This is a genomic window from Dactylosporangium sp. NPDC006015, assembly GCF_040614215.1.
GTDB lineage: Bacteria > Actinomycetota > Actinomycetes > Mycobacteriales > Micromonosporaceae > Dactylosporangium > Dactylosporangium maewongense.
The window spans coordinates 1-57671 of record NZ_JBEXUD010000028.1 but is presented as its reverse complement, the minus strand read 5'-3'; the positions used below and the strand labels follow the sequence as shown (position 1 = coordinate 57671).

Below are 57671 nucleotides of genomic sequence, written 5' to 3'. Positions count from 1 at the left end.
GGGTTGCCGGCGACGGGCACGTGGTTGACGGCGGCCCACGCCCCGACCAGGCCGGCGGCCGCGAGCACCACCCCAGCCCGCACGAACAGGTGCACGACGCCGTCGATGTCCGCGAACTGCCAGACGGCGATGCACACCACCAGCGCGCCCAGGGTCACGGCGCCGCCGGTCCAGAAGTCGAAGACCCGGAAGCCGAGCGCGTAGGCGACGCACTTGGCGGCGACGCAGCCCGCGAGCAGGATGCCGGCGCGGACGAAGATCTGGCCCGCGCTGTTTCCGCCGGGCGTGCGGAAGCGGCGGCCGAGCACGAGGGCCACGACCGGCGACGCGACCAGCCCAGGCCAGATCGCGCCGGCGTCGCTGTGGCCGAGCAGCACGTCGGCGGGCAGGCCGATGACGGCGGCGCCGCCGAACCAGGCGGCCACCACGATCGGCAGCAGCACCCAGCCCAGCGGCGTGAGGAACAGCGCCCGCGACTCCCACGCGATGACGCACACCAGGCCGAACCCGATCGCGGCGGCGATGAAGAGCAGCGCCCCGGTGCCGTTGAGCAGCCCGTCAGCGACGGCCATGCGCGCTCCTCCCCCCACACGGTCGGCATCAGCCTGCCATAGACCATTGTGTCGCCGGTACGGTCCGCGCGGGCCCGACAATTCGCGCTGTCGCGACCGCGTCACACTCAGCCACGCGGTCGCGGCGCCTCACGTGAGGTCGTCGAGTGCCGCCGCCTCCGACACGGTCTCCTCCGGCAGCTGCGGCGCCGGCGACGGCCACGGCTTGAGGCCCTGCACGACGGTGCCGTAGAAGGCGTCGAGCGCCGTGATGACGCTGTGCACGAAGGCCCCTCTGACGCCGGACCGCCTGGCGCCCATCGGGGTGCTCCGGCTGAGCTTGAAGGTGGTGATGTCCAGCGCCCGGTCGACGATCAGGACTGCCGGTCTGGCCCGGGCGTCGCCGAGCCGCTCGCAGGTGGTCTCGGTGCGGCCGGTGAAGCCGACCTCGACCACGACGTCGTTGGGGGCCTTGTCGAGCTGCCTGAGCAGCCAGGACACCCGCCGCTGCGAGCTGCCTTCCTTCGGGGCGGCGACCTGGACCGACACCTTGACCTGCCCGCGCCCGACATCGGCGGCGAGGGTGACCAGCCCGGCCGCGCCCGGGATCTTCAAGGTCGCGTCGAGGACGCCGTCGACGGCGAGCTTCGAGACGACCGCGGCCTGCCGGGCGGCCGGGTCCACGGCGAGCCGGCGGGGCAGCGGGCTGGTGACGGTGACCCCGAGCTCGGCGGTGAGGTGCAGGCAGAGGAACCGCACCAGCCGCAGCCACGCGTCGGCGACCGCGGGCACCTTACGGTCGGCGGCCCGCAGCGTGCCGGCGACCGCCGCGTCCCGGACGGTCGCCCACGCGGCGCCCATGTCGTCGAACCCGGACGCGCCCGAGCGGGGGTGCTCCAGGTACTTGATGAACTCGGCCAGGATCCACGCCTGGACCGGCGTCTCGACGCCGCGGTGCGTGAGCACCATCCTGGCCTCCTGCAGGACCTCGGCCCACGACAGGTGCAGCATCCCGACCTTGCGGATCTTGCGCTTGTCCACGTCGACGGGGTGCTCGCCGGCGCCGGGCGCGATCTCGTTGGACAGCGTGACGACCACGTCGTAGCCACGGATCCGGGCGACGTCGAGGTACTTCTCGACCTGGTCGCGGCGCAGCTGGGAGGTGCCGGTCTTGACCTCGAGCAGGCACGTCCACAGGCGGCTGCCGCGGGCGACCCTGATCACGCCGTCCGGGATGACCTTGCGGTCGGCGAGCTCGAACTGCACCTCGGCGAACGTCTCCACGGTGCCGGCGGGGGCGCCGAGCCGGGCGACGATGCCGCGGGCGAACGGGCGGACGGCGTACATGGTCGCCAGCAGCGCCGACGTGGCCCGCTTCTCCTGCTCCTCGGCCGCGCCGACGCCGGCGACCGAGAAGAGCCGGGCCGCCGGCCAGTTCGTGCCGCCGGCCAGGGCGGGCACCGGCGGCATGATCCTGGTGGTCCGGGGTTGTCTGGTGCGCACCGTCTTCGCCCGGCTGGCCGCCGGAGCGGCACCGGCGGACACCACGGCCGCAGGCGCCGGTTCGTCGAGCGCCGGCTCCGGCTCGCCGGACACCGCCGCGTCCGCGCCGGCGTCGTCCACGAAGTCCCCGACGTCCACGGCTTCTTCCAGCACGGACGTCGTCTCGTCCAGCAGCTCCGCGTCCATGTCGTCCGCGCCGGGCGCGTCCAGCAGCTCCGTCCCGGTCTCCTCGAGCACGGACGTCGTCTCGTCCAGGATCGGGGCCGGCAGGTCCGCGGCGTCCGGCGCCGGCTCGTCGTCGACGCTGACGCCGAAGTCGGTCGCGAGGCCGGCGAGGCCGGTGTCCCAGCCCTGACCGACCGCACGCAACTTCCAGGCACCGTTGCGCCGGTACACCTCACCGAACACGAATGCCGTCTCGACCGTGGCGTCGGTGATGTCGTACCGGACGATCGGCGCTCCCCCGTCGTCCAGCGCCACGAGATGCATTCCGCTCAATTCACCGAACGAGCCCCGGTCGAGACTCGCGGCAATCGCAATGGTGTCGACATCCCCGGGCACCGACTCGAGGTCGACCGCGATCCGCTCCTCCACACCGCCCTCGGTGACGCTCGCACCGAGATGCCGCACCGACCCGTCCGCCGAGGTCGGCTGGTTGTAGAAGACGAGATCAGCGTCCGAGCGGACCTTCCTACCGGCCAGCAACAATGCGGATGCGTCGATTGCTCGCTCGTTCTCGAAATCCTGCCATCCGACGACGATCTGCAATCCAGTCGTGTCGGTGGGAAGTTCGAGATTCGCGCCTTTGGTGATGCTCCGGGCGTCCATCCCGGCAGTATCGAGCAGCGAATTGCCACGACGGAACCACGCATGCGCAAACATCGCTGAAGAGCGGATCACGTGCAACCGATGGGCCATCGATCACTGGCCGACAGGTGCCCACCACCGCCCGTAGTGGACACCTCATCCGTACAGGCGGATCAACCTCCGTACAGGCGGATCAAACGAGGGGGAAGGCGACGTCGCAGACCTCGTCCGACGGGGCAGCGGCGCCGAAGTCGGCGAAGTAGACCTCGCGGGGTGAGGAGCTGACCGGCAGGCCCTGGGCGGCGACCCACTGCGCGACCGCGTCGAAGGCGGACAGGATCTGCGGGTACGCGACCTGGGCCTTGATGATGCGGGTGAACGCCTCGCGGTGGGCGGGCTCGACGCGGACGGCGCTGTCCAGGGGGCCGGACGGGTCGACCGGCAGGCAGATCTCGACGGGGCCGTCGCTGTCCTCGTTGACCTCGCCGTGGTACACGATGAAGCAGGGGCCGGTCATGCCGTCGCCGTGACCGGTGGCGGCCTTGAGCAGGCGGCCGATGGCCTCGTCGATCCAGGCCTGCAGCTCCTGGGCGTTCACGTGCCGCTGTTCGGTCAGCACCGTCTGTCGGGGCACGTCGCGGACCTGCACTTCGTACATGGTGAGTCTCTCCCGGTCGTCGAGCAGCCGGCTGCGCAGGTGGGTGACGAGCTCACGGCGGAAGGCCGTCGCGTGCTCCTGGGCGGCCCAGTAGTCACCGAGGAGGCCGGCCCGCGTCCGCGGGTCGGGGGCGGCGACGATCGCGGCGACGGTCGCGAGGGGCATGTCGAGGCGGCGGAGCCGGGCGATCAGCCTGGCCGTCTCCAGCTGCTCCTCGCGATACCAGCGGTAGCCGTTGTGCTCGTCGACGGCGGCGGGCAGGAGCAGGCCCTGCCGTTCGTACAGCCGCAACGCCTTCGGGGAGAGCCACGACCGCCGTGCGAACACCCCGATGGTGAGCAGCTCCTCGTCCACCTGCGCTCCTTCCGGGCCGGGCGGACCGCCCGGCGCGATTCAGGGTCGGCCCTGCCCAAGGGGCAAGGTCAAGCCGCGCCGCAGGCGGCGGAAATGCCGGTGCGTGCGCCGGCCGGTTGAGCCAGTATGGGGCGAGGACCACGTCGAGGACTCGAGGAGCGGACATGCGCGCAGGGATCACGTCCATCCGGAAGGGAGTCATCGACGCTGGAGGCCTGACCCTGCATGACCATCCTCAACCTCGGCATCGTCGCGCATGTCGACGCCGGTAAGACCAGCCTGACCGAGCGGCTGCTGTTCCGCGCCGGCGTCATCGACCGGATCGGCAGCGTCGACGACGGCAGCACGCAGACCGACTCGCTCGCCCTCGAACGGCAGCGGGGCATCACCATCAAGTCCGCGGTGGCGTCGTTCCCCGTCGGCGGCGTCACGGTCAACCTGATCGACACGCCCGGGCACCCCGACTTCATCGCCGAGGTGGAGCGCGCGCTCCGCGTCCTGGACGGCGCCGTCCTCGTCGTCTCCGCGGTCGAGGGCGTCCAGGCGCAGACCCGGATCCTGATGCGGACACTGCGGCGGCTGCGCGTACCGACGCTGATCTTCGTCAACAAGATCGATCGGCGCGGCGCCCGGCACGAGGACCTCCTCGCCGACCTCGCGGCCATGCTGACGCCCGCGCTCGCCCCGATGGGCCGCCCCACCGGCCTGGGCACGCCCGGCGCCGCCTTCGAGCCCGGCACCGCCCGCCTGGCGGAGGCCCTGGCCGAGCACGACGAGCAGGCCATGGCCGCTTTTGTGCACGATGCGGCCGATGTACGGCTGGAGCCCGAGCTCGCCCGGCAGACCGCGGCGGGGCTGGTCCATCCGGTGTACTTCGGCTCGGCGACGACCGGCGCGGGGGTCGACGCGCTGGTCTCCGGTCTCGCTACGATCCTGCCCGCGGCGACCGGCGACCCCGGCGCCCCGCTGTCCGCGACGGTGTTCAAGGTCGAGCGCGGCCCGGCCGGCGAGAAGATCGCGTACGTCCGCCTCTTCGCCGGCACGATCCACGTCCGCGACCAGCTCCCGGCCGGCAAGGTCACCGCGATCGGCATCCCCTCGGGCGGCACCGCGGTGCCCGTGGGGTCGGTCGCCGCGGGCCAGATCGGCAAGCTGTGGGGCCTCAGGACCGTCCGGATCGGCGACACCATCGGCGCGGACCCGCCGCGCGCGGGCGCGGCCCAGCTCTTCGCGCCTCCCACGCTGGAGACGGTCGTCGTGCCCCGGAACCCGCGCGACCGCGCCCGCCTGCACGCGGCGCTCGCCCAACTCGCGGAGCAGGACCCCCTGATCGACCTGCGCCTGTCCGACACACCGTCCGACGCACCGTCCGACGCACCGTCCGGCTCTGCGTCGGGCTCGGCGTCGGGTTCGGGGGCCGGTTCGCCGTCGGGTTCGGCGGCGGGTTCGCCGGGCGTCTCGCTGGCCGTCTCGTTGTACGGCGAGGTCCAGAAGGAGGTCATCGAGGCGACGCTCGCCGCGGAGTACGGCGTGCTGGTCGACTTCCGCGAGTCGACGATCGTCTACGTCGAGCAGGTCGCCGGCACCGGCTCCGCCGTGGAGCTGCTCGGCGCGCCGGACAACCCGTTCCTCGCCACGGTCGGCCTGCGCGTCGAACCCTCCGACCGCGGTGTCGAGTTCCACCTGGACGTGCCCGTCGAGTCCATGCCGATGTACGTCTACAACAGGGCCGCCGACTTCGAGGCCGCGATGTCCTCGTACGTGCGCGACACCCTCCGCCAGGGCCTGCACGGCTGGAACGTCACCGGCGCCAGGGTCACGATGACCACGTCCGGCTACCAGGCGCCCGGCAGCTCCGCCGCCGACTACCGCAAGCTGACCCCCCTGGTGCTCATGCGCGCGCTGCGCCAGGCCGGCACGCGGATCTGCGAGCCGGTCCACCGCTTCCATCTCGAGATCCCGGCCTCCACCACGGGCGTGGTGCTCGGCCTGCTGTCGAAGCTCGGCGCCGTGCCGTCGTCGCAGGACCAGCGCCGCGACTGGTGCGAGGTGACCGGCACCATCCCAGCGGCGCGCATCCGCGATCTGGAACGCCGCCTGCCCGGCATCAGCCACGGCCTCGGAGTCCTGGAGTACGCCTTCGACCACCACCGTCCCGTCCACGGAACGCCGCCCGTCAGGCCCCGCTCCGACCACAACCCGCTGAACCGCAAGGAGTACCTGCTGTGGGTCTCACGCCGCGTCGCCGCCGGCCCCGTCGGTTAACTCCTGCCGCAACCGGGTCAGGGTGATCCGCATGCCCTCCCGGTTGTCCTCGGGCCTCGTCTTCGCGGCCTTCCCGGTGAAGATCCTGCCGAGGATCATCGCCCCGCGAACCCGCTGGTCGATCCAGTACTGGGTGACCTCGGTCCCGCCCTCGACCCCCGCGAGCCGGAACCCCCACCGGGCGACCGGCATCCCGAACGTCGTCACGTCGAACGCGAACTCCACCCCCGGCTCCGCCGCCACCACCTTGCACGTGGTGAACCAGACATACGCCCCGCGCCGGTTGAACCCGACGAACCGCCGCGGCACCCGCCCCGGCGACCGCGTCAGCACCCAGGTGCCGAAGCACTCGGGACTGTGCCTCGCCATCCGCCGCACATCCGCCACCGCCCGGAACACCACCTCCGGCGCCACGCCGACGGTGATCCTCTCGACGACCTCGTCAGCCATCTCTCAGCTCCCCATCCGTTCTTCGAACCGGGCCCGGTCAGGGTAGTCCGCCCCGCGCGGCCGATCACTCAAGTCGCCACCGCCGGCCACTCACCGCAGGTCGTGTCGCTCAAGTCGCCACCCGGCGGCCACCGACCGGTCAGGTCGCCACCGCAGGGTCCTATCGCTCAACCCGTCGCCACCGACCACCAACCGGCCAGATCACCCGCAGGCCATGTTGCTCAAGTCGCCACCGGCCGCTCACCAGACAGGTCACCACCCGGACTTCGTGCCGCTCAACCCATCGCCACCGGCCACCAACGACCAGGTCGCCACCCGCAGGCCGTCTTGCTCGAGTCGCCACCGCCGACCACCGACCGGCCAGGTCACCCCGCAGGGTCGTGCCGTCAACCCGTCGCCGCCAGCCACCGACCGGTCAGGTCACCACCCGCAGGTCGTGGATCAGCTCCGAGAAGACGACCGGCGGCAGGTCCCCGAACGTCCTGCCGTCGGCGCGAACTAAGACCAGGTCGGCGACCGTCTGCGGCGGTGCGGAGTCGACCGTGTCGGAGGCGTGCCAGCCGGGCTCGGTGTCGAGCACCGCGTAGACGCCCCCGCCGATCGGCTTGGCCATCTGCACGACGGCGTCATACCAGCGGGTCCAGCCGTGCCGCTCAAGACCACGCAGCACCGCGACCGTCACCTTCCGCCCCTCGAAGCGATCGATCGCCCGCGCGCCCCGCTCCTCGTCCGTCACGCGGTACGCCGGCCGCCCCAACTGCTCGAACGGCTGCAGCAGCTCGTAATCGGCGAACACCTCACCCCACGCCGCCAGCCCGCCCTCGGGGAACTGCAGCGGATGCAGCACACCGAGCGCCGCACCGGCCGGCAGGAGCACGGGCTCGTCGTCGACGCCGGCAAGGGTGCCGTCCTCGGCGACCCGGACGGTCGTGACAAGCCCACCGCGCTCCTCCCCCGCCGGCGCGGTCGGCATCGGGTCCTCGAACACTCCCCAGACCAGCCGCCGGGCGAGGTGGCTCATCCACGGGTGGGTGGCGAAGCGGTCGAGGAAGATGGCGGCCGGGATGCGGCGGCCGGTGCACACGGCGCGCTCCAGCCGCGACACGTGCAGCGACGCCGACGCGCGGGCCTCCTTGCGCAGCGCGGTGATGCGGTCCTTGGCCTTCTTGTGTCGCTGCTTGTCCTCACCGCGGGCCGGCTTGGGCAGCTCGGCATGGATCCGGCCGGTCGAGTCACGGACGACGGGCAGCAGCTGGTGGTCGAAGACGATCCGGAACGTGCCGGCGTCGGTCTCGACCGTGTCGCCGTCGTCGTCGAGGCCGAGGGTGGGCACGAGCCGGTCGGCGAGCTCGTCGGAGGTGAGCCCGCGCAGGTCGGCGATCGCCTCGATGTGCTGGCGGGCGACGCTCTTGAACACGGGAAACCTGGACTTCTCGGCGAGCAGGTTGAGCTCGATGAGCGCCGCGTCGGTGCCGCGGTGCCGCAGCGCGTCGAGGGCGGCCTGCGCGCGGGCGCTCGCGTCCTGCCCCGGCCAGTGCTTGGCGAGCGCGGCGATGCGGCGCGCGCCCGCGTCGTCGCCGATGAGCCCGACGGCCTGCATGCACCAGCCGTCGGGAGCGGGCGCACCCGCGGTGAGCCACCGCTCGAACAGCTCCTGCGCGAACGCCGCCCGCGACCCCGCCGTCCACGCGTCACGGGCGGCGAGGACCGCGGGATGCACCTCGTCGGCGTTGCAGACGGAGAGCCTGGCCAGCAGGTGCTCGACCGTGTCAGGGTCGGCGACGGCGCCGTCGAGAGTGGCGATCAGGGACGGCAGCGGCGTGGCTGTCACGTACTGCGGCAGCTTCACCGACGTGACCGGGTCCTTGTCGAGCAGCGCGACGAGGTCGCCGGCCCGCTCCCCCGCCTGCGCGAGCAGCAGCGGACGGTGGCCCTGCGCGTCGAGATACCGCAGGACCCGCCCGACCGCGGTGTCCGCCGGCGTCGCCGACCACAGCGCGACTGCGCCTGCCGCGGCGTGCCGGGGATGGCGCAGCAGCCAGGACCGGGCGGGGCGGCGCAGCTTCTTGCCGGCGAACGCCTGCACGACCGGCGCGATCAACGCGACGTGCCCGACTGGCTGCGCGGCCTCCAATGCGTGCTCCACACTGGCCCGGTCGGAGAACGCGGCGAGCAGCGGGGCGACGTGGCTGACGCCGTGCCGGGCCAGCAGCAACGGCAGCGTGAACCGCACGTGGTAGTAGTGCTGCGCGAAGCCGAGCGCCATCAGCCGCTCATGTGTCCACAGTGGAGCGAGCGTGAGCATGGGCAGCGTCGTCGGCAGCGCCCAGTGCTCCCGATGCTCCAGCCACGCCGTCACCTGGGCCGTGTCACACCGGCTGATCGACACTCCGTCCCACCGCACCGAGCCGTCGTCGCCGCCCAGGCCCTCGGCCGCCTCCAGCTCCTCGTCACGCCAGCGCAGCTCGGGCTCGACCGGCACCGCGGGCTCCAACCAGACCGGATGCGCCGCGGCGGGCGGCCGGTAGTCGCAGGGGACGCCGTCGGGCACCACCATCTCGGTCGCCGGATCGCGGCCGGGCTCGAACGCGCCGGGGTCGGTGAGCGGGCCGAGCGTCGCCCACGGGTGCCCGGCCTCCCGCTCCCGCCGCAGTGCCTCGCGCGCCGCGTCGTCGTCGATGTGGGCCAGCAGGCTGCACCACATACCGTTGTGATGGGCGTGGTCCTCGAACGGATACGCCGGCTTCATCGTGGCCATGACGGGACCCGCGGCGGCGCCGGCGATGTCGAGGACGCTCGCGAGATAGGCCCGGCCGCCGCCCGTGCTGAAGAACTCCCACCGAGCCTTGTCGTTGGCGGCGAGGAGCGTCTTCAGCGTGCCGAGGTCGCCGGCGGCGAGCCCGGACGCATGGACGTCCACGTTGCCGAATCTGCCGCTATACCGCAAAGCGTCGCGATGCGCACCGCGCTCCTCCTCGCCGGCTTGGGGGCCCAGCGGCAGCAGGAACGAGGTGGCCCAGAACAGGTCGGCGCGGATGCTGCCGGTGTGCTCGGCGGCCTTCTTGTCGCGGACCTCCAGCAGCGCGTCACGGGCCTGCGCATAGGTCGGCTCGTCGGCGAGGACCAGCAGCTCACGCAGCCGCCCGAAGACCCCGACACCGACATAGGGCAGCTCGACGTGCAGCCCACCGAGGATCCGACGGCAGCCCTCGACCAGGCCGTGCGCCGCGACGAGGAAGTCGGCGAGCCAGTCGTGAACCGGGCCGGACAGATACTCGAACCTGGCCCGGCACGCCTCCACGAGCGCGCGGTCCTCGGCGGCGGTGCCGACCCGGTGCTCGTGGTCCAGCAGCCGGTGCCCTGTCGCCCGCTCCTGCGCCTCCGAGGAGGTGACGAGCTCCCAGACCCTGGACGGATTGCCGCGCTCGCGGATCGCGGCGTCCTCCGACCACACGCCGCGGCGCAGCCCCGCCCATGCCTCCTTCACGGTGGCGAGCGGTCTGATGTCCGTCGCGATGCCGCCGCGGCGCGGATGCAGGACCGACCGCAGCCAGGGACTGACCGCGATCCCGTCGCGCCACACGAGCGGCGGCGGCTGCGGCGGGGTCCACTCCAGCGGGGCTGAGGACGCCTGGGGCGTGGTCCATCTGGTCACGGCGTCACACTAACCACGACCACCGACAAAACTGCCCGCCCGCTGATCAACGTTGGACGGAAACCGTCGTACCCGCGTGGTAGGAACAAGGCATCGAGACGGAAGGGGCAACGATGCTCACGGATTCGAAGGCGTTCAGCGGGTTCTCGACGGGCGACATCCCGGCCGCCAAGCGGTTCTACAGCGAGACCCTCGGCCTCACGGTCGACGAGGAGCACGGCATGCTGCACCTGCGCCTCGCCGGGGACAAGGACGTGCTGATCTATCCGAAGCCCGATCATCAGCCGGCGACGTTCACCGTGCTCAACTTCCCTGTCGAGGACATCGAGGCCGCAGTCGACGAGCTGATCCGGCGGGGCGTGACGTTCGAGCAGTATGAGACCACCGACGCCAAGGGCATCCATCGTGCCGGCGGCCCGCTGATCGCGTGGTTCCGCGACCCGGCCGGCAACATCCTGTCCGTGCTGCAGCAGTGACGCCATGATCCCGGCAGACGTCTTCGACGAGCACCGCGGCCGGCTCAAGGCCGTCGCCTACCGGGTGCTCGGCCGGGTCGGCGACGTCGAGGACGTCGTGCAGGACGCGTGGCTGCGGTGGAGCACCGTCGACCCGGCGACGGTCGACGACCCCGAGGCGTATCTGGTCCGGGTGACGACCCGGCTGGCGATCGACCGGTTGCGCAGCGCCCAGGCGCGCCGGGAGCAGTATGTCGGGCCGTGGCTGCCCGAGCCGATGCTGACCAGCCCCGACGTCGCGGAGCGGGTCGCCCTGGCCGACTCGGTGTCCACGGCGATGCTGCTGGTGCTGGAGTCGCTGTCGCCGTTGGAGCGGGCGGTGTTCGTGTTGCGCGAGGCGTTCGGCTATTCGCACGCGGAGATCGCCTCGTTCGTCGGGCGGAGCGAGGTCTCCGTCCGCCAGACCGCGGCGCGGGCCCGCGCCCACGTCGAGGAGCATCGCGTCAGGTATGACACCGATCTGGCGACGAGGACCGAGGTCACGCAGCGGTTCCTGGCCGCCTGCGCCGGCGGCGACCTGCGCAGGCTGGTCGAGGTGCTCGCCCCCGGCGTCGAGCTGGTCAGCGACGGCGGCGGCCTGGCACCTGCGCCGCGCAAGGTGATCGCGGGGCTGGAGCTGGTGGCGGGGGCGCTGTTGACGTTCGCCGGCCGCCTGCCCGAGGCGCCGAGCATCGCCGTCGAGGAGCTCAACGGCGGCCCCGCCATCGTCGTGTATTCCGCCGGGACGCCGGCCGTGGCCGTGTTCCTGCACCTGGTCGACGGCCTGGTCCACTCGATCCACCTGGTCAGCAACCCCGAGAAGCTCTCCGGCATCCCACCACTGCCGTCAGCGACATGAGGAGCCAGTCCGCGCCGTTGCGGGAAGGCCCCGGCACGTTCGGAGGCGATCCTGCGCGCCCGACGAACGACGGACGTTGCGAGGTGACACCGGTGCCGTGTGACGCATCGCAACGAGAACCGGGTCATGCAGTGCTTCGGCAGTGGCGCAGGCGAGACGGAGAGCGGTGAGTGGGTGTCGTCGCGCTGGATGGCGCGGCGGAGGCGACCGCGCCTGATGACGGCGCGATCGGGTTGGTGCGGTGGAGGTGACGCGCGTGGTGGCGGTGCGGCAGGGGCGGTGCCGCAGCGGCGACCGCGCCCGATGACGGCTTGGCAGGGTCGGTGCGGCAGCGGCGACCGCGCCTAGTGACGGCGCGGCGGTGACGACCGCACCTGGTGACGGCGCGGCGGTGACGACCGCACCTGGTGGCAGCGTGGCAGGGGCAGTGCCGCAGCGGCGACCGCGCCCGATGACGGCGCGGCGTGACGACCGCACCTGGCGGTGGCCCGGCAGCGGTGGCCCGGCAGCGGTGGTGAGGTGGTTGCGACCGCGCCCGATGGCGGCGCGGCGGGGGTGGTGCGGCGTGCGTTGGGTGGGCTGCCGGTGCCGGTGATGGCCGGCCCGGTGTCGGTTCGCGAGTGGCATGGGGACGCTCCGCTGTGTTGAGCCGGGTGCCGGGCGCGGATGCCGGTGAGGCGGGCCTTGGACAGTCCGGTCCGGCGGTGGGTGGGGTGGGTGAGCGGCGTCACTGTCGGGGCGGCTCACGGATCGGTGGAGTGGCTCGTCCTGGGGGTGATGCGCGGCCGGCACGGCGGGCGCGCGAAAGCCAGAAGGGAGCCGGGCATGCACCGGATCGTTGTCCTCGGCGGCGGGTACACCGGGATGATCGCCGCTATTCGTGTGGCGCGCAGGGCGCGGCGGCTCGGGGTCGTCGTCACGGTGGTGAATCCGTCGGAGCGGTTCGCCGAGCGGTTGCGGATGCATCAGGTCGCCAGTGGGCAGGTCGTTCGGGAGGTGGGGATTCCGGAGCTGTTGCGGGGCACTGGCATCGAGTTCGTGCAGGGGTGGGCGGAGCGGGTCGATCCCGGGCGGCGGGAGGTGAGCGTCGGTGGGCGGGTCGTGGGCTACGACACGCTCGTCTACGCGATCGGCAGTGTGGCGCAGACCGGGACGGTGCCTGGGGCGGAGGCTCACGCGTACACGCTGAACTCCGTCGAATCGGCGGCGCGGCTGGCGGACCTGCTCGCCGCGCGGACGGGCGCGACGGTCGCGGTGGTGGGCGGTGGGCTCACCGGCGTCGAGGCTGCCACGGAGATCGCCGAGCGGCACCCGGCGGCCCGCGTGCTGCTGCTCAGCCGTGACGTGCCCGGCTCGATGATGTCGGCGCGGGCGCGGGCGCATCTCGACCGGGCGCTGCGGCGGCTCGGTGTCGGTGTGCGGACCGGGGTCGAGGTCACGAAGGTCCTGCCGGACGGGGTCGAGTTCGCCGGCGGTGAGGTCGTCGGTGCCGACGCGACGCTCTGGACGACCGGGTTCACTGCGTCGCCGCTCGCCGCGGAGGCGGGGATCGCCGTGGACGGGCGCGGGCGGATCGTGGTGGACGCGACGTTGCGGTCCGTGTCGCACCCGGACATCGTCGCGATCGGTGACGCCGCGGCGATCACGCAGCGGTGGGGCACGATCCACGGCACCTGCCAGAGCGGCATCCCCAGCGGAGCGCACGCGGCGGACAGCATCGCGCGGGTGCTCGCCGGGAAGCCGGCCAAGCCGTTCCGGTTCGGGTACATCCACCAGCCGGTGTCCCTCGGCCGCAGGGACGCCGTCATCCAGTTCACCCGGCCCGACGACACCCCGCGGCGCTGGTTCCTCAAGGGTCGCGCCGCCGTCGTCTACAAGGAGTTGGTGACGAGGAGCCCGTTGCCGTCGTACCGGCTGTCGAAGCACCTCACCGTCCCCGCCGCCGCCCTCTCCTCCCGCGGCTGAGACAGACACCGACAGCCGCGGAGGCGGGCAACGTGGCGGGGAGAACGAGCGGAGGTGGAAGCGGGGTGGGCGGGTGTTATTCAGTGTGGAGGACCTCGGAGATGGTGAGGCGGGCGGCGGCGCGGGCCGGGACGAGGGCGCCGAGGACGGCGATCGCGGCGCCGGCGAGGGCCAGGAGCAGCAGGGTGCCCGGCTGCCAGACGTTGAGCAGGGCCAGTGGGATGTCCACCTTCGCGGCGCGGGTTGCCATGGGGACGACGAGACGGTGGGCAAGGACGCCGGTGGGGACGCCGACGAGCCCGCCGAGGAGGCCGAGGCCGGCCATGGACGTCACCGTCATCACGACCACCTGGCGGGGGGTCATGCCGATGGACTTGAGCATGCCGAGGTCGCGGCGGCGTTCACGGACGTTGAGCAGGACGGTGTTGAGGACGCTCAAGGCGGCCACGACGCCGAGCATCAGCGACAGCGCGGTCGACAGGCTGATCATCGAGACCGTGAACGAGTTGATGCCCACGTTGCTCCACGCGGCGAGGCCGGGGTCGGCGGCGCGGACGGAGGCGAGGTACACGGGGATGTCGGTGCCCGGCAGGAGCGAGATCTCGTACATGACCTCGTGGTTGGGGATCGGCTGCTGCGGGCCGAGCCGCTGCAGGGTCTCCCAGGTCGTGATCAGGGCGGGGCCGCCGACGGCGGCGCTCATGGTCTCGCCGACGACGGTCACCTCGGTGCGGTGGCCGTCGAGCTCGAGCGTGAGCCGGTCGCCGAGGTGGATGCCGCGCTCGTGCAGCAGCGCCGAGGGCACGACGATCTCGCCGGGTGCGCGCAGCCACCGTCCGGCGACGATGGCCTCCTTCAACCCCACCTCGTCGTGGTCGCCGCGCAGGAAGTCCACCGGGACCGCCTGGGTCTGCCCGGCGACGGTGACGTCGATCCCGAGCATGGCGGTCACGTGCCGGGTGCCGGGCAGCGACCGCAGCAGCCGCTCGATGTCCTCGTCGGAGCGGGTAGTCGTCGCCTGCTGAAACCGCGGGTTGCCTGGCCGGACCGCGATCGGGGCCGTCTCGTTGCGGTCGGCGATGCTCGAATACCTCGAGACGGTGGTGGCGAGACCACTCGCGAACGTCACGGTCGTCACGCCGAGCACGACCGCGGCGACGGTCAGGGCGGTGCGGGCCGGCCGGGCGAAGGGCAGGCCCAGCCCGAGGCTCACCGAGCGCGGCAGCCGGACCCCGCTCAGCCACCGCTGCACCCGCAGCCCCCGGCCGGTGCGGGGAGCGCTGCCGGCGCTGATCGCCTCGGCGGCCGGGAGCCGCCGGGCCCGCAACGCCGGCAGCAGCGCGGCGAGCAGCACCACGAGGAGGATCCCGGCGAGCGCGGCGATCTGCACGCGCAGCCCGTTGCCCACGTCGCCGTGGAAGCCGAGGCCCTGGAAGGCGTTCGTCAGCAGTGGCCGTGCGGCGAACTCGCCCCCGATGATGCCGAGCCCGCCGCCGACCACCGCCGGCACGGACACCATCGTCAGATACACGCCGACGACCTGCGCCGGGGTGAAGCCGATGGCCTTGAGGACTCCGATGTGCCGGTATCCGGAAACGACCGCACCGCTGACGACGTTGGCGACGACCAGGATGGCGACGAACAGCCCGAGGAGCCCGAAGACGATCAGGAACGGCACGTAGGCACCCGGACCTGCCTTCACCGCTTCCTTGATCACCAGGTAGGAGCTGGTGGCGAGCAGGCCGTCGGACGGCAGCGCGGCGGTGAACGCGTCGACGGCCGGCTCGGTCGGCTCGCCGGGCAGCCGGTACAGCATCTGGACGGCGGTCGGGTGCAGTTGCGCCATCTGCGCGGGGGCGACCCACGCGTCGGCGGTGCGGCTGACGCTGTAACCGAAACCGACGACCGTGAGCGGCGGCGCGCCCCGCAGCTGGATCACGGACCCGACCAGCGACGGCGGGTGGTAACCGGCCGCCGGCGGGAGGTCCGCCACCACGATCTCGCCGGGTGCGGTCGCCCAGCGGCCGTCCCACAGCTCGACCCGGTCGACCGGCCCGGCGGGGTCGGCCCGGCCGACGACGGTGATCGAGTCGGGCAGGTGTAACGGGGCGCCGTCGGTCGGCGCGGCCAGCACCGCCTGCTCGAACGGCCCGGCGGCCGCCGTGGTGCCGGCCGGCGGTGCGGTGGGCGTGGCGCCGGCGGAGCCGGGCTCGTAGACGGCGACGACGTGGGCACCGGCCTGGTCGGCGAAGACCCGCTCGAACGGTGCCGTCGACGCGTCCAGCAGTCGCAGCGCGACCACGAGGGTAGCGGCGGAGAACAGCACGACGACGCCGATGACGAACGTCTGCAGCCGGCGCCGGCGCACCGCGGCCCGCGCGGCCCGCCAGACGGCGCTCATGCCGTCACCTCCGCCACGATCCGGCGCCGACGCGAGCCCGCAACCACGATCCGGCGCCGACCCGAGCCGGCAAACACGATCCGGCGCCGAGGCGAGCCGGCAACTCCGGTCGGGCGCCGACGCGAGCCGGCAACTGCGATCCGGTGCTGGCCCGAACCGGCGACTACGATCCGGCGCCGAGGCGAGCCGGCAACCACGATCGGGCGCCGGGCCGAGTCGGCGGCTGCGATTCCGGCTCGTGCCTCTCCGTTGCGCTTCGGGGCGGTCACGGGGTGCGCTCCAGTCCGCGGCCGTCGAGGGACAGGCTGCGCTCGCCGACGACGCGGCCATCGGCGAGGGAGACGACCCGGCTGGCGCAGCGCTCGGCCATCCGCTCGTCGTGGGTGACGAGCAGGAGGGTCTGGCCGATCTGGTTGAGGTCGAGCAGCAGGTCCATCACCTGCTCGCCGGCGTGGCTGTCGAGGGCGCCCGTGGGCTCGTCGGCGAGCAGGAGGGCCGGCCGGTTCATCAAGGCGCGGGCCACCGCCACCCGCTGCCGCTCGCCGCCACTGAGCACGGCAGGGTAGGCATTGCGGCGGTCGGCGATGCCGAGCTCGTCGAACAGCTCCAGCGCGCGCCGCCGGGCCTGCCTCGCGGACACCCCGGTGAGCTGGGCGGCGAGGGCCACATTCTCCAGCGCGGGCAGGTCGTCGAGCAGGTTGAAGAACTGGAAGACCATGCCGATGCGCTTGCGGCGGAAGAGCGCGAGCCCCGTCTCGGTGAGCCGGCCCAGGTCCTCGTCGTGGACGGTGACGCCGCCGGCCGTCGGGCGGTCCAGCCCGGCGATCATGTTGAGCAGCGTGGACTTGCCGCAGCCGGACGGGCCCATGACTGCGACGGCCTCGCCCGCCCGGATCTCCAGCGTCACCCCGTCGAGCGCGGTCGTGTCGCCATACTCCTTGCGCACGCCGTCGAGCCGCACCACGACCCGGTCCCCATCACCACTCATGCCAAGCAACGTAGAGCGGGCACGGCCGTGGCGCGTCCTTCCACGGGTCCACCCACCGCGCGGGCGGTCATACCGTGGGCGTAGGTCACCTGGCCGATGCGGCACGAGCGCCGCGTCTGCCAAGGTGGGCGGGTGTGGACCTCAGCGGCGACCTGGCTCGGCATCGCGCTGGTGTGCGCGTGCGCCATAGCCGCGGTCCTGCTGACGGCGCTGCTGAGGACCAGGAAGCGGCTCGCGGCGGCGCTCGGCGAGCGGGGCTGGCTGCTGGAGCGGGAGCGGGAGGCGGCCGCGCGGGCCGCGGTCGGCGCCGAGCGGGCCAGGATCGCCAGGGAGCTGCACGACATCGTCAGCCACACGGTCAGCGTCATGGTCGTGCAGGCGTCCGCGGCCAGGGAGGTGCTCGACACGATGCCCGATGAGGCGGCGACCGCGCTGCGGGCCGTGCAGGACGCCGGCCGCGGCGCCCTGACCGAGCTGCGCCACCTGTTGGGCCTGCTCGCACCCGACGCCGACGGCCAGGACGGCGCCATGAGCCAGGCGAGCACCCACGACCAGCACAGCGCCGCGAGCCAGGCGAGCACCCACGACCAGCACGGCGCCACGAGCCAGGCGAGCACCCACGACCAGCACGGCGCCACTAGCCAGAACAGCACCACGAGCCAGAGCAGCACCACGAGCCAGAAGGGCGCCGCGGGCCAGAACAACGCAAAAAGCCAGAACAGCGCCGCGAGCCAGGGCAGTGCCAAGAGCCAGAACGGCGTCATGGACCAGTACGGCACCAGAGGCCACGACCTGGAGCCGCAGCCGAGCCTGAGTCGGCTGTCGGCGCTGGTGGACCGGGTCGCGTTCGCCGGGCTGCCGGTCGAGGTCCGCATCTCGGGCGAGCCGCGGCCACTGCCGGCAGGAGTGGACCTGACCGCGTACCGGATCGTGCAGGAGGGCCTGACGAACGCGCTGAAGTACGGTGACGGCGGCAAGGCGGAGGTGACGGTGCGGTATGCGGACCGTTCGCTGCGGGTGGAGGTCCTCAACACCGGCCCGAGCGTGCTGAAGGCGGGTCCTGCCGAGAAACCCGCCAAGACCACCGGGCGTGGCCTGACCGGGCTGCGGGCCAGGGTGGCGGTGTACGGCGGCGACCTCGACGCCCGCAGGCGGCTCGGCGGCGGCTACCGCGTCCGGGCCCGCATCCCGTTGGACCCCCCGTGAACGCAGAACCCCCCGCAAGCGCCGAACCCCCCGTGAACGCAGGGCCTTCCAAGAGCGCAGGACACCCGCGGGTGCTCGTGGTGGATGACCAGGAGCTGATCCGCACCGGGTTCCGGCTCATCCTGACCGCCCGGGGCATCGACGTCGTCGGGGAGGCCGCCGACGGGGCGGAGGCGGTGCAGGTCGCCGCGGCGCTGGAGCCGGATGTCGTGCTGATGGACATCCGCATGCCCGGTATGGACGGGCTGGAGGCGACCCGGCGGATCCTGGAGCGCCGGCCGGAGTGCCGCGTGCTGATGCTGACGACGTTCGACCTCGACCGGTACGTGTACGCCGCCCTGCGGATCGGTGCCAGCGGGTTCCTGCTGAAGGACGTGACCGCCGACCATCTCGCCAACGCGGTCCGGCTCGTCGGCACCGGTGACGCGCTGCTCGCCCCGTCCATCACGCGGCGGCTGGTGGAGCGCTTCGCCAACCAGGAAGACGTCGCGCCGAAGACCGACGCCACGATCACCGGGCTGACGCCGCGCGAGCGCGAGGTCCTGACGCTGATCGGGCGCGGCATGTCCAACGCCGAGCTGGCCGCGGCCCTGTTCCTCGCCGAGGCGACCGTCAAGACCCACGTGGCGAGGATCTTCACCAAGCTGGCGCTGCGCGACCGGGCGCAGGCGGTGGTCGTGGCGTACGAGAGCGGCCTGATCACACCCGGCGACCCGGACACCTAGCCGGGGTGGTCGCCGCCCGGAGAAGCGGCGACGACCACCCGGATCGGACGGGGTCAGGCCTGGGCGACCAGGCGGAACGACTGCGCCGCGCCGCCGGTGCACGACCACTGCTGCAGCAGCGCGCCGTCGGCGGTGGAGACGTCACGGACGTCGAGGCACTTGCCGCTGTTGCGGGCGGTGAAGCGGAAGTTCCCACCGCCGAGCGACGCCGGCAGCCACTGCTGGTTGGTGGCGCCGCCGTAGGACCACAGGTGCACCTGCGTGCCGTCGCCCGTGGAGCCGGTGCCGCCGCTGACGTCCCAGACCAGGCTCGGCGCGTAACGGTTGACGACCTGGTAGTAGCCGTTGCTGGTGGGCCGGAACTGCCACTGCTGGTTGGTCGCGCCGGCCGCGCCGCACGCCCACTGCTGCAGGGCGGTGCCGTTGGCGGTGCCCCAGCCGGCATCGTCGAGGCACTTGCCGCTGTTGGTGTTGATCACCTGGTACCACTTGGTGGGGTCGATCGAGGTGGCCGGCGGCTGCGAGGTCGGCGGCTGCGAGGTCGGGGTGACCGGGCCGCCGGGCCAGGTGAACGTCGCCATGGAGCCGGCGGGCAGGTTGTAGCCGAAGGACGCGCCGCCGTAGGAGACCTGGAAGTTCTGGGCGCCGCCGGAGTTCACCGCGACGAGCACGATGGAGCCGTCGGGGTTGCGGAAGGCGACGTTCTCGATGCCACCCTGGCCGTAGTTGGTCGAGTCGACGCGGACCGCGCCGGGCTTGACGAACTTCGCCAGGTGCCCCAGCACGTAGTACTCGGCGTTGTACGTGACGCTCCCGCCGTTGACGGTGACGACGCCCATGCAGTTGGTGCAGCTGCCGATGACGGGACCGTGCGACGGGTTGAGCGCCATGTTCCACATGGTCACGGTCTTCGCCCAGTTGCGGGTGGCGCCGATGGCGAGGTTGCGCCCCTGCCACAGCAGCGAGTCGGCGAACGTGTTGGCCGTGTTGCCCGACTCGGTGCCGGAGCACTCGGTGAAGAAGATGTCCTTGTTCGGGTAGGCGTTGCGCACGGTGCTCTGCCCGCTGGGGTTGCCGCCGTAGCAGTGCCAGGCGGTGCCGGCGGTGTTGTTGCCGGTCGCGGCGAGGACCTGCTGCGGGAAGGACGTGTTGTCCCAGTTGTGGTCCCAGGCGAGAATCTTCGTGCCGAGGCCGGCCGAGGACAGCTTCGGCGCGAGGTTGTTGATGATCGCGGCCTGCTGCGACGCCGACATCAGCATGCCGGGGTAGCCGGGCGGGGAGAACTGCGGCTCGTTCTGCACGCTGAGGTACTGCACCGGTACGCCCGCCGCCTGGTACGCCTGGACGGACTTCACCAGGTAGTCGGCGAAGGTGCCCTCGTAGTTGGTGCTCAGCGACCCGCCGACCAGGTTGTTGTTGGTCTTCATCCAGGCCGGCGCGCTCCACGGCACGACCATCGTGGACAGCTGCGGGTTCAGCGAACGGGCCTGGGTGAGCAGCGGGAGGATGTACGCCTGGTCGTGCGCGATCGAGAACCGCGACAGGCTCGGGTCGGCGCTGCCGTCGTCGTACGTGTAGAAGTTCAGCGAGAAGTCCGACGCGCCGAGCGGCTGGCGCAGGAAGCTCAGGCCGATCCCGCTCGACGGGTTGAACAGCGCGTTCATGATGCTGTTGCGGGCCGAGGAGTTGTAGATCAGGTTGGCGGACGAGTCGGTGAACGACGCGCCGAAGCCGACCATCGACTGGTACGTCGTGCCGGCGTTGACGGTGATCGTCGAGCCGCTGCCCGCGGTACCGAACGCGACGTCGGCCTTCTTCGTGAGCTGGTTGGCGCGGTCCGGCGTGGTGAGCCAGACGCTCGCGTTGGTGGCGGCGAGGGCGGGCGACGCCTGGGTGACCACGAGCGCGGCGCCGGTGGCGAGCAGCGCGCCGGCGGCGCACGTCGCCAGGAGCCGTTTCCGAGAGGACATGGCGGGTCCCTTCTGGGGGTTGGGAAGACCGGGGTGGGGCGGGCGGGGCCCCGCCCCGGTCCGGCTGTTACGCGTACAGGCGGATGTCGGCGAGGCTCCACCAGCTGCCGCTGCTGCCCGTGTTCGTCACCCGCACGTAGCGGGCGCGGGCCTGCACGTCCACGTTGGTGAGCTGGCCGGTGCCCGTTCCGGAGGCGACGACGCGCCAGGAGGTGCCGTCGTCGCTGACGGAGAGCTCCCACGAGCGGGCGTAGTCGCCGACGCTGCCGCCGCTGTCGATGGCGACCCGGCGGAAGCTGGTCTTGCCGCCCAGGTCGACCTGCAGGTACTGGCCCGGCTCCTGCGCCTGGCCGGCGGACCAACGGGTCGAGGCGTCCTCGTCCACGGCCAGCTTCGCGTCAGCCGAGGCCGAGGCGGGCAGCGACGTGGCGGTGGCGCCCTTCAGCGGCAGCAGCCGCAGGCCGTCGTCGAACACCCGGCTGCGCGGCCAGGTGAACGTGGCGAGCGAGCCGCCGGGCAGCGTGTAGTCGAACGTGCGGTCGCCCGCCGCGACGGTGAACGTGCGCGGGTCGTCGTTCTCGTTGTGCACGACCAGCGCCGTGGAGCCGTCGGGGTTGCGGAACGCGACGTCCATGATCTGGCCGTTCCAGCCGGTGGTGCCGAACGAGGTGCTGGCGATCCGCACGGCGCCGGGCTTCACGAAGCGGGACAGGTGCCCGATCGTGTAGTACTCGGCGTTGGTGGTGAACGTGCCGTCCGGCTGGACGGTGATCAGGCCGGTGCACGTGTCGCAGCCGCCGAGGTGCGGGCCGTTGGTCGAGTCGAGCGCGATGTTCCAGTTGACCGCGGACTTCGCCCAGTTGCGGGTGGTGCCGATGGCGATCGTCCGGGCGTGCCACTTGAGCGTGTCGCGGAAGAACTGCGCCGGCGTGTCGTTCGCGCCGTGCGAGCCGGAGCACTCGGTGAACCAGATGCCCTTGGTCGGGAACGCGTCGTGCAGCGCGGTCTGCGCGGCCGGTTCGCCGTAGTAGCAGTGGTACGCGGTGCCGGCGAGCCACTTCGCGGCGGGGCTGCGCAGCAGCTGGTACGGGTAGTCCGTCTCGGGGTCCTGCCCCGGCGGGACGTTGACGACGTCGTTGGGGTGGGTGGCCCAGTTGTGGTCGTACCCGATGATCTTCGTCCGCGGGCTGAAGAGCCGCAGCAGCGGGCCGAGGATCTCGATGACCTTGGCCTCCTGGGCGACCCGCATGGCGGTCGTCGGGTAGCCGTTGACGCCGCCGTTCTGCGGCTCGTTCTGCACCGTGATGTAGTCGATCGGCACCCCGGCGGCGGTGTACGCGAGGACGAAGCGGGTCAGATACGCGGCGTACACGGCGTAGATCTTCGGGTCGTCGATGAGCGAACCGCCGACGAGCGAGTCGTTGGCCTTCATCCAGGCCGGCGGGCTCCACGGCGTCGCCATGATCTTCAGCTGGGGGTTGAGCTGCTTCGCCCGGCGCAGCAGCGGCAGGATCTGCGCCTGGTCGCGGGCGATGCTGAACTTCGACAGCGTCCAGTCCTTCTGCCCGGCCGGCACGTCGTCGAGCGAGTAGTGGCTGCTCGCGGCGGTGAAGTCCGACGAGCCGATCGGCTGGCGCAGGAAGCTCACGCCGTCGCCCTTGGCCGGGTCGAACAGGGCGCGAATGGCCTTGTCGCGTTCGGTGGCGCTCAGCCGGTACAGCACGGCGGCCGAGGAGTCGGTGATCGACGCCCCGAAGCCGTCCATGGTCTGGTACTCGCGGCTGGGGTCCACGGTGATCGTGACGTTCGGGTTGCCGGCTGCCGCCTTCGTGAAGGCGATCGGGGCCCGCTCGTGCATGAGCTCCGTCTGGTCGACGGTCGTCACCCACACCCGCGCCGACGGAGCGGCCTCACCGGCCTGCGCCTGCGTGAATCCTGTCAGTCCGACGGCGACGGCGGCACCGGCCGCCACCAGCCGTAACACCTGTCGTGGCATCGTGTCTCTCCCGGAGCTACCGATGTAACAAATGAAACATCAATGTAACTAAGCGGAGGACAGCACAGCATCGGCCCGCACCGATTGTCAAGAGCAGTTCAAGCGCTTGACGCGTTCGGCGCGGGCCGTGAGATCGGCAGGTTGGCTACCCGATGTAACGCATGGATGAAACAGAAGCGGCGCGGGAGCGCTCAGCCACGGCGGAGGAGGCGGCCGACGGCCGCCATCATCTCGGTGGCCATCTCCTCGCCCTTGCCCTCCTCGGCGCCGTGCTGCATGCAGTGGCGGGCGTGGTCGTCGAGCAGGCCGAGGGCGACCTTGTCGAGGGCCGCCTGGATGGCGCTGATCTGCGTCAGCACATCGATGCAGTAGCGGTCCTCGTCGACCATCTTCCCCACGCCGCGGACCTGGCCCTCGATGCGGCGCAGCCGGCCCTGGAGCTGGTCCTTCGTGGCGGTGTACCCGCGAGGCGTGGCGGTGGTCATGTCACCCATCCTAGCGCACACCCCCTGGGGGTATGCTACGTTTGCCAGGTACCCGTGGGGGGTATCCCGATCCGTACCAGGAGGAGCCGACATGAGCACCACGACCTACGCCGTCAAGGGGATGACCTGCGGGCACTGCGTGCAGGCGGTCAGCACCGAGGTCGGGAAGGTGCCCGGGGTCACGGACGTCCGGGTCGACCTGGAGGCCGGTGCCGTGACGGTGACCAGCGACGGACCCGCCGACGAGCAGGCCGTCCGCGCCGCCGTCGACGAGGCCGGCTACGAAGTGGTCGGGCTCAGGGCATGAACACGCCTGCCCGGCTCGCCGCGTTCGGCGCGGTCCTGGCGGTGGTGTTCGGGGCGGCGTTCGGGGTGGGCCGGCTGGCCGGGCCCGACGCCGTCGCCGAGCCGGCCGGTGACATGGCGCATCCGGAGGCCGGTGGCGATCCGGGTGCCGGGCACGGTGGCCATGGCGGACCGGCCGCAACGCCGACCGCCACCGGTCGGTCCGGTCCCGCCGCTCATGGCTATTCGGTGGCGGTCGACCCGTACAGCGGCGGCATCGGCTTCAAGATCGCTGGAGCCGGGGGCCGGACGGTCACCGGGTTCGAGACGGTGCACGAGAAGCCGCTGCACCTGATCGTGGTGCGCCGGGACCTCTCCGGGTTCCAGCACGTGCACCCGGTCATGGACGCGGACGGGACCTGGCGGGCGGCGCTGGCGCTGCCTGACGGCGGGCCGTGGCGGGCGTACTTCGACTTCACCGAGACCGGCGCGGCGGCGACCGTCCTGACGGCGGATCTCGACGTGCCCGGCGCGCCGCACTCGGAGCCGCTGCCGCCGCCTTCCGCGAGCGCGGCCGTCGACGGGTACACGGTCCGCATCGACACCCACGACGGCGTCGCCCTGCGGGTCGAGCGGGACGGGCGGCCGGTCACCGACCTGCAGCCGTATCTCGGGGCGGCCGGGCACCTCGTGGCGATCGCCGAGCGGGACCTCGCCTACCTGCACGTCCACCCCACCGGCCCGGCGGGCGGCGGACCGGAGGTCAGGTTCGCGGTCGAGGGCGCCGCTTCGGGGACCCACCGGCTGTACTTCCAGTTCCAGCACGGCGGCGCGGTGCACACCGCGGAGTTCACCGTGACCGCGATCGGGGGTGGGCATGCCCACAACTGAGCTCACCATCGGCGGCATGACGTGCGCGGCGTGCGCGGCGCGGATCGAGAAGAAGCTGAACCGGCTCGACGGCGTGTCGGCGAGCGTCAACTACGCCACCGAGAAGGCCCGGGTCGTCTTCCCGCCGACGCTGGTGGTGGCGGACCTGATCGCCACGGTCGAGCAGACCGGCTACACGGCCGCTGTTCCTGCGGCGCCGGCGCCCTCACAAGAAACCGACCCGCTCGCCGAGGCGCGGCAGCGGCTGCTGGTCAGCGCGGCGCTCGCGGTGCCGGTGATCCTGCTCGCGATGGTGCCGGCGTGGCAGTTCGAGTCGTGGCAGTGGGCGTCGCTGACGCTCGCGGCGCCGGTCGTCGTGTGGGGCGCCTGGCCGTTTCACCGGGCGGCGCTGCGCAACCTGCGGCACGGCGCGGCGACGATGGACACGCTCGTGTCGGTCGGCACCGCGGCGGCGTTCCTCTGGTCGCTCTACGCGCTGTTCCTCGGCGACGCGGGCCGGCCCGACATGCGGCACCCGTTCGAGCTCACGGTCTCCCGCTCGGCCGGTGCCGACGCGATCTACCTGGAGGTCGCCGCCGGGGTGACGGTGTTCATCCTGGCCGGCCGCTACTTCGAGGCGCGCGCCAAGCGCCGGGCCGGGGCCGCACTGCGCGCGCTGCTCTCCCTCGGTGCCAAGGATGCCGCGGTACTGGCGGCCGACGGCACCGAGCACCGTGCGCCCGTCGACCGGCTGGCCGTCGGCGACACGATCCTCGTCCGGCCCGGCGAGAAGGTCGCCGCCGACGGGGTCGTGCTCGACGGCACGTCCGCGGTCGACGTCAGCATGCTCACCGGCGAGCCGATGCCCGTCGACCTCGGCCCGGGCGACCCGGTCGTCGGCGGCTGCGTCAACACGTCCGGGCGCCTGGTCGTGCGGGTGAGCCGGACCGGCGCCGACACGCAGCTGGCCCAGATGGCGCGGCTCGTCGAGGAGGCGCAGAGCGGCAAGGCCGACGTGCAGCGCCTCGCCGACCGGGTCGCCGGCGTGTTCGTGCCGATCGTGATCGCCCTCGCCGTGGGCACGCTCGGCTTCTGGCTCGGCACCGGCGGCTCGGCGGCCTCGGCGTTCACCGCGGCGGTCGCGGTGCTGATCATCGCCTGCCCCTGCGCGCTCGGCCTGGCGACGCCGACGGCCCTGCTCGTCGGCACCGGGCGCGGCGCCCAGCTGGGCATCCTGATCCGCGGCCCGGAGGTCCTCGAGTCGACCCGTCGCGTCGACACCGTCCTGCTCGACAAGACCGGCACCGTCACCACCGGCCGCATGTCCGTCCTGTCGGTCCACGGCGACCCGTCCTCGCTGCGGCTCGCCGCCGCGGTCGAGCACGCCTCCGAGCACCCGATCGCGCGCGCCGTCGCGGCCGCGGTGCCGGCCTCGGCCCGGCCGGCCGTCGCGTCGTTCTCCAGCCACGCCGGCCACGGGGTCAGCGGCATCGTCGAGGACCGGACCGTCTGGGTCGGCCGCCCGTCGTTCCTGGCCGCACAAGGCCTGACGCCGTTCTCCGATGCCACGCCTCCCACCGCGCCTCCCACCGCGCCTCCCACCACGCCTCCCACCAGGACGGCCGCCACCCCTTCCACCGCAACGGCCGCCGTACCCGCCACCGCGACGGCCGTCATGGCCTCCCCCGCGACGGACACCGCGACGGACGCTGCGACGGACACTGCGACGGACACTGCGACGGACACTGCGCCATCCAGAGTGGCGGACCGGGCGCCTTCGGCCGGGACGGTCGTCGGTGTCGGCTGGGACGGGGCCGTGCGGGGGTTGATCGAGGTCGGCGACACCGTCAAGCCGTCGTCGGCCGCCGCCGTACGCCGGATCCGCGACCTCGGGCTCCGCCCCGTCCTCCTCACCGGCGACGCCGCCCCGGTGGCGCACGCGGTGGCCGCGGAGGTCGGCATCGACGAGGTCATCGCGGAGGTCCTGCCCGCCGGCAAGCTCGACATCGTCCGCCGCCTCCAGGCCGAGGGCCGCGTCGTGGCGATGGTCGGCGACGGGGTCAACGACGCGGCCGCCCTCGCCCAGGCCGACCTGGGCCTGGCGATGGGCACCGGCACCGACGCCGCGATCGAGGCCGGCGACCTCACCCTGGTCCGCGGCGACCTGACCGCCGTCCCCGACGCGATCCGCCTCGCCCGGCGCACCCTGGCCACGATCAAGGGCAACCTGTTCTGGGCGTTCGCCTACAACATCGCCGCGGTCCCCCTCGCCGCCGCGGGCCTGCTCAACCCGATGATCGCCGGCGGCGCCATGGCGCTGAGCTCGGCCTTCGTCGTCGCGAACAGCCTGCGCCTGCGCCGCTTCACCCCGACCCGTCCCGCCGGGACACCCTCCCCGGCAGGCTGACCGGGCGCCCGCCCCGGGTGCCCGGTTACGATTGAGGATGGAGCAACTCTTCCAGCGCTACATCCACGCCGGCGCCTTCTCCCGCGACCCGGACGCCCTGGCCGCCCTCTTCACCCCCGACGGCATCCTCGAGGCGCCGCTCGTCCCGCCCGCCGGCCCGTACCCACACCGTCTCGAGGGCCGCGACGCGATCCGCGCCGGCATGGCCGCCTGGTACGCGCGACCGGCCGCCCCAACCCCCGCCGTCGACGTCGCACGGTCGCGCTACGTCCTGCACGCCACCGCCGACCCGGACGTCTTCATCGCCGAGATCGACACCGCGTTCACCGGCGCGGGCGGCATGTCCCTGGTCCAGATCTTCCGCGTCCGCGACGGCCGGATCGCCCACCTGCGCGACTACTTCACGCTCTGAAAGGCGCCGCGACGAACTGGAAGGGGGAGCCCGGAGGCTCCCCCTTCCCACGTCATGGGCTACTCGGCGGTGAAGGTGACCCGCCGGCGACGGCGCAGGGTGGCGACCAGGGCGGCGCCACCAACCACGAGGGCGGCGCCCGTGCCGACCAGCGGCAGCGTGCTGCTGGATCCGGTCACCGGCAGGCTCGGGCTGGGGGACGTGGACGGCGTCGCCGGCTTCGAGGCGGACGGGGTCGGCGACGGGGTGGCGGACTTCGACGGCGACGGGGAGGGCGACGGGCACGGGCCGGTCAGCGACACCCAGCCGCTCGCGACGTCGGCGCCGAAGCCGTCGGCCCACTTGGCCTTGTACGTGATCTTGACCTTGGTGGCGGGGCGCTCGACGACCGAGGTGAACGAGACCTGGGTGAGCGGGTTGCCGGTGCTGGCGGCGATCGTCGTGGGGACCTGGGTGGTCGACAGGACGGTCGTGGCGTTCTGGTCGAGCACCAGCTTGAGATCACTGAGCGTGACGATCGCGTTGTAGTCGTTGGTCAGCTTCCAGGTGACCTCGTACTTGCCGCCGACGGAAACGCACTCGGCGGAGCCGGACGCCCCCGATGCGTGCGCACTGGCGGGCGAAGCGAACATGGTCGATAGCCCAACGGCCACGGTCGCGGCGGCGGTGCCGATCGCGACCCTCCTGAACAGCGTGTTTTCCACGACGACTCCAACCTTACGAAACTTGACGTCCGACAACATAAGACCGAGGCGGGCGGGAGCGACAGCCGTTGTGGGGCAGGAAATTTGGAACTGGTCCGGGTTTGGGCGATTCATCCGGGAAAATACCTTTGATCGATGAAATTCGTCGTGACAGAGGGCGATCGGGCAGGTGGAGATGCGCTACCACCCTTACGCTGACGAGGCATGAGACGGGGTTACGCACTGCTCGCGCTGATCATGCTCACCGCCTGCTCCACAAAGGACGCACCGCCGGCGTCGCCGGCCGCGACGGCGGCACAAGGCAAGGGCGATCACACCCTGACCGTCACCGTCGGTGACAAGGAGCGCACGTTCCAGCTCCACGTGCCGCCGGGGTACGACCCGGCGCGCACCATGCCCGCGGTCGTCGCGCTGCACCACAAACCCGGCAGCGGCGCCACGATGCGGGAGCTGACCGGGTTCGACGCGAAGGCCGACACGGAGGGCTTCCTCGTCGCGTACCCGGAGGGCGTCGGCGGGCAGTTCAACGCGTTCGGCTGCTGCGGGGTGCAGGACGACGTCGGCTTCGTCAAGGCCGTCGCCGCGCTGCTCGTCGAGCGGTGGCACGCCGACCCCGGCCGGGTGTTCCTCGCCGGCGTCTCCAACGGCGCCGACCTGAGCTACCGTGCCGCGGTCGAGGCGCCGGGCGTGTTCGCCGCGATCGGCGCGGTCAGCGGCGGCTTCGCCGGCGGCCGGACCGAGGCGGCGGACTACCGGCCAGCGGCCCCGGTGTCGGTGGTGACCCTCATCGGCGCCGCAGACCCGCAGGCCGCCACCTTCACGACCGGCGTCGACACCTGGCGCCAGCGCCTCGGCTGCGAGGCACCGAAGGAGACGAGCCCGGCACCGGGCGTACACGGGACGACGACGCGATGCGGGGACGGCAGCGACGTGCAGGCCTACGTCATCGACAGCGGTGCACACGCGTGGTTCGGCGCGACCGTGGGCGAGCTCAAGGCGCCGGGGCAGATCGGGGCGACCGACACGCTGTGGAGATTTTTCGTGGCGCACCCGCGACGCTGATGATGGTCGCCATGAGGACGATGCTCGACTTCCTGTCCGGCCTGCCCGAGCCGCGGCTGGCCGAGCTCGCCGCCGTCCACCTGCCCGACGGGCCGGCGCCGCGCGGGGCGAAGGCCCTCAAGGAGTTCGCGGCGCTGCTGCTGGAGCCCGCCACGGTGACGGCGACGGTCGCCGCGCTCAGCCTGCCGGAGCTGCAGGTCGCCGAGGCGCTGTCGCTGCGCGCCGCCGGCACCCGCCGCGCCGACCTCGCCGGGCTGCTGGGCGTGGCCGGGCACGACGCCGACCTCGGCATGGTGCTGGGACGGCTGGAGTGGCACGCGCTCGCCTGGCCCGACGGCGACTGGATCCGCACCGCGCCGATCCACGAGGTGATCGTCGGCGGCTACGGCTTCGGCCCGTCGGCCCGCCTGGAGCTCGTGCAGCTGCCGCTGGACCGGCTGCAGCGCATGGCGTACAACCTCGACGCGCCCGTCGGCCGGGACCGCACGTCGCTGCTCGGCGCGGTCTGCGCCGCCCTCGCCGACGCGTCGACCGTCCGCGCGAAGTTCGCCCAGGCGCCGGAGGCCACCAAGGACCTGCTGCTGTCGCTGGCCGAGGACGACCCGTACTTCTTCGACCCGCGGCAGATGGGCGCGCTGCGCACCAACCGGTCCACGCCGCTGCGGTGGGCCGTCGACCACGGGCTGCTGATGTGGAACCCCGTCGGCATGGCCGCGGTGCTGCCGAGCGAGGTCGGCGTCGTGCTGCGGGAGGGCTTCCGCGCCGACTTCGACCCGGCGCCGCCGCTGCAGGTGCCGGTCGAGGTCAGCGTCGAGATGGTCGAGCGCGACGGCGCCGCCGCGGTCCGGGGCGCGCTCGCGCACGTCACCGCCCTGCTGGAGGCGTGCGGCCGGGCGCCGGTGCCGATGCTGAAGGACGGCGGGATCGGCCTGCGGGAGCTGCGCCGGCTCGGCAAGGCGCTCGGCGGCGACGAGACCGGCATGCGGCTGTGGCTCACGCTCGCCGCCGTCACCGGACTGATCGGCGTGACGGACAACCGGATCGCGCCGTCGGCGTACTACGACGACTGGTTGAAGCTCGACCCGCCCGCGCAGTACGGCGAGCTGCTCACCGCCTGGCTGGTCATGGACGCGATCCCGCTGGACCCGCAGGTGCCGGTGCTGCTGCGGACCGAGCGCGACGAGGCCGTGAGCATCCTGCGGCGCAGCCTCGTCTCGTTGCTCAACGGCCTGCCGGGCGGCTACGCGCTGCCGTCGCTGGACGGGGTCAACGCGCTGCAGATGTACATGCGGCCGCTGCTCACCGGGGCGGACGCCGAGGAGGCGTACCCGACGACGGCGATGCTGTGGCGGGAGCTGGAGCTGATGGGGCTGGGCGCCCTGCACGCGCCAACCGCCCTGTGCCGGGCCCTCGCCGCCGAGGCCGGCCTGGACGGCACCCCGCAGCGGCCCGTGCTGCGGGCCGAGCTGGAGCGGCTCATCCCGGCCGCGCAGCGCACGGTGCTGCTGCAGAGCGACCTGACCGCCGTCGCGACCGGGGCACCGGCGCCGCAGCTCGCCGCGTTCCTCGACCTCGCCGCCGACCGGGAGTCCCGCGGCGGCGGGCACACCTGGCGCTTCTCGGAGGCGTCGGTGCGCCGCGCGTTCGACACCGGCGCGACGGCCGACGAGCTCCTCGCGTCGCTGCGCGAGACGGCGGCCGGCGGGCGGGTCCCGCAGCCGCTGCAGTACCTGGTCACCGACCTCGCCCGCCGGCACGGGGCACTGCGGGTCCGCCCGGTCGCGTGCGTGCTGCGCAGCGACGACCCGACGCTGCTCGCGGAGCTGCCGCGGGTGAAGAGCCTCGCCAGGCTGGGCCTGACCGAGCTCGCCCCGACCGTCTACGCCAGCGTCCTGCCGGTGGCGGAGACCCTGGCGGCGCTGCGGGCGGCCGGCTACGCCCCGGCGGGCGAGCACGCCGACGGCACGATCGCCTTCGACAAGATCACCAGATTCAGGACAGGTCCTGACCGCAACGCCGACTAGCGTGACCCGGTGTGATCCTCACGAAGCGGCAGCTCAACCGCACCTACCTGCAGCGCCAGCTGCTGACGACACCCGACGGCGAACCCGATCCACGCCCGGTCGATGAGATCGTGGCGCACCTCGTCGCGGTGCAGGCGCAGGAGGTCGACGCGCCCTACGTCGGCCTGTGGACCCGGACCCGCCGGGCACGGCACGAGGATCTCGTCGAGGCGCTCACCGACCGCCGGGTCGTGCGCGCCGGGCTGCTGCGGCGCACCCAGCACCTGACCACCGGCGCCGACTACCGCTGGCTGCGGCCCATGCTCAAGCAGCGGCTGGGGGCCGGCGGGCTGTCGCCGTTCGCCAAGGAGTTCGCCGGGCTGGACATCGCCGACATCGGCGCGGCCGGGCGCGACATCCTGCGCGGCCAGGCCATGACCCGGCCCAAGCTGGCGAAGGCGCTCGGCGAGCGGTTCCCCGGCCGCAAGGGGATCGCCCTGGCCTGGGTCGTGCAGTTCCAGGAGAACCTGGTGCACCCGCCGCCGTCCGGGGTCTGGCGCCGCCGCGGGCACGTGACCTGCGCGCTCGCCGAGGACTGGCTGGGCGGGCCGATGGAGCAGCGGCCGGACGTGTGGACGCTGCTGCGGCGGTACCTCGCCTCGTGCGGCCCGGCGAGCGTCGCGGACCTGCAGAACTGGTCGGGGATGAAGCGGCTCCGCGACGACGTCGAGGCGCACCGGCACCGGCTGCGGGTCCACCGCGACGAGCGCGGGCAGGAGCTGTTCGACCTGCCGGACCTGCCGGTGTGCGGCGGCGACGAGGAGCCGCCGGTGCGCTTCCTGCCGGAGTTCGACAACCTGGTGCTCAGTCACGAGGACCGCATCCGGATCATCGCCGACGAGGACCGCGCGAAGGTCTGCCCGGGCTATTCGATGGTCCACCCCACCTTCCTGGTCGACGGGTTCGTCGCGGGCATCTGGTCGGTGACGGCCGAGGCCCTGACCGTCTCGCCGTTCCGTCGACTGACCGATGACGATGCGGCGTCGGTACTGGCCGAGGCCGGCCGACTGCGGACGTTCCTTCAGGTCGACGTCACGGTGCGCCTCGACCAGAGCTGACCGGCCAGCCTGGCGGCGCCCAGGGCGGGGTCATGGGCGGTGCCGACCTCGACGCCACGGTCGTGCAGGGCGTCCAGCACCCCCGCCCGGACGGGCGTCGGCCCGGTGAGCAGCCCTCCCGCCAGTACCACCGCCGCATCAGGGGCATCGAGGGCGTCGAGCGTGCGGAGCAGCCGGTCCACGCCCTCGGCCACGATCGCGGCGGCGGCCGGGTCACCGTCGGCGGCGAACTCGCACACGACCGGGGCGAGCGCGGCGAACGACCCGAGCGGCAGCCGCTGCGCCCAGTGCACGAGGTCGTCGGCGGACGTGACGCCGGCGTGCAGCGCCACCCGGACGGCGAGCCCCGACGACGACCAGTGCCGCGCCGCGTGCCGGACCGCCTGCAGGCCCAGCCAGAGGCCGGAGCCCTCGTCGCCGAGCAGCCAGCCGAGGCCGTCGGCGGCGCGCACGACCTCCGTGCCGTCGATCAGCGCCGCGACCGCCCCGGTGCCGGCGATCAGCACGGCGCCCCGGTCCGCGGTGGACCCCGCGGCGTGGGCGGTCACCGCGTCGGCGACCACGGGGACCGGGCAGGTCAGCCCGATGGCCGCCCACTGGTCGGCGAAGCCGGCGGCGACGCCGGGATCAGCGAGGATGCTGACCCCGGCGACTCCCACCACGCCCGCGACGACCCCACCCGGATCGTGCGGGCCGAGTGCCTCGCGGACCGCCGTGCCGATCGCAACCGCGGCCGCCGACCCGACAGCGGACGGGTTGCCGGCACCTGCCGCCCCGCGCCCCAGGACCGTCCCGTCGGCCGAGGTGACGACCGCTTTGGAGGCCGTACCGCCGGCATCGACCCCGAGGATGAGCACCATGGCGATGATGGAAACATAGAAAATGCTTATTGACTAGAAGTTGAAGTGGTCGTAATTTTCATCGCCAAGACGGGACGATGAAAAGGATGACCGTAGTGACCGGTGAGAGCGGCGGGCTGCTGGGGCGGCTGCGCATCGAGGGGCCGACCATGCCGGATGCCCTCGGGAAGATCGCGGAGACCATCCTCAACGACCCCGAGACCGCGGCGCACGCCAGCATCGTCGACCTCGCCGAGCGGTCGGGCACCTCCACGGCGACCGTGACCCGGTTCAGCCGCACGCTCGGCTTCAAAGGCTACGCCAACCTGCGGGTCGCCATCGCGACCGAGACCGGCCGCGCCGAGCAGGCCCGCTGGGAGACCGACATCAGCGGCGACATCGCGCCCGACGACCCCCTCGACGGGGTGCTCGACGTGATCACCGCCGCGGACACCAGGGCGATCCAGGCGACCGCCGCCGGTCTCGACGTCGCGCAGGTCGAGCGGGTCGCCGCGGCGATCGCCGGCGCCGGGCGGGTCGAGATCTTCGGGCTGGGCAGCAGCGGCACCGCCGGCCGGGAGATGGCCTTCCGGCTGGAGCGCATCCGCGTCCCGGTCTGGTACCGGTCGGACAGTCACACCGCGCTGACCAACGCCGCGCTGCTCGGCCCCGGCGACGTCGCGATCGGCCTGTCGCACTCCGGCCGCACCCGCGAAGCGATCGAGACCCTCGCCGAGGCCGCCGACCACGGCGCGCTGACGGTGGCGGTGACGTCGTTCGGCCGCTCGCCGCTCGCCGAGGTCGCCGACGTGGTGCTCACGACGTCGGTCCACGAGACCACCTTCCGCGTCGCGGCCCTCTCCGCACTGCACTCGCAACTGCTGGTCCTGGACCTCATCTACGTGGCGGTCGCGCAGCGCACCTATGAACGGACCGCCGAGGCCCTGGAGCTCACGGTGCGCGCTGTGGACGCGCACCGGGTGCCCGACACGAACAGCAACCGCAAGCGACCACGGAGGGAAAAGCCGCTGTGACCAGCATCAGAAGTGGGGACTACGTCGAGGTGATCCGCGCCGCCATCGACCGGGTCACCAGCACGCAGGGCGAGAAGGTGGCGCACGCCGCCGACCTGATGACCGCCACGCTGCAGGCCGGCGGGGTGATCCAGGCGTTCGGCTGCGGGCACTCCGAGGCCCTGGCGATGGAGATCGCCGGCCGCGCCGGAGGGCTCGTGCCGACCAACAGGATCGCCCTGCGCGACATCGTCCTCTACGGCGGCGACCCGTCGACCGTCCTCGCCGACCCGCAGCTGGAGCGCACGCCGAGCGTCGCGCACCGGCTCTACGACCTCGCCCCCGTCAAGCCCGACGACACCTTCGTCATCGCCTCCAACTCCGGCGTCAACGGCGCCGTGGTGGAGATGGCGCAGCTCGTCAAGCAGCGCGGGCACGCCCTCATCGCGATCACGTCGCTCGAGCACTCCTCGCGCGTCGACTCGCGGCACGAGAGCGGCATGAAGCTCAGCGACTTCGCCGACGTGGTCCTCGACAACGGGGCACCCTACGGCGACGCGTCGCTGCCCCTGCCGGGCGGCGGCGCGGTCGGCGCCGTCTCCTCGATCACCGCGGCCCTGCTGGCCCAGCAGATCGTCACCGAAGTGGTGGCGCGGCTGCTGGCACTCGGCGTCACGCCGCCGGTCTACCTGTCCGACAACGTTCCAGGCGGGCGGGAGCACAACGCAGCACTCGAAGCGCGGTACGCCGGGCGCATCCGGCGTACCGCTTAGGAGAGAAGGCCCAGTCATGAACCCATCACCCTTCGCCCAACCGTACCCGACAAGACGGACCGTCCTGCGTGCGGCGGTCACCGCGGGAGCCACGCTCCCGCTGCTCAGCGCGTGTGTGACCAGCGGCAAGGACAGCGACGCCAAGGCCGAGACCGGCGCCAAGAGCTCCACCAACCCGCTCGGTGTGAAGGAGGACGCGCCGCTGGAGGTCGTCATCTTCAAGGGCGGCTACGGCGACGACTACGCGAAGAAGGCCGAGGGCCTGTACACGTCCAAGTACCCGAAGGCCACGATCGACCACAAGGGCATCCAGAAGGTCGGCGAGGCGCTGCAGCCGCGCTTCGTCGCCAACACCCCGCCGGACGTCGTGGACAACACCGGCGCCGGCCGCCTCGACCTCGCCACGCTCGTCGGCGCGAAGCAGCTGTCGGACCTCAAGGACCTGCTGGAGGCGCCGTCGTTCGACGACCCGGCGGTCAAGGTCAAGGACACGCTGCTGCCGGGCGTCATCGAGGACGGCACCTTCGACGGCTCGACGCTCGTGCTCAACTTCACCTACACCGCGTGGGGTCTCTGGTACAGCAAGCCGCTCTTCGCCAGCAAGGGCTGGACATACCCGAAGACCTGGGACGAGATGATGGCGCTCTGCGCCACGATCAAGGCCGCGGGCATCGCCCCCTGGACCTACCAGGGCAAGTACCCCGAGTACATGAACGACCCGCTGCTGACCATGGCGGCGAAGACCGGCGGCACCGACCTGCTCAAGGCCGTGGACAACCTGCAGCCGAACGCCTGGAAGTCCGACGCGTTCAAGGCCGCCGCCGAGGCGTTCGCCGAGCTCGCCGCGAAGGGCTACATCATGGCGGGCTCGGAGGCGCTGTCGCACACCGAGTCGCAGGCCGCGTGGTGCCAGGGCAAGGCCGCGTTCATCCCCTGCGGCTCCTGGCTCGAGGCCGAGCAGAAGGACGTCGCGCCCAAGGGCTTCGACATGGTGATGGGCGCCGTGCCGGCCCGCACCGCCTCGGACAAGATGGGCGGCGCGGCGATCCAGGCCGCCAGCAGCGAGGCCTTCATCGTGCCGGCCAAGGCCAAGAACGTCGCCGGCGGCATGGAATACCTGCGGATCCTGTTCTCGAAGCAGTCGGCGAAGAGCTTCGCCGAGAGCGCCGGCACGCTGCCCGCGGTCGTCGGCGCCACCGACGGGCTCACCCTGTCCAGCGGTCTGGACTCCACCAGCGCCGCGGTCAAGGCCGCCGGCAAGGAGGCCTTCACGTTCCGCTTCCGCACCTGGTACGCGCCGCTGGCCAAGGCCGTCGACGACGCGACCGGCGAGCTGATCAACAAGCGGGCCACGCCGGCCGAGTGGGCCGACCGCATCCAGAAGGCCGCCGACGCCATCGCCAAGGACAGCTCCGTCAAGAAGTACACCCGCTGATGAAACACGGTCGGCTCCGGTTCCTCATCGGTGCGCTGGCGCCGGCGCTGGTGCTGCACGTCATCTTCGTGCTGTCACCGTATGGGCAGGCGTTCTACCTCTCGCTCACCGACTGGACCGGCGTGGCCGGCGAGGCGCACTTCGTCGGGGCGGGCAACTACGCCCGCCTCGGCGGCGACTCCCTCTTCCTGGACGCCGTGCGCAACAACGCGGTGATGCTGATCTGCGTGCCCCTGGTGACCATCGCGCTGGGTCTGTTCCTGGCCAGCATGCTGCACCTCGGCGGGAGCAGCGGCCGGTCGTCCATCCGCGGGGCGGGCGTCTATCAGATCGTCTACTTCTTCCCGCAGCTGCTGTCCCTCGTGGTCGTCGCGGTGCTGTGGGGGTTCGTCTACAACCCGACCAACGGCCTGCTCAACGGGGGGCTGCGGGCGGTCGGCCTGGACGGGCTGGCCCGCAGCTGGCTGGGCGATCCGCAGCTGGCACTGCCGGCGGTGATGGCGGTGCTGATCTGGTCGTCGGTGGGCTTCTACATGGTGCTGTTCAGCGCGGCGATCGACAGCATCCCGAAGGAGCTCTTCGAGGCGGCGCTGCTCGACGGTGCCGGCCGATGGGCGACCTTCCGCAAGGTGACGCTGCCGCTGGTCCGCGACACCGTGCAGGTCGCGTTCGTCTACCTGAGCATCGGGGCGCTGGACGGGTTCGCGGTCGTGCAGGTCATGACCGCGGGGCCGGGCGGCCCCGACGGCGCGACCGAGGTCATCGGGCTCTCGCTCTACCGCAACGCCTTCACCTACGGCAAGTTCGGCTACGCCTCCGCGATGGGGGTCACCCTGTTCTTCGCCACCCTGACCCTCGCCGTGCTCGCGCTGCGCTCGGGACGTAAAGAACGGTTGGAACTGTCGTGAAGCGCTTTCCGGTACACCTGGCGATGCTGGCGTGGGGCGTCGTCACCGCGCTGCCGCTGCTGTGGGCGATCGTCAGCTCCTTCAAGAAGGACAACGACATCCTCAACAGCCCCTGGTCGCTGCCCACGGATCCGCAGTGGGGCAACTGGGCCAGGGCGTGGAGCCAGGCGAACATCGGCAGGTACTTCTTCAACAGCCTGATCGTGGTGGGCGGGGGCGTGCTGCTCACGATGCTGCTCGGCTCGCTGGTCGCCTACGCCCTGGCGCGCTACGACTTCCGCGGCAACCGGTTCATCTACTACGTGTTCGTCGCGGCCATGTTCTTCCCAGTGTTCCTGGCCCTGGTGCCGCTGTTCTTCGTCGTGCAGCAGCTCGGTCTGCTCGGCACCTACCAGGGGCTGATCCTGGTCTACGCCGCGTACGCGGTGCCCTTCACGGTCTTCTTCCTGCACGCGTTCTTCAAGACGCTCCCCACGGAGGTGGCGGAGGCGGCGTTCCTGGACGGCTGCTCGCACGGCGCGGTGTTCTTCCGCGTCATGCTGCCCATGGCCCGTCCCGGTCTCGTCGCCGTCGGCATCTTCAACTTCCTCGGGCTCTGGAACCAGTACCTGCTCCCGCTGGTCCTCAACCCCGACCCAGATCGGTATGTCCTGGCGCAGGGTTTGGCCGCCCTGTCGGTCAGTCAGGGGTATCGCAGCGACTGGAGCGGTCTGTTCGCCGGTCTCACCATCGCAATGCTGCCGGTGCTCATCGCCTACGTCGCGTTCCAACGGCACATCCGAGCCGGTATGACCGCCGGCGCGGTCAAGTAAGGTCCGTCAAACTCCTTTCCCCTCAAGGAGGACTGTGCCCATGTCCATTGGCAAACGTCGATCTCTGGCCACCGTCGCGGCCGGCGTCGCGCTGCTCGGTGCGGGAGGTGCCGTGGCCGTCACCGCGGCCACCGTCGGCACCGCCGCGGCCGCGGCGAACAACTGTGGCTACCTGTTCGACGACTTCAACTACAGCTCGTCGTCGGACCCCACGCTGACCAGTCACGGGTGGGTGCCGCGCACCTACGCCGGCGGCCCCGGCGTGCCCGGCGCGACCTGGTCGGCCAACAGCATCACCTTCCCGACCAACGGCGGTCAGAAGGTGCTCCAGCTGCAGGCCTCCACTGACGGCACCGGCGGCGGCACCAACCAGGCCGAGCTGTACTCCTCGCAGAAGCGCTACCTCGAAGGCACCTACGCGAGCCGGGTCCGCTTCACCGACACGCCCGTCAGCGGCAACGACGGCGACCACATCAACGAGACGTTCTTCACCATCAGCCCGCTCAACGGTGACCTCGACCCCACCTACAGCGAGCTGGACATCTCGGAGTACCTGCCGAACGGCGGCTGGGGCGAGCAGGGTCCGATCAACTACCAGACGACCTGGTACACCTACCGCAACGAACCCTGGTTCGCCGACAACGTCCACTCGGAGCAGCGGCGCAGCTTCGACGGGTGGCACGACCTGGTGGTCACCGTCGCGAACGGGCACGTCATCTACTACATCGACGGCGTCCAGATGGGCGACCACTCCGGCAAGTTCTACCCCCGCCAGACGATGACCATCAACTGGAACCTCTGGTTCATCGACACGGCGGCACACACCGGTGGGATGTCGACCTACATCCAGCAGGTCGACTGGGTCCTGTTCGCCAAGAACCAGGTGCTCACGCCGGCGCAGGTGACCAGCCAGGCGGGCGCGTACCGCTCGGCCGGCAACGCCTTCACCGACACGGTCGACTCGGCCGGTCCGTGCGTGACGCCGACCGGCTCGGCCACGCCCACCACCTCCGCGTCACCGTCCAAGTCCCCGTCGGCGTCGCCGTCGGTCTCCACCCCTCCGGCCACCAGCTGCAACGCCGCCCCGGAGTGGTCGATCGGCGCCGTCTACAACACGGGCCAGACCGTGAAGCACGAGAAGAGCAAGTACGGCGACCCGAACGGCCCCGCCTCGGGGCAGGGCAAGCACCTGTGGCGCGCCAAGTGGTGGACGCAGGGCTCCGAACCCGGCTGGACCGCCAACTGGGAAGACCTCGGCCACTGCTGAGTTAGGTACGCGGCAGGGCGGGCACCGAACGCCGGTGTCCGCCCTGCCGTGTCGGTCGGCACGGCGCTCACCCCGGCCGGCGCCCGCTAGACGCCGCTCGCCCGGTCCAGCAGGAGGGCGCGTTCACGCTCATTGCGGGTCATCGACGCGGCTCGCTCCAGCTCGGCCCTCGCCTCGTCCCGGCGGCCGAGCTTGAGCAGGAAGTCGGCGCGGACGGTGGGCAGGAGGTGATAGCCACGCAGCGACGGCTCCTCCAGCAGCGGGTCGAGGACGGCCAGGCCGGCCGCGGGGCCGTCGGCCATGGAGACGGCGACGGCACGGTTCAGCTCGACGACCGGGGACGGGGGCAGCTCGGCGTACAGGGCGGCGATGCGGTGCCAGTCGGTGTCGGCGGCCGTGGCGGCGCGAGCGTGGCAGGCGGCGATCGCGGCCTGGAGGGTGTACGTGCCGCCGCCGAGGCTCTCCGCGGTCGACAGGGCGGCCAGGCCGCGGCTGATGAGGAGCCGGTCCCAGCGCGAGCGGTCCTGCTCCAGCAGCACGATCGGCTCGCCGGACGGGCCGGTGCGGGCCGCGGAGCGGGAGGCCTGGATCTCCATGAGCGCGAGCAGGCCGTGGACCTCGGGCTCGGCCGGCATCAGGCCGGCCAGGACGCGGCCGAGACGCATCGCCTCCTCGCACAGCGCCGGGCGCATCCAGTCGTCGCCGGCCGTGGCGGAGTAGCCCTCGTTGAAGATGAGGTAGATGACCTCCAGGACGGAGCCGAGCCGCGCCGCGCGGTCGGCGCCGGTGGGCAGCTCGAAGGGCACCCGCGCGTCGGCGAGGGTCTTCTTGGCCCGGCTGATGCGCTGGCCGGCGGTCGCGCCCGGGACGAGGAAGGCGCGGGCGATCTCGTCGGTGGACAGGCCGCCGAGCACGCGCAGGGTCAGCGCCACCCGGGACTCGGCGGTGAGCGCCGGGTGGCAGGCGGTGAAGATCAACCGGAGGAGGTCGTCCTCGATGGTGTCCTCGCCGATGGCCTCGAACTCGTCCTCGGCGGTCTCGGGGTGCAGCAGGTCGGGCATCCGGGCCTCGAACCGCTCCCGGCGCCTGATCTGGTCGATCGCCCGCCGTTTCGCGGTCGTCATCAGCCAGGCGCCGGGGTTGCGCGGCACACCCTCGGCCGGCCACTGCTCCAGCGCCGCCAGGAGGGCGTCCTGGGCCAGCTCCTCGGCGAGGCCGACGTCACCGACCATGCGTGCGACCCCGGCGATGACCCTGGCCGCCTCGATCCGCCAGACCGCCTCGATCGCCTGGTGGGTGTCCGCTCGCGTCACGGCACCAACGTAGCGTCAGCCGAAGTCGGCCACCTTGCGGACCTCGACCTCGATCTCGATCTCGTCGAACAGCGCGGTGAAGCGCTGCGCCCACTCCACGGCCTCGGCGTGGTCGCGGACCTGCAGGATCGCGAACCCGGCGATGACCTCCTTCGCCTCGGCGAACGGCCCGTCGACCACGGTCTGCGTGCCGTTCTTGGCGCGGATCACCGCGGCGCCCTCCGAGCTCGGCCGCAGTCCCTCGGCCGCGAGCAGGACGCCCGCCTTGTTCACCTCGGTCATGAACCCGCCCATCCGGGCCAGGAACTCGGGCGTCGGCGACCAGGCGGCCGGGTCGGCGTCGTTGACCTTGTGCATCAGCATGTAGCGCATCGTGGATCTCCCTTGTCGTGGTCCAGCAACTGTCAACGCGTCGAACGGCGGCCGCGGTTTTCGACACCGGCGCCGAACGAGAGTTCCGCCGCCGCGTCGCCGACCTCGCGGCGCAGGATCGGGTCGAGGGAGCGCTCGGCGAGCATGACCGAGGCGAGCCGTCGCGACCGGCCGGCGTACCGGGGAAACGCCTGCCGCACGATGAGCTTCGCGAACAGCTGGTAGCGGCCGGACACCATCGCGGGCGCGTCGGCGAAGAAGCGCTCCACATAGGGGTCGGTGAGCTCCTCCTGGCCGTGCTGCCAGAAGCCGGCCGCGGCGGCCATCGCGATCCCGGCCCGCTCGTCGCGCACGATCAGCTCCCACGCCTCCGCCTTCGCGTCCGCGTCGGGCAGGGCGGCGTGGCACCTGGCGGCCTTCTCGGCGCCGCGGGTGCCGGGGTCGCGCCGGGACTCCGCGGTGACGTCGGCCGCGGACGCGGCGCCGAGCGCGGCGAGCCGGGCGAGCGCGTCCCAGCGCAGGTCCTGGCTGACGACGAGGCCCGTGGCGCCGGTGGGCGCGGGCAGCAGCGGCGACGACGCGGGCGCCGCCACGCCGGTGAGCACCGAGACCGGTGTGGGGGCGAGCCAGTCGGCGAGCGTCGGGACGTGCGGCGGCCCGGCGACCGTCGTCAGCGCGGTCGCGAGCGCGACCTGCCGCCCGCTGCCCGGCGCCGCCGCCGACAGGGCCGTGGCGCAGATCGTGGCGAGCGGGCCGAAGTCGACGAGCCCGCGCCGGGCGAGGTCGTCCCGGGCATACGCGAGGACCTCGACCAGCACGCTCGTCTCCGGCTCGCCGGCCAGCGCGGCCTCCAGCAGGGTGAGGAACGCCTCGGGGGACAGCTCGCCCTCGCCGGCGGCGTCCATCGCCGCGGTCCACAGCAGCGCACGCGCGTGGGAGTCGGCGATCGCGGGCAGGACGGACGGCAGCGCCGCGAGGCTGGCGGGGTCGAGGAGCACCTTCGCGTAGGTGTCGTCGACGAGCAGCACACCGCCCGGCGGCAGGCCGGACCGCCCGTCCACCGCGACGGACCCGCCGTCGAGGGTGACCGGGGCGTCCCGGACGCGTGCGCCGTGACTGTCGTACACCGTGATCCGGAACCGGTGCGGGCGCAGCGGCGCGCCGGTCTGCTCGACGGTCAGGCCCGACGGCCCGGGCAGCGGGCGCAACGTGTTGAACCCGGTGCTGCGCAGCCACAGGTCGGCCCAGCCGTCGAGGTCGGTGCCCGCCACCGAGCCCAGCACGGCGAGGAAGTCGGCGAGGCCGGCGTTGCCGAAGCGGAACCGCTCGAAGTAGGCGCGGAGCCCGGCGAGGAACACGTCGTCGCCGAGGAGCGCCGACAGCTGCCGCAGCGCCGCGGCGCCCTTGGCGTAGGAGATGCCGTCGAAGTTGAGGAACGCGGCGGCGGTGTCGGCGACGTCGTCGGGCGCGACCGGGTGCGTGGAGGGCCGCCGGTCGGCGAGCATGCCCCAGCGCTCGCGCCACGCCGCGAAGTCCGCGGCGGCACCGGGGTGGCGGCCGGTCTCGGCGGCGACCCGCCACCCCATCAGCTCGGCGAACGCCTCGTTGAGCCAGATGTCGTCCCACCACCTCAGGGTGACGAGGTCGCCGAACCACATGTGCGCCAGCTCGTGCGCCATGACCACGAAGCGGCGCAGCCGGTCGTAGTCGGTGGCCACGGTCCGGAAGAGGAACTCCTCCTTGAACGTGACCAGGCCCGGGTTCTCGACCGCGCCGCCCGGGAAGTCGGGGATGAACGCCTGGTCGTACTTGCCGAACGCGTACCGCACGCCGAAGAGCTCGTGGTAGCGGTCGAGGTTCGCGGCCGTGGCGGCGAACAGCTCGCCGGCGTCGGCGTCCAGGTGCGGCGCGAGGGACCGGCGGCAGAGCAGGCCGAGCGGGATGCCGTCGTGTTCCGCGGTACGGACGTGCCACGGCCCGGCGAGCACGGTGAAGAGGTACGGCGCGATCGGCGGGGTCGGCTCGAAGGCCCACACGCCGTCGCGGGCCTGGTGCAGCGGCGCGTTGCCGTGCACCGTCCACTGTGGAGGTGCGGTGACGGTCAGCGTGACGGGCGCCTTCAGGTCGGGCTGGTCGAAGCAGGCGAAGACGCGCTGCGCCTCGTCGAGCGGCGCCTGCCCGTACAGGTAGACCTCGCCGTCCTCGGGGTCGACGCTGCGGTGCAGCCCTTCGCCGGTCCGCGAGTAGGCCGCGGAGAACGTCACCTCGAGCCGGTTGGCGGCGCGCAGCCCGGGCAGCGGCAGCCGGTTGCCGTCCAGCGTGGCCGGGTCCAGGGTCCGCCCGTTGAGGACGATCCGCTCCGGCCGGACGTCTTTCATCTCCACGAAGGTGGCGGCGCCGGGTGAGGTGCAGGCGAAGTCGACGACGGTGCGGGAGACGTACGTGGCGGGGTCGGTGACGTCGAGGGAGACCGCGTATCCCCCGACGCGGACGAGTGCGGCTCGGGTCTGCGCCTCGACCCGGGTCAGGGCGCGGCTCGGGCTGATCATTCCCCGACGCTACCCGGACCGCGGCGGCGCAATGCGCCTACTCGGCCCGCGACAACGACAGTTCGCGCGGGTCCGGGCCGGCGGCGGTGGCGGTCGCCCCTGGGGCCACCCGGCCGGCGAGCAGCGCGCCGGCGATCGCCGGCAGCAGCGCGATCAGGAACGCGGCGACGTAGGCGACCGGCCCGGCGGTGACGAGCGCGGCGAACACCGCCCCGCCGACCGCGAGCACCACCGTCGTCAGCAGCGAGTCCGCGACCGACAGCGCGGAGCTGTTGACGCCCTGCTCGTCGGTCCGGGACAGCTGCAGGACCAGCGTGGACGCCGTCGGCGACGCCAGCCCCATGCCGAACCCGGCGACGCACCAGCCGGCCACGACCGCCGCGACGGGGACGGCCGGCGCGACCAGCGCGACCGCCGACAGCACGCCGAGCGCGATCGCCGACAGGCCGGTCCGCAGCCGCGCGGCGGGGCTGAAGCGCTGGCCCTGGCGGGCCTGGATCCACGAGCCGGCGGACCACAGCAGCGCCCCGGCGGTGAGGGTGAGCCCGGCCAGCGACGGGGTGAGGCCGCGCTCGCGGGTGAGCAGCAGCGGGATGAACACGTCGGCCTGCATGAACGCGGCGCCGGCGAGCCCACGGACGAGGATGACGCTCGGCAGGCCGCGGCGGGCGCCGAACGTGCCGGACGGCACCAGCCGCGGCCCGCAGACGGCGACCAGCAGCAGCCCGCCGGCCACGAGGGCGAGCCCGCCGTGCTGGCCACCCCAGTGCAGCAGCAGCACGCCCGCCGCGACGCCGGCCGCCCACGGTATGCGGGCGCCGGCCCGGGCACCGGGAGTGCCCGGGGTGCCTGGGGTGCCCGGGGTGCCGGCGGTGCCGGCGGTGCCGCCGATCGGGCGCACGTGCGGGCCGATCACCGCGGCGACGGGCAGGGTCGCGATCGCGATCAGCAGGAAGACCCAGCGCCAGCCGAGGTGCTCGACGATGAGCCCGGCGATGGCCGGGCCGACCACGGCGGGCAGGACCCACGCGGCGGACAGCGCGGAGAAGACGCGCGGGTGCGCCGACGCGGGGTACGCCCGCCCGACGACCACGTAGAGCGCCACGGTGATGAGCCCGCCGCCGAACCCCTGGACGAGGCGGCCGGCGATGAGCGTCCAGATGCCGGTGGCGAGGCCGGCGCCGAGCAGCCCGAGGCAGAACAGCACGACGCCGGCGAGGATCGGGCGGGCCGGGCCGCGCCGGTCGCACCAGGTGCCGGCGGCGACGGTGGCGACGATCCCGGTCGCGAACGGCCCACCGAACGCGAATCCGTAGAGGGCGAGGCCGTCGAGGGCCTGGGCGACGGTCGGCATGGCCGCCGTCACGGCCACCGCCTCGAAGGCGACGAACGTGACCAGCGTGACCATGCCGACCGTGAGCGCGTTGCGTTTCTGCACCTCGTCACGGTGCAACTTCAACAGCGGTTGAGGTCAACCCAGCGGCGCCGTCACCACCCACGTGGTGTCGGCCACGTAGTTGGCCGGGTTGTCCGACGGCCGGGCGCCGCCGTTGGACGCGATCGACAGCTCGCTGTTGTAGTGCCGCAGGTACATGTCCGGGAAGTTGTACGACTGGAACCGCACCCCGGCCTTGGCGCAGAAGGTCGCGTCGGCGTTGAAGACCGCGGAGCCGTCGCTCGCCGCGAGCTTGACCCGGTAGTCGTTGTGGCGCAGGTACCGGCCGGGGAAGTTGCGCGACTCGAAGGAGTAGCAGGTATTGTCGGCCAGGCCCGGCACCACGTCGAACGTGGCGTCCTCCCGGTCCAGCACCGGCGAGGAGGCGCTGATCTGGCTCAGCACCCCGAGGTTGGACTGGTGCCGCACGTACCGGTCGGTGAAGCCGGGCGTGGTGGCCCGCAGCGAGTGGAAGCCGCCGGCGACGCTCACGTCGCTGCGGAACCAGGGGGTGCCGATCCGCCAGGTCGTGTCGGCGGCCCAGTTCGTCGCGCTGTCGTAGGCAGCCGTGCCGCCGTTGGCCGCGATCCACACCTCCGAGTTGTAGTGCCGCAGGAACCGGGTCGGGAAGTTGTACGACCGCAGCGAGACGCCCGGTCCCCCGTTGCCGTCGGCGGCGCAGAACGTGGCGTCGGCGGCGAAGAGCGCGGAGCCGTCGTCGGCCGCGAGCTTCACCCGGAACGCCTGGTGCCGCAGGTACTGGCCGGGGAAGTCGCGCGCCTCCAGGGAGTAGCAGGCGGCGCCGGCCAGCCCGGGCCGCAGCACGAACGACGCGTCGAGCTTGTCGGCGGCGGAGCTGCCCGCGGCGATGACGCTGGTGACCGCGAGGTTGCTCTGGTGGCGCAGGGTGCGGTCGGTGTATCCGGGCGTGGTGACCCGCAGCGAGACGCCCTGCCCCACCGGCAGGACCGGGGTGGCGCCGCCGGTGGTCGACAGCTGGATGACGGTGACGGAGTTGGCCGGGAAGGTGTGCGTGAAGCTGGGCCCGGCGCCGCGCGTCGTGGTGACCGGCACGATGGCCGTCGGGCTGGTGATGGAGTTGCGGCCGTTCGGGTCGCCGGTGAGCGTGGTGACGGTCGCGGTGCCGCCGACGCTCGCCGCGCCGGTCACGTTCACCTGGGTGTCCACTGTGGATCCGGACCGGTTGACGACGGTGACGGCGACGGCGCCGCCGGTGGTCCGGGTGGCGACGTGGGTGAGGCCGCTGCCGCCGCTCAAGGTGGTGGGCACGACGTGGTCGCCGACGGTGGTGCCGAACATCTTCTGCACGTAGTAGGACGGCGAGCCGTAGGAGCTGACGGCGTTGAAGCCGATCAGGTTCGACGACCACTGCCAGTCGTCCACCGAGGTGAGCGCCGGGGCGTAGGCGGCGCCCATGACCAGGTCCGCGTTGCGGACGAGACCGGTCATGAAGGCGGCCTCGGCGAGCGCGCCGGACAGCGTGCCCGTGGGGTTGGTCGAGCTGCCGTTGGTGACGCCGTACTCGCCGACGAGGACCTTCGGTCCGTTGCGGTCGGCGCCGTCGTAGCGGGTGGCGAGCGCGGCGAACGCGTCCGGGTCGTTGTTGTAGTAGTGGTCGTCGATGACGTCCATCGGCCGGCTGGTGACCGCCCTGGTGGCGATGATCTGCAGCTGCGGGTAGCGGGCCTTGATCGCGTCGTACAGCATCGGGTAGCGGTAGGCGTTGTAGCTGTCGGTCCGGTCGAACCAGTCCTCGTTGCCGATCTCGACGTAGCGCAGCGGGAACGGCGCCGGGTGCCCGTCCGCGGCGCGCCGGGCGCCCCACGTGGTGTTCGTGCCGCCGGTGACGTACTCGATCTCGTCGAGCGCCTCCTGCACGTACTGCTGCATCTCGCCCTGCGGGGTGACGCTGCCGTTGAGCGTGTAGCCGGCGAAGACCCCGAGCATCGGCTCCGCGCCGGCCTGCTCGGCCATCTGCAGGTAGTTGAGCAGGCCGAACTGGTCGGTGGACCAGTACCCCCAGGCGTCGTTCTGGTGGCCGGGCCGCTGCTCGACCGGGCCGATGGTGTTCTTCCAGGCGAAGCGATTGGCGATGACGGCGCCTTCGAGGTAGTTGCCGCCGGGCACGCGGAAGAAGCCGGGCCTGGTGTCGGCCATCAGCTGCTCCAGGTCGCGGCGCAGGCTGCCGGTCGCCTGGAACGTCGGGCCGATCGCCTGCACGACGTCGAGCCAGACCGACTGGCCGGCGCCGGCGCCGTTCGCGGCGATGACGAACCGGTTGGCGGTCGACACCGGCGCGCCCGGGCCGGTGGTGAGCGTGGTGGTGAACTTCTGCCAGCCGGTGCCGAGGCCGGAGACGCTCGACGTAGCGTGGACAGCACCGCCGGTGCTCTCGATGGTGACCGTGAGCGGACCGGTGAAGCCGGCGGTGGCCCGCGCCCAGAAGGCGACCTGGTAGGTGGTCGAGGGCCGGACGCCGATGCCGTAGAAGCCGCCGTTGGCGGCGCCGACGCGCTGCCCGGGGCCGCTGCCGGTGACGGTGAGGCGCAGGGACCGCTGGTTGGCCGCGTTGAGCGGCCCGGCGGTGTCGGCGGCGATGCTGCCGGTGCCGCCACCGGCGGTGACCAGCGACCACGACGAGGGCGGGTTGGCGGTGCCCTCCTTCATGGTGCCGTTGCGGACCACGTTGGCGAGCAGTCCGCCCTCCATCGAGTGGTTGATGTCCTCGATGATGTGGCCGAACTGGTAGGGCCCGACGGCCGTGGTGGTGTGGCCGGCGTCGACGGTGAGCATGGCGGTGGCGGCGAAGGCGGGCGTGACGACCGACACCACGGCCGTCAATGTTACCGCTAACAGCAGCGGCAGGCGGATCTTGACCATGTGAGGAACTCCTGGATTGCTGGCGGGCAATGCGGTCAGCCTGGAGGCGGTCCCACATTCAGTCAAGACCCTGGATGTTAACGCTCACGTCCCGGGACGCATTTCATCGCCCGTTGACATGCGCCGGGAATCGGGGTCAACATGTGTTGGCCAACAGTTGTTGACATCGACGAGGAGGATGCCATGAAGACCGTCGTCGTCGGCGCCGGACCGACCGGGCTGCTGCTCGCGGGGGACCTCGCCGCCGCGGGCACCGACGTGACCGTCCTGGAGCGGCGCACCAACGAGTCCAACCTGACCAGGGCGTTCGGCGTGCACGCGCGGACCCTGGAGCACCTCGACGCCCGCGGGCTCGCCGACGAGCTCATCGCGACCGGGACGCCGGTGTCGAGGCTGCGGCTGTTCAACCGCGTGCGGGTCGACCTCGGCGTGCTGCCGACCCGCTTCCCGTTCCTGCTGATCACCCCGCAGTACCACGTGGAGCGGCTGCTGGAGCGGCGGGCGCTGGACCTGGGCGCCCGCATCGTGCGCGGCGCGACGGTCACCGGGCTGCGCGGGGACGCGGTCCTGACCGAGGACGGGGCCCACCCCGCCGACTACGTCGTGGGCGCCGACGGCGTGCACAGCGCCGTGCGCGAGGCGATCGGCATGCCGTTCCCCGGCAAGGCGGTGCTGCGCTCGATCATGCTCGCCGACGTGCGGCTCACCGACGCGCCGCGGGACGTGCTCGCGGTCAACGCCGTCGGCGACGCGTTCGCGTTCGTCGCGCCGTTCGGCGACGGGTGGTTCCGCGTCTTCTGCTGGGACCGGCTCGCGCAGCGGCCCGACAGCGCGCCGCTGGAGCTCGACGAGGTCCGCGACGTGACCCGCCGGGCGCTCGGCACCGACTTCGGCATGCGGGAGGCGCGCTGGCTGTCGCGCTTCCACAGCGACGAGCGGCAGGTGCCGCAGTACCGGCAGGGCAACGTCTTCCTCGCCGGCGACGCCGCCCACGTGCACTCCCCGGCGGGCGGGCTGGGCATGAACACCGGCCTGCAGGACGCGGCGAACCTGAGCTGGAAGCTGGCCGCGGTCGCGCAGGGTTGGGCCCCCGACGGGCTCCTCGACACGTACCAGAGCGAGCGGCACCCGGTCGGCGAGCTGGTGCTGCGCAGCAGCGGCGGGCTGATCCGCCTCGCGATGCTGCACTCCCGCGCCGCGCGGGCCGGCCGCAACCTGCTCGGCGGGGCGCTGCTGCACGTGCCGACGATCATGCGCAAGGCCGCCGGCACGGTGTCCGGCATCGGGATCGACTACCCCGACGCGCCCCGGCAGCCCGACGTGCTTCTTCCTCCGGATTCGCGCCTGTACGAGCTGCTGCGGGCCGGACGGCACGTCCTGCTCGCACCCTCGGCGCCGGTGGGTTACGACGACCGCCTGACGCACGCGTTGAACGACCGTTTTGTCCTCGTCCGGCCCGATGGCCACACCGCCTGGACCGGCACAGAGCGGGAGCTTCCGGTCGCGCTGCGGCGCCACCTCGGCCCGCCACGGTGATCCGCGACACCCCCCGTCCACGTTGCTCTTGACATGGGAGCGGTGATCCATGTGTCATGCCCGTCACAGAGCGGCTCTCGTTGGGTTGCCGCCGACGCCGGACCGCCGCCGCGGGCCCGGCGGCGGCGCACACGGGGACGACGGACGCGCCTGCGAGACGTGCCGGGCCCCGCGCCGCCACGGGGGGCCCGGCACCTCGCTTGTCCTAGTTGTGGCCCAGCCTCGCTTGTCCTAGTTGTGGCCCAGCCTCGGCTTGTCGCCCTCGCGCTCGACCACCACGAACTGCCCCATCATCCCCTCGTCCTCGTGCCGCAGGACGTGGCAGTGGAACATGTACGCCGTCGTCGGGTCGGCGTAGTCGGCGAACGCGGCGATCACCGAGTAGCGCCGGCCGGGCTCCAGGAACAGGGTGTCCTTCCAGCCACCGAGCTCCGGCGGGGGCGCTGCGCCGTCGACCGACAGCACCTGGAACTGCACGTCGTGGATGTGGAAGCTGTGCGGGGTGCCGTGCCCGTTGGCGACGTTCCAGACCTCGGTGGTGTCCTTGACGACGACGGCGTCCACCCGGTCCATGTCCATCCCGTCGTCGTTGATGTCGCGGCCCTGGAACGTGAAGGTCCGCCGCTGCGCCGCCTGCTTCGGGTCCAGCCGCTGGATGTCGGCGAGCTTCTCCGGCAGCGTCCCGGCCTTCAGGTCGCCGGCCGCCCGCAGCTGCAGCACGTCGAACGAGTCGCGGCCGCCGTGGAACCTGCCGAGGCCGGTCGCCCGGCTGCGCAGCTCGACCCGCTCCCCCGGCCGCATCGCGACGACGACCTCGGCCCGCTCCCCCACCGACAGCCGCACGTGATCGGTGCTGTACGGCGCGGCGAGCAGCCCGCCGTCCGTGCCGATCATCGTGAGCGGGCGGCCGTCGGACATCGTGAAGTCGTACACCCGCGCCGTCGACGCGTTGAGCAGCCGCAGCCGCACCAGTGTGGTCCGCACGTCCAGGAACGGGCCCCGGGTGCCGTTGACGAGGAGCTCGTCGCCGAGGATGCCCACGTCGCTGCCGAACCGGTCGCTCATGCTCAGCTGGTCACCGTCGAAACCCTTGTCCTGCACGACGACCGGGACGTCGTCGACGCCGTACTCGTGCGGCAGCCCGGCCGGCTGCTGGTCGTCGTCCAGGATGAACAGGCCGGCGAGGCCGCGGTAGACCTGCCGCTCGGTGCGGTCACTGGGGTGCGGGTGGTACCAGAGCGTCGCCGCCGGCTGGTCGACCGTCCACGCGGCCTGGTAGTCACTGCCGGGCGGGATCGGGTGGTGCGGCCCGCCGTCGACCTTCGCCGGCAGGTGCATCCCGTGCCAGTGCACGGTCGTCGGCTCGTTGAGCCGGTTGTGCACGTTGACCGCGACCCGCTCGCCGCGCGCGGCCCGCAGGGTCGGGCCGAGGTAGCTGCCGTTGTACCCCCAGGTGCGGGTGTTCGCGCCGTGGCCGAGGTCGCTGGCGCCGGGCTGCGCGGTCAGGTCGAAGACCCGGGTGCCGTCCGCGCCGACGGTCGACGGCGCGAGCGGCGGGATCTTGAGCGGCCGGTCGAACGCGACCTTGCCCACGGTGTCCACGGCCGTGCCGGACACCAGCCAGACGACGGCCGCGACGCCGCCCCCGCAGAGCAGGAGCAGCAGGCCCAGCCCACCGAGAAGCCACTTGCGCACCGTCGTCCCCTTCACCGTTCACCGTCATAGGTAGCTCTGCTACATGTAGCTTCGCTGCTCACGGCGATCCCCACATCGGGGAAAACCTCAGGGACAACCCCCAATCGCACCGTCCCGGGCTCCGCGATACTTGGCGGGTGGTTATCGACGCGTACGTGACCTCGCTCGGCGCCTCGCTGCGTGGCCCGCGCGCGGCGAAGCGGGAGCTGCTGACCGAGGTGCGCGACAGCCTGCACGACGCCGCCGCGCACCACGAGTCGGCCGGCCTGCCGGCCCCGGCCGCGGCGCGGCTGGCCGTCGACGAGTTCGGCACGGTCCGCGAGCTCGCCGCGGATTACCAGCGCGAGCTGGCGCTGCTGCAGGCCCGCCGGACCGCCCTCCTCGTCGCCGGCGCCGTCGCCGCCCAGCAGGTGATCTCCGAGGTGGCGTGGCGGTCCGCGGCCACCGGCTGGTCGTGGCAGCCGAGCTGGGGATACATGGTCCTCGCCCGCACCGTCGACTACGCCGGCTACTCCGTCGTGCTCCTCGGCCTGCTCGCCGCCGTCGCCTGCGGGGCCGGCAGCCGCTTCGTCAGCGTCGGCGGCGGCTTCGCCCGCGCGACGGGGATGGCGGCGATCGGCGTCTGCGCGTTCTTCGTCCTCGGCGGGGCGGCCCTGTCGGCGCTGAGCCCCACCTGGCACGCCACGACGTCCGCCAGCCTGTCCCCGCCGGCGCTCGCCGCGGCGGTCATCACCACCGCGACGCCGGTGTGGATGGTGTATTCGGGGCTGCGCTGCCTGCGGGCCGCCGCCCCGACGCGGTCAGCCCTGGGCCGGCACCCGGTCCAGGAAGCCTAGGACCTGGTTGATCCGGCCATCCGCGGCGACGGTGACCACGTCGAAGCCCGCGACCGGCGCCTCCTGCCCCGGCAGCCCCATCTCCCAGCCGAACCGCGCCTGGTCGTGGTGGCCGTCGACGGCGCCGAGCGGGGTGATGACGAAGCCCGGGAACTGGGCCTGCACGCCGCCGATCATCCAGTCGATCTCCGACTGGCCGCGGGCCGCCGCCATCGGGTCGGCGAACGTCACGTCCTCGGTGAACAGCGCGTCGATCGCCACCCGGCGGGCCTGCGGGTCCGTCTCGTTCCACACCTCGATGTACCGCTTGACGATGCTCTCGTAGTCGCTCATGCCGTTTTCGCTCATGGGTTCAGCCTGCCGGCGCCCGCGCGCCCGGTCGATTCCCCTCGAGGTAATGGCGACGCTTCCGTCCGGGTTCGTACCATCGCGGCATGACGCAACCTGTGGGGGTGCTGCTCCGGGAGTGGCGGGAGCGGCGCAGGCTGAGCCAGCTCGAGCTGTCGATCCAGGCGGAGATCTCGACCCGGCACCTGAGCTTCGTCGAGACGGGCCGCTCCAAGCCGACCAGCGCGATGATCCTGCGCCTCACCGAGCACCTGGAGGTCCCGCTGCGGGACCGCAACGCGCTGCTGCTCGCCGGCGGCTACGCGCCCGCGTACCCGGAGGGCGGGCTCGACGCGCCGCAGCTGCGGGCGGTGCGGGCGTCGCTGCGGCAGGTGCTGACCGGGCACGAGCCGTTCCCGGCCGTGGTGGTGGACCGGCTGTGGACGATGCTCGACGCCAACGCGCCCGTCCACCGGCTGGTCGCGGGGGTGGCGCCGGCGCTGCTGGAGCCGCCGGTCAACGTGCTGCGCCTATCGCTGCACCCGGACGGGCTCGCGCCGCGGATCGTCAACCTCGGCGAGTGGCGGGCGCACCTGCTGGGCCGGCTGGACCGCCAGGCCCGCACCACCGGCGACCCGGCGCTGTCCGACCTGCTCGCGGAGCTGTCGGCGTACCCGGGCGGCGACGGCCCGGCGCCCGCCCCGCACGACGTCGTGGTGCCGCTGCGGATCCGCCAGGACGGCGTCGAGCTGCGGTTCTTCAGCATCACCGCGGTGTTCGGCTCGCCGCTGGACGTCACCGTCGCGGAGCTCGCCATCGAGTCGTTCTTCCCCGCCGACGCGGCCACCGCCGCGGCGCTCGGCACGGCGCTCGGCGCCGCCTGACGGTGGCACGTTTCTGGGATTCGAGGAAGTGCGGCCGACCGTAACGTCATATGCATCGCAAGGCCACACCGAAGAACTTCCCACACCAGAAGGAGCACCAAATGAGCGAGTACGACGGCGGCTACGACGGCGGCACCGACTACGGTCACGTCGAGACCGGCGAGAACCACGAGGCGCTGGACCAGCTGCACCAGGTCGACGCCAGCCAGAACAACTACGACTCGCAGTTCAACGTCTACGAGCAGGACCACGCGTCGGCCGAGAACACCAGCTTCGACCAGGGCCACCACGTGTCCGTCACGGACCCGAGCGGCGCGCGGTACGAGGAGTCGGACTTCACCTCCTACGACCACTCCGCCGCCGAGACGGACCACGTGTTCGCCGCGGAGGGCTCCGAGTCGGCGTCCTCGAGCGAGTTCCACGAGCTCGAGGCCCTGCAGGCCCGCCTGGACAGCGCGTTCGGCTCGGCGACCGAGCTGCACACCAACGGTGGCCCGGCCATCGCGGGCAGCTGAGCTCCGCACGACCGAAGCTCCTGACGGTGTGGTTGACCGCGCCGGCCCCTGGATTCAGCCCCTGGGGCCGGCGACCCACCAGAGCTGTTCAGATCACCTACGCACTCGGTTGTTCGACTTCGTTCGGGTGTCCGGGACTGTCCGGACATTCCCGGCCGCCCGAACGAAGTCGGCCATCCGGGTGCGTTTTGGTGTTCATTCAGTAAGAAACGCGACCGGTCCTTGATCACACGGACGATCGGCCACACAATGCCGCCCATGGCGCGAATCGGAATCGGTGACGCCGTGGCGATCTGGCGGCACCGCCGCGACCGCCGCCGCCGGCAACAGCAGCAACACAACAACCAGCAGCACAACCAGCAGCAGCGCCGCCGCAACCGCGACAGCGGCGACGGGTGCGACTGCGACGCCTGTGACTGCAACCCGTTCATGCTCGGCTCGCTGCTCGGCCTGATGGCGATCGCCGCGCCCCGGCGGGCACCGCGCCGCACCACGACCGCCCCCGGCCGCGCGGGCGTCGCCGCGATCCGCGGCTACCAGCGCTGGCTGTCGCCGCACCTGCCGACGCACTGCCGGCACTTCCCGACCTGCAGCGACTACGGGTTGCAGGCCGTCCGGCGGTACGGGCTCGTCGAGGGCTCCCGGCTGACCGCGGCTCGCATCCGGCGCTGCAACCCGTCGACCCCGCACGGCACCAAGGACCCCGTGCCGTAAACCGCGTTGCCCGCCCGCGACCCCGGCGGCCACGATGGCGGTCATGCAACCGGACGTGGCGTGGGCCTTCGAGGAGGCGCTGCGGGCCGGCGAGGACCGCCGGTGGGAGCTCGTCACGCACCTGCACGTCCACGGCGGCCGGGAAGCGCTCGGGATCGCGGCCCGGCTCGGGCGGGCCGCCGAGCCGTCCCGCCGCGAGCTCGCCGCCGAGGTCCTCGGCCAGCTCGGCACCGTGCTCGGCACGCCCGGTCCCAACCCCGGGGCCGCTCCTGGTCATCGGGCCACGCCTGGCCGCAGTGCCGCCGACGGGCCGTTCCGGGACGAGGCCACGGCGCTGCTGCTGGCGATGATCGCGCGTGAGGACGACCCGGCGGTCCTGTACAGCCTCGCCGTGGCGCTCGGGCACATGGCCGGCGAGGACAGCGTCGCGCCGCTGGTGCGGCTGCGCGCCCACCCGGACGCGGACGTGCGCGGCGGCGTCGTGTTCGGGCTGCTGGGCCGCGAGACCCGGGCCGCCCTCGACGCGCTGATCGAGCTGTCCGCCGACGACGAGCCCCGCGTGCGCGACTGGGCCACGTTCGGCCTCGCCCGGCAGAGCGACGCCGACTTCCCCGCGCTGCGCGAGGCGCTGGCCGCCCGGCTCGACGACGACGACACCGACACCCGCGCCGAGGCGGTGCACGGCCTGGCGGTCCGCGGGGACGAGCGGGCCATGCCGCGGCTGCTGTCGTTCCTGGCGGACCCGGATCCCGTCGCCGACCTGCTCGTCATCTTCGAGGCGATGTGCGAACTCGCCGCCGCGACGGGCGATCCGCGGCTGCTGCCATATCTGGAGGCGGAGCTTTCGTCGTACACCGGCGAACCCCCGGAACCGGAGCTGCTCCGGGCGCTCGAACGATACGGCCGATTCCATTGACTATCAGAATGCAATTCGGAATTCGGCTCTTGACGCCTTGAAAAGCGCGCAACGTGGGCGTGTTAGGCTCCTGACCTGGACTGCCCCGCGGGTCTACCTAGAGAGTTGCGCATGAGCAATCACCGGTCCGTCGTCATCAACGGCGACCTCGGCAGTGGCAAGAGCACCGTTTCGGTGGAGCTCGCCGGCCGGCTCGGACTGCGGCGCATCAGCGTCGGCGACATGTACCGGCAGATGGCCGAGGAACGCGGCATGACCGCGCTCCAGCTCAACCTCCACGCCGAGCTCGACGACGCGATCGACAGCGCGGTGGACGAGCTGCAGAGCAACATCGCCAAGTCCGGCGAGCAGCTCATCGTCGACAGCCGGCTCGCGTGGTTCTTCTTCCACGACGCGTTCAAGGTGCACCTCATCACCGAGCCCAACGAGGCGGCCCGTCGCGTCCTCGCCCGCCCGCACAGCGAGGTGGAGCGTTACGCGACGCTGGAGGAGGCCAAGGAGCGCCTGCACGGCCGCAGCGAGAGCGAGCGGGTGCGGTTCCTGACCCGGTATGGCGCCGACAAGCTGCGCCTGCGCAACTACGACCTGGTCTGCGACAGCACGCGGGCGCGGCCGGACGACATCGTCGCGATGATCGTGGACGCCTTCGAGGGCCGCCTCGGCGGCGACATCCTCCGCGAGCGGCCGCCGCTGCTGCTGCTGGACCCGATGCGGATCTACCCGACCCGTTCGCTGGACTCCCTGGACTCGGTGGACGGCGCCTTCGTCGCCTCGATCGGCGACGCCGGGCCGGAGGCGCTGGAGCCGCTGACGATCGGGCACTCCGGGCCGGACTACTACGTCATCGACGGCCACCGCAGGCTCAGCGCCGCCGTGCAGAACGAGTTCCGTCTCGTGCCCGCCAGCCTGCTGGCCGAGGGTGAGGAGCCGGTGACCGCGCGGCTGAGCGCCAACGACTACTTCCGGGTGCACGTCACCGACGAGGTGGTCTCGGCGTGGCAGCGGGCTCACAAGATCGAGCTTCCGGTACCTGCCCTGGTTGAGTAGTCCTACTCAGGCCTTTCGCCACATGGCGGACGAGACTCGTCCGCATGACAACACCAGTGCCCACGAAGACCACCACGGCATTCTTCCTGCAGTCCGCGGTCTCGTTCGGGGTCGCGGTGGTCGGCCTCGGTATCGGCATCGCCTACCTGCCGGTCAACCAGTGGATGCGTGCGTTTCTCGCCATCGGGTTGCTCTACACCGTCACGTCGGCGTTCACCCTTGCCAAGTGCGTCCGTGACCACCAGGAGTCCGCGGGCGTCGTCCAGCGGGTCGATCAGGCGCGCCTGGACAAGCTGCTGACCGACCACGACCCGTTCCGCTCTTAGCTTCTCCGTTTCTCGTCCTAGTTTCTCCGTTTTTTCGGACATTTCGGTTCTGTCAGCGCTCGGGTGGCCGCCCGGGCGCTGCCGCATGAGGTGATCGGCTAGATCACACCCGTCATGACTAGGCCAGACGGCGTACTAGCTGTATGGTTCAGCGCAACATGGCGACCTTGAAGGGCGCCATACTGATCGCGCACGATTGAGTGATCTGGACCACTCTCGGCGCGCGCCGATATGCCCGATCCGGGGCTATCGTGCGGCTTTCCAGTCGTGCTATTTCTTAGGCGTGACTTAAGAATCCTAAAGGTTGCCACAACGGCACTCCGTAGGGTTTCACTCCCCTGGCGAAGCGTGGGATGCTTCGACCCGGAAAACGGTTACGCAAGGTTGCGAGCGACGTACCGAACGCCGATCTTGACGGCATTGCCGAGAATGAATCGCGCCCGGTTTCTCGCCAGACATATGCAGTCGAAAGTAAGGAGCGGAATCACCAACCGAGCATTCACGCCGAAAAGCTCCGACAGGCCAACGTGCCGCGTCGACTGACGGATGTCGACTGATCCGGGAGGATTCCCAGCACATGAGCACGCACGACAACGCTTCCACCAACCGCCGCCCGTTACGACGCACGAGCGTGGGCTTCGTCGCCGCGGCACTCTTCGCCACCGGCGCGCTGAGCGCCTGCAAGGACCTGCCGGCGACCGGCTCGGCGCCCCGCCCCTCGGCGAGCGGCGCACAGCCCTCCGGCTCGGCCGGCACGGGCACCGCGCCGTCGACGTCCGCGTCTCCCGTGGCGTCGCCGTCGAAGAGCGCCGGCAGCTCGACCAGCGCCAAGCCGCCCGCGCCCGGTGGCGGCGGTGGCGTGCCGGCGACCTACACGGTCGCCGGGTACCCGGCCGCGCACAACACCGGCTACCCGCAGGGCCTGCCCGGTGACACGCGCAAGAAGGTGACGCTGACGCCGTACACCGGACCGATGACGATCACGGTCGCCGGCACGGTCATCGACGGCAAGGACATCAACGGCCACATCGAGATCAAGGCCAAGAACGTGACGATCCGCAACAG

44 protein-coding genes and 4 pseudogenes (1 of these 48 running past the window's edge) are annotated in these 57671 nt (G+C 72.3%); 29 read left to right on the top strand and 19 right to left on the bottom strand.

Features of this window, described 5'->3' with window-relative positions; translation table 11 throughout:
* The 3 genes from ABZ321_RS37175 to ABZ321_RS37165 form a co-directional block, all read right to left on the bottom strand.
* Window positions 1-572, bottom strand: partial view of a hypothetical protein gene (locus tag ABZ321_RS37175; RefSeq protein WP_354900217.1) — the 5' portion only. 562 nt of this gene lie to the left of the window's left edge; 572 of the gene's 1134 nt are visible here — the first part of the coding sequence; its start codon is at window positions 570-572; the stop codon falls past the left edge of the window.
* 129 nt (window positions 573-701) lie between these two features.
* Window positions 702-2882: a TerD family protein gene (locus ABZ321_RS37170; RefSeq protein WP_354900215.1), complete on the bottom strand. Its 2181-nt coding sequence runs from the start codon at window positions 2880-2882 to the stop codon at window positions 702-704.
* A 172-nt stretch (window positions 2883-3054) separates the two neighbouring features.
* Entirely contained in the window at window positions 3055-3873 is an 819-nt protein-coding gene (locus tag ABZ321_RS37165; protein WP_354900214.1) for a MerR family transcriptional regulator, read from the bottom strand.
* A 225-nt stretch (window positions 3874-4098) separates the two neighbouring features.
* Here ABZ321_RS37165 and ABZ321_RS37160 point away from each other — a divergent pair, with 225 nt between their 5' ends.
* Entirely contained in the window at window positions 4099-6138 is a 2040-nt protein-coding gene (locus ABZ321_RS37160; RefSeq protein WP_354900212.1) for a translation factor GTPase family protein, read from the top strand.
* Here ABZ321_RS37160 and ABZ321_RS37155 read toward each other — a convergent pair.
* A complete protein-coding gene (locus ABZ321_RS37155) occupies window positions 6106-6588 on the bottom strand; it encodes an SRPBCC family protein (RefSeq protein WP_354900210.1) in 483 nt (160 codons plus the stop codon). The two genes, ABZ321_RS37160 and ABZ321_RS37155, sit on opposite strands and share 33 nt — an antisense overlap.
* Window positions 6589-7003: 415 nt before the next feature.
* On the bottom strand, window positions 7004-10243 hold the full coding sequence (locus tag ABZ321_RS37150; protein WP_354900208.1) for a DUF4132 domain-containing protein: 3240 nt from the start codon (window positions 10241-10243) through the stop codon (window positions 7004-7006).
* Between the two features lie 113 nt (window positions 10244-10356).
* Here ABZ321_RS37150 and ABZ321_RS37145 point away from each other — a divergent pair, with 113 nt between their 5' ends.
* The 3 genes from ABZ321_RS37145 to ABZ321_RS37135 all read left to right on the top strand — a co-directional run bounded on the left by ABZ321_RS37145 (window position 10357) and on the right by ABZ321_RS37135 (window position 13561).
* The gene (locus tag ABZ321_RS37145; RefSeq protein WP_354900207.1) at window positions 10357-10719 is read left to right on the top strand and encodes a VOC family protein; all 363 of its coding nucleotides are present in this window, start codon (window positions 10357-10359) and stop codon (window positions 10717-10719) included.
* A gap of 4 nt (window positions 10720-10723) precedes the next feature.
* Entirely contained in the window at window positions 10724-11596 is an 873-nt protein-coding gene (gene sigJ, locus ABZ321_RS37140) for an RNA polymerase sigma factor SigJ (RefSeq protein WP_344510385.1), read from the top strand.
* Between the two features lie 825 nt (window positions 11597-12421).
* Window positions 12422-13561, top strand: a complete 1140-nt coding sequence (locus ABZ321_RS37135) for an FAD-dependent oxidoreductase (RefSeq protein ID WP_354900206.1) — start codon at window positions 12422-12424, stop codon at window positions 13559-13561.
* A gap of 76 nt (window positions 13562-13637) precedes the next feature.
* Here ABZ321_RS37135 and ABZ321_RS37130 read toward each other — a convergent pair whose 3' ends face one another.
* Window positions 13638-15962, bottom strand: coding sequence for an ABC transporter permease (locus ABZ321_RS37130; protein WP_354900204.1), 2325 nt, complete (start codon window positions 15960-15962; stop codon window positions 13638-13640).
* Window positions 15963-16227: 265 nt separating this feature from the next.
* Window positions 16228-16950, bottom strand: coding sequence for an ABC transporter ATP-binding protein (locus ABZ321_RS37125; RefSeq protein ID WP_344510390.1), 723 nt, complete (start codon window positions 16948-16950; stop codon window positions 16228-16230).
* 198 nt (window positions 16951-17148) lie between these two features.
* Between ABZ321_RS37125 and ABZ321_RS37120 the strand changes: the two are divergent.
* From ABZ321_RS37120 to ABZ321_RS37110, 3 genes and pseudogenes are all read left to right on the top strand, one after another.
* A pseudogene (locus ABZ321_RS37120) lies at window positions 17149-17472 on the top strand (histidine kinase dimerization/phosphoacceptor domain-containing protein); the annotation flags it as partial.
* Between the two features lie 276 nt (window positions 17473-17748).
* A pseudogene (locus tag ABZ321_RS37115) lies at window positions 17749-18156 on the top strand (ATP-binding protein); the annotation flags it as partial.
* An 80-nt stretch (window positions 18157-18236) separates the two neighbouring features.
* Window positions 18237-18881: a response regulator transcription factor gene (locus ABZ321_RS37110; protein WP_344510392.1), complete on the top strand. Its 645-nt coding sequence runs from the start codon at window positions 18237-18239 to the stop codon at window positions 18879-18881.
* 53 nt (window positions 18882-18934) lie between these two features.
* On the opposite strand, the gene ABZ321_RS37105 is transcribed toward ABZ321_RS37110, so the two are convergent.
* From ABZ321_RS37105 to ABZ321_RS37095, 3 genes are all read right to left on the bottom strand, one after another.
* A complete protein-coding gene (locus ABZ321_RS37105; RefSeq protein ID WP_354900202.1) occupies window positions 18935-20851 on the bottom strand; it encodes an RICIN domain-containing protein in 1917 nt (638 codons plus the stop codon).
* 67 nt (window positions 20852-20918) lie between these two features.
* Window positions 20919-22847: a discoidin domain-containing protein gene (locus ABZ321_RS37100; RefSeq protein WP_354900200.1), complete on the bottom strand. Its 1929-nt coding sequence runs from the start codon at window positions 22845-22847 to the stop codon at window positions 20919-20921.
* Window positions 22848-23038: 191 nt separating this feature from the next.
* A complete protein-coding gene (locus tag ABZ321_RS37095) occupies window positions 23039-23332 on the bottom strand; it encodes a metal-sensitive transcriptional regulator (protein ID WP_344510398.1) in 294 nt (97 codons plus the stop codon).
* A gap of 91 nt (window positions 23333-23423) precedes the next feature.
* Between ABZ321_RS37095 and ABZ321_RS37090 the strand changes: the two genes are divergently transcribed.
* From ABZ321_RS37090 to ABZ321_RS37075, 4 genes are read left to right on the top strand one after another with little or no spacing between them, the layout of a single operon-like run.
* Window positions 23424-23639 carry a heavy-metal-associated domain-containing protein gene (locus tag ABZ321_RS37090; RefSeq protein WP_354900198.1) on the top strand — a complete coding sequence of 72 codons (216 nt, stop codon included), beginning with the start codon at window positions 23424-23426 and terminating at the stop codon, window positions 23637-23639.
* Window positions 23636-24508 (top strand): hypothetical protein, encoded by an 873-nt coding sequence (locus ABZ321_RS37085; protein ID WP_354900196.1) that lies wholly within the window; start codon window positions 23636-23638, stop codon window positions 24506-24508. The genes ABZ321_RS37090 and ABZ321_RS37085 overlap by 4 nt, the downstream gene beginning before the upstream one ends.
* The gene (locus ABZ321_RS37080) at window positions 24495-26894 is read left to right on the top strand and encodes a heavy metal translocating P-type ATPase (RefSeq protein ID WP_354900194.1); all 2400 of its coding nucleotides are present in this window, start codon (window positions 24495-24497) and stop codon (window positions 26892-26894) included. Before ABZ321_RS37085 ends, ABZ321_RS37080 begins: the two co-directional genes overlap by 14 nt.
* Window positions 26895-26931: 37 nt before the next feature.
* Entirely contained in the window at window positions 26932-27306 is a 375-nt protein-coding gene (locus ABZ321_RS37075) for a nuclear transport factor 2 family protein (RefSeq protein WP_354900192.1), read from the top strand.
* Window positions 27307-27365: 59 nt separating this feature from the next.
* Here ABZ321_RS37075 and ABZ321_RS37070 read toward each other — a convergent pair whose 3' ends face one another.
* Window positions 27366-27938, bottom strand: a complete 573-nt coding sequence (locus tag ABZ321_RS37070; RefSeq protein ID WP_354900190.1) for an LPXTG cell wall anchor domain-containing protein — start codon at window positions 27936-27938, stop codon at window positions 27366-27368.
* A gap of 276 nt (window positions 27939-28214) precedes the next feature.
* On the opposite strand from ABZ321_RS37070, the gene ABZ321_RS37065 reads away from it, so the two are divergent.
* From ABZ321_RS37065 to ABZ321_RS37055, 3 genes are read left to right on the top strand one after another with little or no spacing between them, the layout of a single operon-like run.
* Window positions 28215-29072 (top strand): PHB depolymerase family esterase, encoded by an 858-nt coding sequence (locus ABZ321_RS37065; protein WP_354900188.1) that lies wholly within the window; start codon window positions 28215-28217, stop codon window positions 29070-29072.
* Between the two features lie 11 nt (window positions 29073-29083).
* Window positions 29084-31096 (top strand): helicase-associated domain-containing protein, encoded by a 2013-nt coding sequence (locus ABZ321_RS37060; RefSeq protein WP_354900186.1) that lies wholly within the window; start codon window positions 29084-29086, stop codon window positions 31094-31096.
* 11 nt (window positions 31097-31107) lie between these two features.
* The gene (locus tag ABZ321_RS37055; protein WP_354900184.1) at window positions 31108-32193 is read left to right on the top strand and encodes a winged helix DNA-binding domain-containing protein; all 1086 of its coding nucleotides are present in this window, start codon (window positions 31108-31110) and stop codon (window positions 32191-32193) included.
* Here the strand turns inward: ABZ321_RS37055 and ABZ321_RS37050 are convergent.
* Window positions 32157-33053, bottom strand: coding sequence for a BadF/BadG/BcrA/BcrD ATPase family protein (locus ABZ321_RS37050; RefSeq protein ID WP_354900182.1), 897 nt, complete (start codon window positions 33051-33053; stop codon window positions 32157-32159). The two genes, ABZ321_RS37055 and ABZ321_RS37050, sit on opposite strands and share 37 nt — an antisense overlap.
* 149 nt (window positions 33054-33202) lie before the next feature.
* On the opposite strand from ABZ321_RS37050, the gene ABZ321_RS37045 reads away from it, so the two are divergent.
* Genes ABZ321_RS37045 through ABZ321_RS37020 form a run of 6 tightly spaced genes read left to right on the top strand, consistent with a single transcriptional unit; the run spans window position 33203 to window position 39240 of the window.
* Window positions 33203-34066, top strand: a complete 864-nt coding sequence (locus ABZ321_RS37045) for a MurR/RpiR family transcriptional regulator (RefSeq protein ID WP_344510463.1) — start codon at window positions 33203-33205, stop codon at window positions 34064-34066.
* Window positions 34063-34818, top strand: a complete 756-nt coding sequence (locus ABZ321_RS37040; RefSeq protein WP_344510418.1) for an SIS domain-containing protein — start codon at window positions 34063-34065, stop codon at window positions 34816-34818. Before ABZ321_RS37045 ends, ABZ321_RS37040 begins: the two co-directional genes overlap by 4 nt.
* Window positions 34819-34834: 16 nt before the next feature.
* Window positions 34835-36253 (top strand): N-acetylglucosamine/diacetylchitobiose ABC transporter substrate-binding protein, encoded by a 1419-nt coding sequence (gene ngcE / locus ABZ321_RS37035; RefSeq protein ID WP_344510420.1) that lies wholly within the window; start codon window positions 34835-34837, stop codon window positions 36251-36253.
* Window positions 36253-37161, top strand: a complete 909-nt coding sequence (locus ABZ321_RS37030; protein WP_344510422.1) for a sugar ABC transporter permease — start codon at window positions 36253-36255, stop codon at window positions 37159-37161. Before ngcE ends, ABZ321_RS37030 begins: the two co-directional genes overlap by 1 nt.
* 23 nt (window positions 37162-37184) lie before the next feature.
* Window positions 37185-37973, top strand: a complete 789-nt coding sequence (locus tag ABZ321_RS37025; protein ID WP_344510465.1) for a carbohydrate ABC transporter permease — start codon at window positions 37185-37187, stop codon at window positions 37971-37973.
* A gap of 40 nt (window positions 37974-38013) precedes the next feature.
* Window positions 38014-39240, top strand: a complete 1227-nt coding sequence (locus tag ABZ321_RS37020) for a glycosyl hydrolase (protein ID WP_344510424.1) — start codon at window positions 38014-38016, stop codon at window positions 39238-39240.
* Window positions 39241-39326: 86 nt separating this feature from the next.
* Here ABZ321_RS37020 and ABZ321_RS37015 read toward each other — a convergent pair whose 3' ends face one another.
* The 5 genes and pseudogenes from ABZ321_RS37015 to ABZ321_RS36995 all read right to left on the bottom strand — a co-directional run bounded on the left by ABZ321_RS37015 (window position 39327) and on the right by ABZ321_RS36995 (window position 47810).
* On the bottom strand, window positions 39327-40553 hold the full coding sequence (locus ABZ321_RS37015) for an RNA polymerase sigma factor (protein WP_354900180.1): 1227 nt from the start codon (window positions 40551-40553) through the stop codon (window positions 39327-39329).
* Window positions 40554-40568: 15 nt separating this feature from the next.
* The gene (locus tag ABZ321_RS37010) at window positions 40569-40925 is read right to left on the bottom strand and encodes a YciI family protein (protein ID WP_344510467.1); all 357 of its coding nucleotides are present in this window, start codon (window positions 40923-40925) and stop codon (window positions 40569-40571) included.
* A gap of 28 nt (window positions 40926-40953) precedes the next feature.
* Window positions 40954-43474: pseudogene (gene pepN, locus ABZ321_RS37005) on the bottom strand (aminopeptidase N); the annotation flags it as partial.
* Window positions 43475-43511: 37 nt separating this feature from the next.
* The gene (locus tag ABZ321_RS37000) at window positions 43512-44912 is read right to left on the bottom strand and encodes an MFS transporter (protein WP_354900178.1); all 1401 of its coding nucleotides are present in this window, start codon (window positions 44910-44912) and stop codon (window positions 43512-43514) included.
* Window positions 44913-44945: 33 nt separating this feature from the next.
* Window positions 44946-47810: an AbfB domain-containing protein gene (locus ABZ321_RS36995; protein ID WP_354900176.1), complete on the bottom strand. Its 2865-nt coding sequence runs from the start codon at window positions 47808-47810 to the stop codon at window positions 44946-44948.
* Window positions 47811-47993: 183 nt separating this feature from the next.
* Here ABZ321_RS36995 and ABZ321_RS36990 point away from each other — a divergent pair, with 183 nt between their 5' ends.
* Window positions 47994-49346: an FAD-dependent monooxygenase gene (locus ABZ321_RS36990; RefSeq protein WP_344510430.1), complete on the top strand. Its 1353-nt coding sequence runs from the start codon at window positions 47994-47996 to the stop codon at window positions 49344-49346.
* A 231-nt stretch (window positions 49347-49577) separates the two neighbouring features.
* Here the strand turns inward: ABZ321_RS36990 and ABZ321_RS36985 are convergent, their stop codons facing one another.
* Entirely contained in the window at window positions 49578-51041 is a 1464-nt protein-coding gene (locus tag ABZ321_RS36985; RefSeq protein ID WP_354900174.1) for a multicopper oxidase domain-containing protein, read from the bottom strand.
* A 137-nt stretch (window positions 51042-51178) separates the two neighbouring features.
* Between ABZ321_RS36985 and ABZ321_RS36980 the strand changes: the two genes are divergently transcribed.
* Window positions 51179-51877 carry a permease prefix domain 1-containing protein gene (locus tag ABZ321_RS36980; protein WP_354900172.1) on the top strand — a complete coding sequence of 233 codons (699 nt, stop codon included), beginning with the start codon at window positions 51179-51181 and terminating at the stop codon, window positions 51875-51877.
* Here the strand turns inward: ABZ321_RS36980 and ABZ321_RS36975 are convergent.
* On the bottom strand, window positions 51842-52225 hold the full coding sequence (locus ABZ321_RS36975) for a nuclear transport factor 2 family protein (protein ID WP_344510436.1): 384 nt from the start codon (window positions 52223-52225) through the stop codon (window positions 51842-51844). The genes ABZ321_RS36980 and ABZ321_RS36975 overlap by 36 nt on opposite strands.
* An 86-nt stretch (window positions 52226-52311) precedes the next feature.
* On the opposite strand from ABZ321_RS36975, the gene ABZ321_RS36970 reads away from it, so the two are divergent.
* From ABZ321_RS36970 to ABZ321_RS36940, 7 genes and pseudogenes are all read left to right on the top strand, one after another.
* Window positions 52312-53088 (top strand): helix-turn-helix transcriptional regulator, encoded by a 777-nt coding sequence (locus ABZ321_RS36970; protein WP_354900170.1) that lies wholly within the window; start codon window positions 52312-52314, stop codon window positions 53086-53088.
* Between the two features lie 101 nt (window positions 53089-53189).
* On the top strand, window positions 53190-53603 hold the full coding sequence (locus tag ABZ321_RS36965) for a hypothetical protein (protein WP_344510440.1): 414 nt from the start codon (window positions 53190-53192) through the stop codon (window positions 53601-53603).
* Between the two features lie 258 nt (window positions 53604-53861).
* A complete protein-coding gene (gene yidD, locus ABZ321_RS36960) occupies window positions 53862-54317 on the top strand; it encodes a membrane protein insertion efficiency factor YidD (protein WP_354900168.1) in 456 nt (151 codons plus the stop codon).
* A 43-nt stretch (window positions 54318-54360) separates the two neighbouring features.
* Window positions 54361-55233, top strand: a complete 873-nt coding sequence (locus ABZ321_RS36955) for a HEAT repeat domain-containing protein (RefSeq protein WP_354900166.1) — start codon at window positions 54361-54363, stop codon at window positions 55231-55233.
* Window positions 55234-55344: 111 nt separating this feature from the next.
* Entirely contained in the window at window positions 55345-56280 is a 936-nt protein-coding gene (locus ABZ321_RS36950; RefSeq protein WP_344510445.1) for an AAA family ATPase, read from the top strand.
* Between the two features lie 44 nt (window positions 56281-56324).
* Window positions 56325-56606, top strand: a complete 282-nt coding sequence (locus ABZ321_RS36945; RefSeq protein WP_344510446.1) for a YiaA/YiaB family inner membrane protein — start codon at window positions 56325-56327, stop codon at window positions 56604-56606.
* A 577-nt stretch (window positions 56607-57183) separates the two neighbouring features.
* Window positions 57184-57671, top strand: a pseudogene (locus ABZ321_RS36940) (hypothetical protein); the annotation flags it as partial.

Excerpts from the sequence above, each read along its gene's own strand:
- ABZ321_RS36970 (WP_354900170.1), top strand. The coding sequence starts at position 52,312 with ATGACGCAACCTGTGGGGGTGCTGCTCCGGGAGTGGCGGGAGCGGCGC.
- ABZ321_RS37095 (WP_344510398.1), bottom strand. The coding sequence starts at position 23,332 with ATGACCACCGCCACGCCTCGCGGGTACACCGCCACGAAGGACCAGCTC.
- ABZ321_RS37100 (WP_354900200.1), bottom strand. The coding sequence starts at position 22,847 with ATGCCACGACAGGTGTTACGGCTGGTGGCGGCCGGTGCCGCCGTCGCC.
- ABZ321_RS37045 (WP_344510463.1), top strand. The coding sequence starts at position 33,203 with ATGCCGGATGCCCTCGGGAAGATCGCGGAGACCATCCTCAACGACCCC.
- ABZ321_RS37070 (WP_354900190.1), bottom strand. The coding sequence starts at position 27,938 with ATGTTCGCTTCGCCCGCCAGTGCGCACGCATCGGGGGCGTCCGGCTCC.
- ABZ321_RS37065 (WP_354900188.1), top strand. The coding sequence starts at position 28,215 with ATGAGACGGGGTTACGCACTGCTCGCGCTGATCATGCTCACCGCCTGC.
- ABZ321_RS37030 (WP_344510422.1), top strand. The coding sequence starts at position 36,253 with ATGAAACACGGTCGGCTCCGGTTCCTCATCGGTGCGCTGGCGCCGGCG.
- ABZ321_RS36945 (WP_344510446.1), top strand. The coding sequence starts at position 56,325 with ATGACAACACCAGTGCCCACGAAGACCACCACGGCATTCTTCCTGCAG.
- ABZ321_RS36955 (WP_354900166.1), top strand. The coding sequence starts at position 54,361 with ATGCAACCGGACGTGGCGTGGGCCTTCGAGGAGGCGCTGCGGGCCGGC.
- ABZ321_RS37085 (WP_354900196.1), top strand. The coding sequence starts at position 23,636 with ATGAACACGCCTGCCCGGCTCGCCGCGTTCGGCGCGGTCCTGGCGGTG.
- ABZ321_RS37060 (WP_354900186.1), top strand. The coding sequence starts at position 29,084 with ATGAGGACGATGCTCGACTTCCTGTCCGGCCTGCCCGAGCCGCGGCTG.
- ABZ321_RS36995 (WP_354900176.1), bottom strand. The coding sequence starts at position 47,810 with ATGGTCAAGATCCGCCTGCCGCTGCTGTTAGCGGTAACATTGACGGCC.
- ABZ321_RS37155 (WP_354900210.1), bottom strand. The coding sequence starts at position 6,588 with ATGGCTGACGAGGTCGTCGAGAGGATCACCGTCGGCGTGGCGCCGGAG.
- ABZ321_RS36950 (WP_344510445.1), top strand. The coding sequence starts at position 55,345 with ATGAGCAATCACCGGTCCGTCGTCATCAACGGCGACCTCGGCAGTGGC.
- yidD (WP_354900168.1), top strand. The coding sequence starts at position 53,862 with ATGGCGCGAATCGGAATCGGTGACGCCGTGGCGATCTGGCGGCACCGC.
- ABZ321_RS36965 (WP_344510440.1), top strand. The coding sequence starts at position 53,190 with ATGAGCGAGTACGACGGCGGCTACGACGGCGGCACCGACTACGGTCAC.
- ABZ321_RS37075 (WP_354900192.1), top strand. The coding sequence starts at position 26,932 with ATGGAGCAACTCTTCCAGCGCTACATCCACGCCGGCGCCTTCTCCCGC.
- ABZ321_RS37090 (WP_354900198.1), top strand. The coding sequence starts at position 23,424 with ATGAGCACCACGACCTACGCCGTCAAGGGGATGACCTGCGGGCACTGC.
- ABZ321_RS37160 (WP_354900212.1), top strand. The coding sequence starts at position 4,099 with ATGACCATCCTCAACCTCGGCATCGTCGCGCATGTCGACGCCGGTAAG.
- ABZ321_RS37130 (WP_354900204.1), bottom strand. The coding sequence starts at position 15,962 with ATGAGCGCCGTCTGGCGGGCCGCGCGGGCCGCGGTGCGCCGGCGCCGG.
- ABZ321_RS36990 (WP_344510430.1), top strand. The coding sequence starts at position 47,994 with ATGAAGACCGTCGTCGTCGGCGCCGGACCGACCGGGCTGCTGCTCGCG.
- ABZ321_RS37135 (WP_354900206.1), top strand. The coding sequence starts at position 12,422 with ATGCACCGGATCGTTGTCCTCGGCGGCGGGTACACCGGGATGATCGCC.
- ABZ321_RS37010 (WP_344510467.1), bottom strand. The coding sequence starts at position 40,925 with ATGCGCTACATGCTGATGCACAAGGTCAACGACGCCGACCCGGCCGCC.
- sigJ (WP_344510385.1), top strand. The coding sequence starts at position 10,724 with ATGATCCCGGCAGACGTCTTCGACGAGCACCGCGGCCGGCTCAAGGCC.
- ABZ321_RS37125 (WP_344510390.1), bottom strand. The coding sequence starts at position 16,950 with ATGAGTGGTGATGGGGACCGGGTCGTGGTGCGGCTCGACGGCGTGCGC.
- ABZ321_RS37105 (WP_354900202.1), bottom strand. The coding sequence starts at position 20,851 with ATGTCCTCTCGGAAACGGCTCCTGGCGACGTGCGCCGCCGGCGCGCTG.
- ABZ321_RS37020 (WP_344510424.1), top strand. The coding sequence starts at position 38,014 with ATGTCCATTGGCAAACGTCGATCTCTGGCCACCGTCGCGGCCGGCGTC.
- ABZ321_RS37050 (WP_354900182.1), bottom strand. The coding sequence starts at position 33,053 with ATGGTGCTCATCCTCGGGGTCGATGCCGGCGGTACGGCCTCCAAAGCG.
- ngcE (WP_344510420.1), top strand. The coding sequence starts at position 34,835 with ATGAACCCATCACCCTTCGCCCAACCGTACCCGACAAGACGGACCGTC.
- ABZ321_RS37145 (WP_354900207.1), top strand. The coding sequence starts at position 10,357 with ATGCTCACGGATTCGAAGGCGTTCAGCGGGTTCTCGACGGGCGACATC.
- ABZ321_RS37025 (WP_344510465.1), top strand. The coding sequence starts at position 37,185 with ATGCTGGCGTGGGGCGTCGTCACCGCGCTGCCGCTGCTGTGGGCGATC.
- ABZ321_RS37170 (WP_354900215.1), bottom strand. The coding sequence starts at position 2,882 with ATGGACGCCCGGAGCATCACCAAAGGCGCGAATCTCGAACTTCCCACC.
- ABZ321_RS37080 (WP_354900194.1), top strand. The coding sequence starts at position 24,495 with ATGCCCACAACTGAGCTCACCATCGGCGGCATGACGTGCGCGGCGTGC.
- ABZ321_RS36975 (WP_344510436.1), bottom strand. The coding sequence starts at position 52,225 with ATGAGCGAAAACGGCATGAGCGACTACGAGAGCATCGTCAAGCGGTAC.